A 56,385-nucleotide genomic window follows, 5' to 3' on the forward strand; every position below is an offset into this window, starting at 1 on the left:
GGGACGCATCATGAGGGTGAGCTCCAGCAAGAAATGGGAGCTCAGCATCAAGGGTGCTGCATGTCATTTGTAGATGGGGGTTATGGAGCGCTTACAAAGTAGCAGCGCGATGAGCTGCATCGCCTTGCGAAGAAGCTGGTCGTCAAGTGGGGGGCGCGCAGGAGTGATGTGCTGCCGCGCGCCCAACCAGCGTTATCAGTTTTCGATGCGTACCAGCAGATTTGCCAGCTCATCAATCTTGGTAACGGTCTCTTTGACCAACTGATCAATCTCGTTACTCGACGCTCGGGAGCGTCCAGCCAACGCCCTGACTTCATCAGCAACTACCGCAAAGCCGCGACCCATTTCGCCCGCACGAGCGGCTTCAATGGCCGCATTCAGCGCCAGTAGGTTGGTCTGTTCGGAAATGCCATTTATCGTTGCGATAATCTGGCTAATGGTCTGGCTGGCGGTGAGGACCGCATTCATGGCAAGTTTTGTTTCACTCACCGCAACACGCCGCTCAGACGTGTCAATGCCAAAGATTACATAATGCGTAAATTCGCCACGGAAGTTGCGCAGGGCGCAGATGCGACTATCAAACGCCAATGTAACAGGACCTTTTTCCAGCAGTATTGACTTGGGTACGAATCCTTGGCTTTTGAGCAGTGCCTGTTCCTCTTTGGTGACTGATTGCCAAATCTGACTGCTTAACTCCTTGGGCGTACCAATTGCGCTGACTCGTGAGTCGAACAAATCATTAGAGTGGAGATAGCCACCTTGCGTATCCAGCTCTAGAATTACAAGCGCGCCACTGATCGCATTGAGTTTCAAGGTAAAATCCAGCGCCATCTGTTTGACTGCAGTAATGTTCGCCTGGACTGAAATATAGCGCTCAGTTATGCCTCGCTCATTGGTAACGGCAGTGATGGAGAGTGACACCCAATACGGCACTTTGTCGGCTGTGTAATTGAGAATCTCGTCATAAAAGGATTGCCCGTTGCGCAGGCCGTCGCGAATGCGTTGTACGGTTTTCGGATCAGTATCAGGCCCTTGCAGAAAGCTGCCGGGTGTGCGGCCTTTTATCGTGTTGAGGCTGTAACCGGTCATCCGCTCGAAGCCCTGGTTGACGTACTCAATACAGCCCTTGGCATCTGTGATGATAACGGCATTATCTGTTCGATTGGCTACTAGCGATAGCATCGCCATTTCTTCACGCTGCACGACGTCTTGCGTCACATCTTTAACAAATGCGGTATAGATGGTTTTTTCATCGAGTACGACTTTACTCAGTGACAACTGCCCCCAAAGCACCTGACCGTCTTTGCGTTCAATCTTTATTTCTCGGCTGGTGCCGACAATTTTGTCCTGTCCGGTTTCACGGTTGCGGTCAACATAGCTGTCATGTTCATGCTGTATTGCTTTAGGGACTAACATTTTTACGTTCTGGCCCATGACTTCGTCGGGGGTGTAGCCCCACAGGCGCTGGGCGGCCTTGTTATAGAATGTGATGGTGTTGCGCTCATCAATGACCACAACAGCATCCAGTGCCTGAGATAGTGTCTGTTCCATTATCTCCCGTGCTTGTCGCGCAGCAGTCACATCCTGAACAAAAGCAGTGTAGTGCTTCCTGCCTCTGATCAAAATTTGCGATAAAGAAAGCAGTGCCCACACTTTATTGCCGTCTTTGCGCTGTAGCTGCACTTCCCGTGATGTGCCAACAATACGGTTGGTATTCTCGCGTCTATGACGGTCAACGTAGCCGTCATGATGTTGGCGCAGTTCGCTGGGTATCAGCATTGCAACGTTTTGCCCGACCACGTCCTGTCGGGTATATCCCCATAGCTTTTCTGCCGCCGTGTTGAAAAATGTCACCCGATTGTCTGGTCCGATAGAAATGACTGCAATGATCGATTGCTCCAACGCCTGTTTTTCGGCTTTGCTGGAAAAGTATTCGAACATTCTTTACTCCTTAAGACGCTTTTTGGCGGGCTAGCCTCCTGCCAGCTTAGCTAAGGCGCGTATAAGCGCTAGCTGCACCGAGCGAAATAAATGGGTGTTGCGAAGCGCCTGCAGCATGACTGCGCTTTGGGCTAGCGGTCGGCTCTCAGAGAGATTTTTTAGTAGCATTTGCCACGGTGCGTTGTGATCGTTAGCTATGACGGATAGGCGGTTAGGGCCGTGCGTTGCGCATGCAATTGCAGCGCCGCTCATCTCGTGTGTCACGTGCTTCCCATCGCTGCGGCGGTTGATGTTGCTTCCCGCTGGGGGCAAACAATGATCAGAACGGCAGCCGCCGTAAAGCTCTTCGGCGCGCCAGTAATCGAAAACGAAAAAGGCCCACCTTGCGGTGAGCCTTTTTCGTTTGTTCGTATGGTGCCGGCACCAGGAGTCGAACCCGGGACCTACTGATTACAAGTCAGTTGCTCTACCAGCTGAGCTATACCGGCCTTTGAGGGGCGCCATTATATCTATTCGTTTGGCTGAGTAAAGTAGCGCTTGTATGTTTTTTACTAAGACAGGCAAGCCTGGATTTTTGGGTTTATGCACAAGTGGCGAAAGGTCGCGGTCAGTGTGTTGCGAAAAGGTGACGCACTTATCGGATTTTCATAACTATATGTTTTTTAAGTATTTTAAATTTATGGCTTGATGGCTTCGGAGATTTGCAGAGCGTTTTTTGCCGCTTTAGCGTGCTGCTTCCAGGAATCTGTCAACAGAGTTATCCACAGCTAGCAGTGGCGTTCGGCCAGTAAAAGAAGGTTGCGCGGCGTTAAGTCGGCTGGGCAGAACTGGCCCAGGCGGACCTGGTAGCCCTGTTCTTCCAGGTACAGGGCGCGGTCCAGCACCAGCCAGAGCTCCAGCGGGCGGCGGAACAGGGCGCGTAGCAGTTCCAGGTTGCGCACTTCGGCCAGGCGCTGCCAGCCGCGCGCGAGCAGGGCGTCCCAGTCGGCGGCGTTGGCGTCGATGGTCAGGCCTTTGCGCTGGCCGAGGTCGATGCAGTATTGGGCGAAGGGCTTGTGCAGCCAGGCCGCTGGGAGTGACGGAGTTGGCAGATAACTGTCGACCCCGCGCAGTTCGCGTTGCAGCAAGTCGAAGGCGAGGCGGCGGGCCATGGACTGGTCGCGTTGTTGGCGCACGCGGGCAGGTGCGGTGACGGTTTCATTCAGCGGCAGGCCGAGATCATCCCGGCTGAGGTGCAGGGCAGATGCCTGGGCCACCATGGAGAGTGGCTGGTAGGCCGCCGCCTGTGTGCGGTTGTAGCAACAGGGCGCGATGGCCAGTTGGCCGCAGCCGGCAGCACTGGCCAGCTGCATCAAGCGGATATGCAGGTCGCCGCAGGCGTGCAGGGCGACAGCTGTGTGCATTGGCGTCAGGTGGCGCGCGCTGTCATCGGCCATGACGTCCTGTTGCCGGTGCTGGGCGTCGAGCTGCAGGCGTTGGGCGAGCCGCTGGCCGTCTTCGACCAGTGCAGGGTCATGCTCCAGGCAGGTCAGCGGCATGCCATCGCGGGCCAGCAGGTGACCAAGGTGGCCCTTGCCGGCGCACCAATCGAGCCAGTGATGCGGGTGCTGGTTGAACGTCAGGCTTTGGGCGAAGGCCTGAATCTGTTGCCATTTGCGCCCCGGTACATCGACGTTGAAGCGCGCAACCGGGCGTGTGTCGACCTGCTGAGGAAGCCAGGACAGCTCGGTCAGGGTTCGTGATTGCTGGGCAAGGTCGGTAAACGGCGCTGGGGCGGGCAGGTCGCAGGGCGTGTTATGTGTGGCCTCTGCCTGCTCCAGGGAGCGGGCGCGCAGCCACTGGGCCAAGGTTGGGTGTTCGGCTTCCCACGGCAGCGTCAGTTCGGTAAAAGGCCGTGGCCGCCATAGGGATTGATGGCGCAGCAGGAATGCATCCAGCGCGGCGAAGCGCTGGTGCAGATCAAGATCACAGGTGCTCATGGCCGATGGGCGATCAGCGGCCCTGGCAGGCATCGACACGCAGCCAGCGCTCGAGCAGCCTGAAGCCGCGCACCAGGACAAAGGCAATCACCAGGTAGAACATGCCGGCCGCAAAGAAGATCTCCACCGGCAGGTAGGTGCGCGCGATGATGGTGCGCGCCATGCCGGTCAGCTCCAGCAGCGTCACGGTGCTCGCCAGGGCGCTGGCCTTGAGCATCAGGATCACTTCGTTGCTGTAGGCCGGCAGGCCAATGCGTGCAGCACGCGGCAGAATGATGTGCAGCATGGCCTGGGCCTTGGACATGCCCAGTGCGCGCGCCGCTTCTACCTCGCCCTGGGGCACGGCCTGGATGGCGCCGCGCAGAATTTCGGCAATATAGGCGGCGGTGTGCAAGGTCATGGTGAGGACCGCGCACCAGTATGGGTCGCGCAGGTAGGGCCACAGCGGCCCCTGGCGCACGGCGTCGAACTGCGCCAGGCCGTAATAGATGAGGAACAGCTGCACCAGCAAGGGCGTGCCGCGGAAGAAGAAGATGTAGCCATAGGGCAGGGCGCGCACATACCACTGCTTGGACGCACGGGCGATGCCCATGGGCAGGGCAAGAATCAGCCCGGCGATAACCGCGATGGCGACCAGTTCCAGAGTCAGCAGCGCGCCTTCGGCCAGGCGCGGCAGCCATTTGATGATTACTTCCCAGTTCATGCAGCGCTCCTTGCAAAGCCGCGGGAGGCGCGTTTCTCGAGGAAGTGCAGGCCAATCATGGCGAAAATGGTCAGGCCCAGATAAATGAAGGCGGCTACCAGGAAGAAGGTGAACGGCTCTTTGCTGGAGGTCACGGCGATCTGTGAGCGACGCATGATTTCTTCCAGACCGATCACTGATACCAGGGCGGTGTCCTTCATCAGAATCATGAACAGGTTACCCAGGCCGGGCAGGGCGATGCGCCACATCTGCGGCAGGATCAGCCGCCAGAAGATCCGTGGTTTGGACAGGCCAAGCGCCTGGCCGGCTTCCCGATGGCCCTTGGGGATGGCCAGGATGGCGCCACGAAATACTTCGGTGGCGTAGGCGCCGAAGCAGATGCCCAGGGCGATCACGCCAGCGGCGAAGGGCGACAGTTCGAGGCTGTCCATGCCCAGCAGGTCTGCCAGGCTGCGCATCAGGTTCACCGTGCCGAAATAGATCAGCAATACCCAGAGCAGCTCGGGGATGCCGCGCACGATGGTCGAATAGGTGTCGCCCAGCCACTGCAGGGGCTTGTAAGGCGAAGTTTTGGCCAGCGCGCCGAGCAGGCCGAGCACCAGACCCAGGCACAGCGCACTGAGCGCCAGCTTGATGGTCATGAGGGTGCCGGCGGCCAGGGCGGGGCCGAATCCGTAGAGGTCGAAATTCATGGAGGCTCAGAAGCCTGCGTCGCCCGTTAAGGCGACGCAGTGCTGATTGCTCAGTAGATGCTGAACGGGAAGTACTTGTCGTTGATCTTCTTGTAGGTACCGTCTGCGACGATTTCCTTCAGAGCAACGTTGAGGCGTTCACGCAGGGCATCGCCCTTGCGCACGGCAATGCCGATCTTGTCGTTGTCGAAGACCGGGTCGCCTTTGAACTCGAAGCTCTTGCCTGCATCGCTTTTCAGCCATTCCCACTGCACGAAGGTATCCGCGAGGATGCCATCCAGACGGCCCGAGGTCATGTCGAGGTAGGCGTTTTCCTGGGTGTCGTACAGCTTGATGTCAACCACGCCGTCGAGGTTGTCTTCCAGCCAGGTGCCGGCGATGGTGGCGCGCTGCGCACCAATGACCTTGCCCTTGAGGCTGGCTTTGTCAGTGCTGAACTCACTGTCTTTCGGCGCCACGAACTGCAGCTTGTTGGTGTAGTAGGGGTCGGTGAAGTCGACGGCCGCCTGACGCTCTTCGGTGATCGACATGGAGGCGACCAGGAAGTCGAACTTCTTGGCGTTCAGGGCCGGGATGATGCCGTCCCAGTCGGAGGTAACCACTTCGCACTCGGTCTTCATCTTGGCGCACAGGGCCTGAGCGATATCCACGTCGAAGCCGCCGACCTGGCCACTGGCGTCGATCAGGTTGAACGGTGGGTAAGCGCCTTCGGTACCGATTTTAAGCTTGTCCGCTGCGACGGCACTGGTGCCGAAGGCCAGGGTGGCGGCAGCGGCCAGCAGGATCTTCTTGTAGTTCTGCATGTTGTTGCTCCGTGTTTAGCGATTGCTGGACATGAATTGTTTACAGCGCGCCGAGTTCGGCGAATCGAACACCTGGGCGGGTGATCCCTGTTCCTCGACCAACCCCTGATGCAAAAACACCACCTCACTGGACACCTGACGAGCGAAGCCCATCTCATGGGTAACCAAGAGCATAGTGCGGCCTTCCTCGGCGAGCGCACGAATCACATTAAGCACTTCTTGTACCATCTCCGGGTCGAGCGCCGAGGTGGGCTCATCGAACAGGATGACTTTCGGCTGCATTGCCAGCGTACGGGCGATGGCGGCACGCTGCTGCTGGCCGCCAGACAGTTGATTGGGGTAAACGTGGCGCTTGTCGGAAATGCCGACCTTGGCCAGCAGTGCTTCTGCCACCTCGGTGGCCTGCGCACGGCTCTGCCCCAGCACGCGGCGCGGCGCCTCGATAATGTTGTCGAGTACGCTCATGTGCGGCCAGAGATTGAAATTCTGAAAGACAAAACCGATTTCGCTGCGCAGCCGGTTGATCTGGCGATTGTCCGCAGCGATGAGCTCACCGTTTTTCGCGGCCTTGAGCTTGAGGGTTTCGCCGGCGACGATAATTTCGCCTTTATGCGGGTTTTCCAGCAGGTTGATGCAACGCAGAAAGGTCGACTTACCCGAGCCGGATGAACCGAGAATGGAGATCACGTCACCATCGCGCGCGGTGAGGGAAATACCCTTGAGCACCTCGAGGTCGCCGTAGCGTTTATGCAGGTTACGGATTTCCAGCGCTGGCGCAGCCTCGGCCATGGGGGTTCCTCTAATTCGGGTGTGCGCTCCAGCGGGTGTGGCGCCGTCCTGGCGAGCGCCACGCTAGCATGCGTTTGGCTGACCGCCAAGCCGTTTACAGGCCGCGGCTGGCTTGCTCGGTCACGGTGTCGCCTGGGTGCTGTTGGTTGTCGCGCAGATGCAATTGATCGCTGCTGACGCCCTAAAACCCAGGCAATAAAAAAACCCCAAGGCCGTGAAGACGCTTGGGGTTTTTCGTATTTATGGTGCCCAGGGACGGAATCGAACCGCCGACACGGGGATTTTCAATCCCCTGCTCTACCGACTGAGCTACCTGGGCCAACGGGGCGCTATTAGACGGATTTGAAGGGAGGGTGTCAAGCGCGCTTTTGAAAAATATTTAATTATTACGGGCGGTTAGGTTCGAGTGGGGACCTTGGGCCGGGCGCTGCAGGTTGGCTATGGCGGTGCCGGGGCGTTCGCTCCCGGGTATCGCTGCGCTCCACCCAGGCTACGGGCTGAGGATTGTGGGAGGGGCTTTAGCCGCGACGGGGCGTGTGCTGTCGCCGCTAAAGCGCAATGCCGCTCAGCGCCTCCCACGGTCTGGCGGGTTACTCGCTCGGCGGGACGTAGCCGTCGGCTTGGGCGTATTGCTCGCCGGAGAGGAATTTATCCATTTCGCCCTGGAGGAATTTGCGGTCGTCGGCGTTCATCATGTTCAGGCGACGTTCGTTGATCAGCAGGGTCTGGTGCTTCTGCCATTCGTCCCAGGCTTGTTTGGAGACGTTGTTGAAGATGTCTTCGCCTTTGGCGCCTGGGTAGGGCGGGCGGTCGAGGCCGGGGAGTTCTTGTTTGTGTTTGCGGCACAGTACGGTGCGGGTCATGCGGGTTCTCCAGCGGTCAGGGCGTCGGCCGCGCGTTTCAGCAGTTTCTTCACGGGGGCGGCTAGCCCCAGGCGCGGCGGGGTGGCGAGGTTATACCAGAGCCAGTCGGCCTCGGCCACGGCGCTAGCCGGGGTGTCGACCCGGATCAGCCAGGGCTCGATGGCCAGCTGGAAGTGGCTAAAGGTATGGGTCAGGCCGGGCAGGGCATGGCGTTCGCCCAGGCTCAGGGCGTGCTGGCCGGCCAGGGCTGGCAGTGCGTCGAGATCCTCCAGTTCCGGCAGGCTCCAGAGCCCGCCCCACAGGCCGGTAGATGGCCTGCGGTAGAGCAGGATGGCGCCTTCACGGTTGGCCAGGATCGGCATCAGGGTGCGCTTTTGCGGAAGGGCCTTGCGCGGCTTGGCGATCGGGTAGCGGATCTCCAGGCCAAGCAGGTGCGCCTGGCAGCCGCTTTTCAGCGGGCAGAGCAGGCAGCTGGGTTTGCTGCGGGTGCAGAGGGTCGCGCCCAGGTCCATCATCGCCTGGGTGTAGTTGTTTACCCGGGCGTGGGGTGTGAAGCGTTCGGCCACATCCCACAGCTGTTTGGCCACCTTTGGTTCACCGGGGTAGCCCTCCTGGGCGACGTAACGCGCCAGTACGCGTTTGACGTTGCCGTCAAGGATCGCCGCGCGCAGGCCCATGCTCAGGCTGGCGATGGCGCCTGCAGTGGAGCGGCCGATGCCGGGCAGTTCGGTGAGCTTGTCGACATCGCGAGGGAATTCACCGGCATGCTCGCGCATGACGATCTGTGCGGTCTTCTGCAAGTTGCGCGCGCGGGTGTAGTAGCCGAGGCCGGTCCACAGGTGCAGCACTTCGTCTTCCGCTGCTTCGGCCAGGTCTTTTACCGTTGGCAGTGCAGCCATAAAGCGGTCGAAGTAGCCGAGCACGGTGCTGACCTGGGTCTGCTGCAGCATGATTTCCGAGACCCAGACGCGGTAGGGCGTGATGCCCTGTTGCCAGGGCAGGTCCTTGCGTCCGTGGTTGTCATACCAGGCGAGTACGGCGCTGGAGAATTGCTCAGGGCTCATCGGTTGAACAGGCCTTTGAGGGCGTCTTTCAGCTCGGGGCTGACCTTGTCGCCGAGTTTTTCTTCGATCTTTTCGTTGATCTTGTTACCCGCCAGTTTGGCGGCGACCTTGCCCATGCCGTCCTGATCCAGACGGCAGGCCTTGGCACCCAGCTCCAGCGGGCCACGGCAGCGCAGCGGCCATTCGATACCGGCATAACGCTCGTTGACCTGGCAGGCCGGGTCGGGCATTTCGCGGCGGTCACCTTCCAGGGTGATGCCGACGCGGTAGTCCAGGCCGAGCACGCGCAGGTCCAGATCGCCGTCACCGCTGACTGCCAGGCCCGGGATGCGCACCTTGAGGTCCGGGTTGTTGGCCACGCCGTTGCGGATGCTCAGCGAGCCCTGCAGGGTCTCGAAGGGGGTGTCCTTGCTGCGTGGGTCGCTGCTCAGGGATTTGCGGTTGATGGTGGCGATGCCACGGCACAGTTGCTGTTCAAGGTTGGCATCGACCAGCACGCCGTCGTTGAGCAGGAAGCTGGCCGTGCCGTTGAGGCCGTCGATCCAGGCCTGCTGGCTATTGCCGCGGGTGGTCAGGTTGGCCTGCAGGTCGAGGGCACCTTTGAGGGGCGCTGGCTGCTCGTCACTTTTCAGGAAGGGCTCAAGCGGGATGCGGGTCAGGTTCTGCTGCAGGCTCAGCAACGGCACCTCGGGTCGTACGTCAAGGCTGGCGCGGGTGTCGAACTGGCCGTTGCCCAGGGCGCCGCGGGCCTGCTCCAGAGTGAGCAGGCCGTTGCTGCCGTTGGCTTTGACCTGCAGGTCGCTGATGAGCTGTTTCTTCAGGGTCAACTGATCGAGGTTGAGTGCCAGTTGCAGGTCGAGTTTGCGCAGGCTGGCCAGCGGCAGTGCGCTGGTGGTGTCCCAGGCCTGCTGGGTTGGGGCGTTGGGCAGCGGCGTGGTGCCGCTTTGCCCTGCATCGGCCACGCTTTCGCGTACTTCGGCCTTGCGCGCGGCGCCTGCGCTTTTGGCGTCTTTATCCGCAGCGGGCAGGTAGCGATCGAGGTCGAGACGGTCGCCCTTGACGGTGGCACGCAGGGCCTGCTTGCTGAAGTCGCTGACGCCCAGGCTGCCGCTGAAGCTGCTGTCGTCGAGTTTCAGGTTCAACTCGTCGAGGCTCAGGCTGTTGGTGGTGCCGTTCAGGCGGGTGACCAGTTCGAAGGCGCTGAGGGCTTTTTCGTCGTTCAGCGTGGGCAGGGTGTGGCCGATGCTGGTGAGGAACTCACGCAGGTTGAGTGGGGCGACGGACAGGCCGCCGCTCAGCTTGGGCGCATCGTTAAGGTCGCGCACCTTGAGTTCGCCGAGGGCGCGCAGTTGGTTGGCCGAGAGTTTGAGGCCGTTCCATTCGGCGACATTCGCGGCCAGGTCGACCAGCAGTTGCCCCTGGATGGCGTAGGTCAGGGTCTGGCCGTTGAAGGGCTCGCCGGATGCTTCGCCGGAGAGGCGGGCGTCTTCCAGTTGGTAGCGCTTGAGCACGCGGTCGAAGCGCAGTTCGCCCTGCAACTCGCTGCGCGCCCGCATGACCGGCTGATTGGTGCCGAAGAAGGCGCTGAGCTTGATCGGCACGGCGGCGCCTTCGCGAATCGCGCCGGTCGTCAGCTGGATGCTTTCGGCGCTGAATTGCTGGCCTTTCTGCACGTCGTTGTAGGTCACTCGGGCGCTGTTGACGATCAGGCTGTCGATATCCAGCTTGATCGGGGTGCCGGCCGTTGCGCTGTCGTCGGTGCTTGGCTGCTCGCTGTCTGGCGCCGCGTCGTTGGTGGCCGTTGCCGGCTGCTCTGCGCTCTGTGGCGGCCGGCCGACGTCTTCCCAGTTGCCATGACCGTTTTCGTCACGCTCCAGGTTGAGGTTGAGGCCGTCGACGCGGATGTCGCTCATCTGCACTTCTTTGCGCAGCAGCGGTAGTACGCGCACCGACAGGCCGAGCAGGCGCAGGTCGGCAAAGGGTTTGTCCGGGGTCGTGGCGCTGGCCAGGGTGGCGTCGGTCAGCTCCAGGCCAAGCCAGGGGAACAGGCTCCAGCCAATGTCGCCATTGAGGGTCAGTTCCAGGTTGGCCTTGTCGCGGGCCAACTGGCGGATTTCGTCTTTATAGTCGTTGGGATCGAACAAGTGGGTCAGGGCGAAGCCCAGGGCCACGATGATCAGCAACAGTCCGAGGAAAAACAGACCCAGGAGTTTGCCGAGCGCTTTCATGGACAAGTCCTTGTTTGAATGACTGGAAAGGTAGGCCGGGCAGTATAACGCCCGTACTCGCCTGCGTTCGCGAAAAGCGCTGCAGGTCGTTACAGACGAGGCGCTGCAGCGGCTGGCGGCATGGCGTTCTGGCTTGGATGGCGAGTGCGGCCGGCGGTTCCGTGGCGCCTACTGCATGGGCTGGCGCCTAGAAGATGGCAGCGCCGGGCATGCAGGCCGCTTTGCGTGAGTAGCAAAGGTCGAAATTCGGACGCCAGAAAATTGAACGGGTGCGCTGACAAGCGTAATGGCGCAATGCTAGGCTCGCTCGCTATTGGCTTTTTCAGGTATGCCGTTATTCTGCAGCCTGCGAGCCAAATGCTTGCGTGCCAACATAATCAGAGAATAACTCAATGACTGACGCCTCCGTACTCGACGGTGCTTCAGCGACGCCTGCGTTCCTGTCCAAGGAGCGCATCATCGCGAAGCCCGGCTTCAACCGCTGGCTGGTTCCGCCAGCGGCCCTGGCCATTCACCTGTGCATCGGCATGGCGTATGGCTTCTCCGTGTTCTGGTTGCCGCTCTCTAAGGCCGTGGGTATTACCACCGTCGCAGCTTGCGCTCCTGATATGGGTTTCTTCGAGCAAATTTTTGCCAGTAATTGTGACTGGCAGATCTCCATGCTCGGCTGGATCTACACCCTGTTCTTCGTCTTCCTTGGCTGCTCTGCTGCTATCTGGGGCGGTTGGTTGGAACACGCTGGCCCGCGTAAGGCTGGTGTGGTGTCGGCCGTCTGCTGGTGCGGTGGTCTGCTGATTTCCGCATTGGGCATCTATACCCATCAAATCTGGCTGATGTGGCTGGGTTCCGGGGTAATCGGCGGTATTGGCCTGGGCTTGGGTTATATCTCGCCGGTTTCGACGCTGATCAAGTGGTTCCCGGACCGTCGTGGCATGGCCACCGGTATGGCGATCATGGGCTTCGGTGGTGGTGCGATGGTCGGTGCGCCCCTGGCTGCGCTGCTGATGAACCATTTCGCCAGTGAAACGGGTGTGGGCGTATGGCAGAGCTTTGTGGTCATGGCGGCGATCTACTTCATCTTCATGATGGGTGGCGCACTGTCCTACCGCGTACCGCCGACCGGCTGGAAGCCGGCAGGTTGGGTTGCACCAGCTGCCAAAGCCAACAACGCAATGATCACCAAGGGCCATGTACACGTGAACACCGCGTGGAAGACCCCGCAGTTCTGGCTGGTCTGGGCTGTGCTGTGCCTGAACGTGTCGGCCGGTATCGGCATCATCGGCATGGCCTCGCCGCTGCTGCAGGAAGTCTTCGCTGGCAAGCTGATCGGCATTGATCTGTCGTTCAACGAGCTGAACGCTGCACAGCTGGCAGAAATCGCCGCGATCGCTGCAGGTTTCACCGGTCTGTTGAGCCTGTTCAACATCGGTGGCCGCTTCTTCTGGGCGTCGTGCTCGGACTTTATCGGGCGCAAGGGCACTTACTTTGTGTTCTTCGGCCTGGGCTTCGCGCTCTACGCCGCTGTGCCGATGCTCGGCCAACTGGGCAGCCTGGCGCTGTTCGTGCTGGCGTTCTGCATCATCCTGTCGATGTATGGCGGTGGTTTCGCCACGGTGCCGGCCTACCTGGCCGACCTGTTCGGTACGCAGATGGTCGGTGCCATCCACGGTCGCCTGCTGACCGCCTGGGCGGTCGCCGGTGTGCTTGGCCCGGTATTGGTCAACTACCTGCGCGAGTACCAGTTGAGCATCGGTGTGGAGAAGGCTGCGGCCTACGACATCACCCTGTATATCCTCGCCGGTATGCTGGTGCTGGGCTTCATCTGCAACGCCCTGGTGCGTCCGGTGGCGCCGAAGTACTTCATGACTGAGGCCGAGTTGGCTACCGAGCGCGCCTATGGCGAGAAAAAAGCACCGGCTGCAAGTGAGCTGGAGTGGGCTGCTGACCCCTCGAGCAAGCCAATTGCCATTGCCGCCTGGCTGGCAGTAGGTCTGCCGCTGGCATGGGGCGTGTGGATCACCCTGCAGAAGACCGTCGTGCTGTTCCAGTAAGCTGACGCTGTTGTGAAAATCCCGCCCGCGCCTCGTGCGCCGGCGGGATTTTTGTTTTCGGGTTTGGCCGCCTGGCAACGGTTAGCGGGTTGCCATGTGATTAGCGACGAAACAGCAGCAGACCCTGGCTTCAAGGTTGGCAGCTTATCGGCCTATAATGCTGGCCCTTTCGCCCAATGATTTTCTGGAGCAGGTGATGGCCGAACGTACGGCTTGCGTCGAACGCAACACCCTGGAGACCCAGATCAAGGTCTCGATCAACCTGGATGGCACCGGTAAGGCCAAGTTCGATATTGGCGTGCCGTTCCTTGAACACATGCTTGATCAGATTGCCCGCCACGGCCTGATCGATCTGGATATCCAGTGCAAGGGCGATTTGCATATCGACGACCACCACACCGTCGAAGACGTTGGCATCACCCTTGGCCAGGCCTTTACCCAGGCGATTGGCGACAAGAAGGGCATGACTCGTTACGGCCATTCCTACGTGCCGCTGGATGAAGCGCTGTCGCGCGTGGTGATCGACTTCTCCGGCCGTCCGGGTTTGCAGATGCACGTGCCCTTCACCCGTGCGGTGGTCGGTGGCTTCGACGTGGACCTGTTCCAGGAGTTCTTCCAGGGCTTCGTTAACCACGCCCTGGTATCGCTGCATATCGACAACCTGCGCGGCACCAACACCCACCACCAGATCGAAACCGTGTTCAAGGCCTTCGGCCGTGCCCTGCGTATGGCGGTAACTCTGGACGAGCGCATGGCCGGGCAGATGCCGTCGACCAAAGGGTGCTTGTAAGTGCAAACCGTTGCAGTAATCGACTACGGCATGGGTAACCTGCATTCGGTGGCCAAGGCCCTGGAGCACGTCGGTGCCGGCAAGGTGCTGGTGACCAGCGATGCTCAGGTGATTCGCGAGGCGGACCGCGTGGTATTCCCCGGCGTTGGCGCGATTCGCGATTGCATGGCCGAGATCAAGCGTCTGGGCTTCGATGCGCTGGTGCGTGAAGTCAGCCAGGATCGGCCGTTCCTAGGCATCTGCGTGGGTATGCAGGCGTTACTGGAGCACAGCGAAGAGAACGAGGGCGTCGACTGCATCGGTCTGTTTCCTGGCAAGGTGCGTTTCTTCGGCAAGGACATGGTCGAAGACGGCGAGCCGCTGAAGGTGCCGCACATGGGCTGGAATGAAGTGGCGCAGTCGGTCAAGCACCCGCTGTGGCACAACATCCCCGATCTGGCGCGCTTCTACTTCGTGCACAGCTATTACATCGAGGCTGGCAACCCCAAGCAGGTGGTCGGTCGCGGCCATTACGGCAAGGACTTCGCTGCCGCGCTGGCCGACGGCTCGCGCTTTGCCGTGCAGTTCCACCCGGAAAAGAGCCACACCCACGGCCTGCAACTGTTGCAGAACTTCGCCGCCTGGGATGGGCGCTGGTAAATGAGCCGGGCCAAGCACAAACCGCCGCTGATGACCTTGAGCGCCGAGCAGGAGCGTGAAGCCTGCCTGGTGCTCAAGCGTTTTATGGCCGAGCGCTTCGAGCTTGAGCTGGGCAGTTTCGAGGCCGCCGAAGTGCTGGAGCTGTTTGCTCGCGAGATTGCACCGCACTACTACAACCGGGCGATTTTCGATGTGCAGACGCACTTGAAAGAGCGTTTCGAGAGCATCGAAAGCGACCTCTGGGCGCTCGAAAAGAGCTGATCCCACCGAATTCACACGACTTAAAGCAGGTTCAACCGATGCTGATTATCCCCGCTATCGACCTGAAAGACGGCGCCTGCGTGCGCTTGCGCCAGGGCCGCATGGAAGATTCCACAGTGTTCTCCGATGATCCGGTGAGCATGGCCGCCAAGTGGGTCGAGGGTGGTTGCCGGCGTCTGCACCTGGTTGACCTCAACGGCGCCTTCGAGGGTCAGCCGGTCAATGGCGAGGTGGTCACCGCCATCGCCAAGCGCTATCCGACTCTGCCGATCCAGATCGGCGGCGGTATCCGCACCCTGGAAACCATCGAGCACTACGTACGTGCTGGCGTCAGCTACGTGATTATCGGCACCAAGGCGGTGAAGGATCCGCAGTTTGTCACCGACGCCTGTAAAGCCTTCCCCGGCAAGGTGATCGTTGGCCTGGATGCCAAAGACGGCTTCGTTGCCACCGATGGCTGGGCGGAAGTGTCCACGGTGCAGGCCACCGATTTGGCCAAGCGCTTCGAGGCTGACGGCGTATCGGCCATCGTTTATACCGACATCGCCAAAGACGGCATGATGCAGGGCTGCAACGTCGAGGCCACTGCGGCCCTGGCTGCGGCCAGTCGCATTCCGGTGATCGCCTCGGGCGGTATCCACAACCTCAGCGATATCGAGAAGCTGCTGCTGGCGCGCTCGCCCGGCATCATCGGCGCCATCACCGGCCGGGCCATCTATGAAGGCACCCTGGATGTGGCTGAAGCGCAGGCGTTCTGCGACAACTTCAAGGGTTGATGTGAGCTGTAGGGTGGACAACGCTTTGCTTGTCCACCGCCTACTTGGTGACCTGGTGGACAACGCTACGCGGTTGTCCACCCTACGAGAGATATCTGTTATGGCCCTCGCCAAACGCATCATCCCCTGCCTCGACGTGGACAACGGCCGCGTGGTCAAGGGCGTGCAGTTCGAGAATATCCGCGACGCCGGCGACCCGGTAGAAATCGCCCGACGCTACGACGAGCAGGGTGCCGACGAGATTACCTTTCTCGATATCACTGCCAGTGTCGATGGCCGGGATACCACGCTGCTTACCGTCGAGCGTATGGCCAGTCAGGTATTTATCCCGCTGACCGTCGGCGGCGGCGTGCGCACCGTGCAGGACATCCGCAACCTGCTCAATGCCGGCGCGGACAAGGTGTCGATCAACACCGCTGCGGTATTCACTCCGGAGTTCGTCGGCGAAGCCGCCTCGCGCTTTGGCTCGCAGTGCATCGTGGTGGCCATCGACGCGAAGAAGGTCTCCAAGCCGGGCGAAACCCCGCGTTGGGAGATATTCACCCACGGCGGGCGCAAACCCACCGGCCTGGATGCGGTGCTCTGGGCGAAAAAGATGGAAGACCTCGGCGCCGGTGAAATCCTCCTGACCAGCATGGATCAGGACGGCGTGAAAAGCGGCTACGACCTCGGTGTGACCCGCGCTATCAGCGAAATGGTCGGTATCCCGGTGATCGCCTCTGGCGGCGTCGGCAACCTGCAACACCTGGCCGACGGCATTATCGAAGGCAAGGCGGCAGCGGTATTGGCGGCGAGCATCTTCCACTTCGGCGAATACACCGTGCCGGAGGCCAAGGCCTACCTGGCCAGCCGCGGCATTGTGGTGCGCTAGGGGCTGCCATTTCGTTCGCGGCAACGCAGCGTGCGACGAAACGGCAACAGACCCTGGCTTCCGGACTGTGCGTTATACCCTCGGCGTGCGCCAAAATAGCGCTAAGCTGCGTGTATGTTTTGAATTCACTCGGGTTGTTCTCTATGTACAAGCGTCTGTTACTGGCTCTTGCCGGTGTTCTGTTGTTGCTGTCGGGTGCTGCGCGTGCGCAGGTTGATCCGAATTACCGCGTGGTACTGCTGACCGAGAACTTCCCGCCTTACAACATGGCTGTGAATGGCAAGAACTTCGCGCACGATGCCAATATCAACGGCATTGCCACCGATATCGTGCGTGAGATGTTCAAGCGTGCCGGTATCGCTTACGACCTCACACTGCGATTTCCCTGGGACCGGATTTACAAGCTAGCGCTGGAGAAACCCGGCTACGGCGTATTCGTCACCGCCCGCTTGCCCGAGCGTGAGGCGTTGTTCAAGTGGGTAGGCCCGATCGGCCCGGACGACTGGGTGTTGCTGGGCCGCAGCGACAGCCCCATTACCCTGCAGAGCCTGGAAGAAGCCAAGGGCTACAAGGTCGGTGCCTACAAGGGTGACGCCATTGCCGAGCACCTCGAAAGCCAGGGCTTGCAGCCTCTCACAGCACTGCGTGACCAGGAAAATGCCCGCAAGCTGGTGAGCGGCCAGATCGACCTGTGGGCCACCGGTGATCCAGCCGGCCGCTACCTGGCCAAGCAGGAAGGCATCACCGGCCTCAAGACCCTCTTGCGCTTCGACACTGCCCAGCTGTATCTGGCGTTGAATCGGGACACGCCCGATGCGGTCGCCAGTGCGCTGCAGGCCGCCCTAGAGCAGATGCGCGAGGATGGTTTCGTTGACGCGGTACAGGGGCGTTACCTGTAACCCAGTTCTCGTTTTCCATGAACGTAGATCCGTATCCTTGCCCGTAGTGTGGTGTTTGCTTCGCCTGATCGTTTTATAAGAACCCTCCTTAAGGGTGGCTGTGACATGAGCGCGGCGTTGATCAAGGCTAAAGCGTTGGACCATGATGGATACAGTGCGCGAGCAGGGGGCGGTATGAAGGCTTTCAGATGTGGTGCGTTGATTGGGCTCATGCTGGCTGCGTTGAGCGTACGGGCTGAATTACCGGCTTACTACAAGGTGGTGTTGCTCACCGAGAATTTCCCGCCGTTCAATATGGCGATCGATGACAAGAACTTTGCTCGAGACAGTGGGATTGACGGCATCAGTGCTGAAATAGTGCGCGAGATGTTCAAGCGGGCCGGCATTGGCTACACCCTGAGCCTGCGTTTCCCTTGGGACCGCTTATATAAATTGACCCTGGAGAAGCCTAATTACGGGCTGTTTTCCACCACCCTGACACCCCAGCGCCAGCCACTGTTCAAGTGGGTCGGCCCGCTGGCCAAGACCAGTTGGGTATTGCTGGCGGCACCGGGCAACACGTTGACGCTGAACACGCTCAAGGATGCTGCCAAGTATCGAGTTGGTGCCTACAAGAACGCCTCCGTAAGCCAGCATCTGGAGAGCCAGGGACTTGAGCCGATCAATGCGTTGCGCGATCAGGAAAATATCAAGAAGCTGACCGGCGGCAAGATCGACCTTTGGGCCACTGTGGACCCGGTTGGGCGGTATCTGGCCAAGCAGGAAGGCGTGAGCGGGTTGACCACGGTGCTGCGTTTCAATCAGGCCGAGTTGTACCTGGCTCTGAACAAGGATACCCCGGATGAAGTGGTGCAGCGCCTGCAGAAGGCCCTGGATGAGCTGCGCGCCGAGGGCTTCGTGGACGAGATGACCAACAGCTACCTGTAGTTCTGCGCTATTGAGCGCTTGCTCTGGACGTCAGCAATATCGCCATGCTGACGTCCAGGATGATCTGTGTTCCAGCAAAACGCCGCGAGGCCCTTGGGGATCGCGGCGTTTTGCTGTGTACTCGGTGTGGCTATATGCGTCGTTCAGTCACGCGAGACCCCTTGATGCTTGCGCTGCATGGTGCGGTTTGTGCATTTGTCGAGGCGTATCGTTGCGCGCCTAGTCGTGGTTGCGTAGGGTCCATGCTGGCGGCGTGCCAATATTCGTCGCGAATTTGAGAAGAGCTGAGGTCTGGGGTGCTGTGCGAAAGCTCGTCGAGCGCTGCTAGGGGCCATAACAGACACTGCACGAAGAGGGGGAATGCATGAAGGTGATCAAGAGTGGGTTGCTGTTGGGGCTGATGTTGGGGGCTCTGACCGCGCGGGCTGAGTTACCGGCCGACTACAAAGTGGTGTTGCTCACCGAGAACTTCCCGCCGTTCAACATGGCGGTCGATGACAAGAACTTTGCCCGTGACGATGGGATCGACGGTATCAGTGCCGAAATTGTGCGCGAGATGTTCAAGCGGGCCGGCATCAACTACAGCTTGAGCCTGCGCTTCCCCTGGGATCGCCTGTATAAGCTGACGTTGGACAAGGCCAATTACGGCCTGTTTTCCACCACCTTCACGCCCGAGCGCCAGCCGCTGTTCAAGTGGGTTGGTCCGCTGGCCAAGACGGGCTGGGTGCTGCTCGCCGCGCCTGGCAATAACCTGGAGTTGAAGACTCTCAAGGATGCGGCCCAGTACCAGGTTGGCGCTTACAAGAACGATGCGGTGAGTCAGCATCTGGAGAGCCAGGGGCTCAAGCCGATCAACGCATTGCGCGATCAGGAAAACGTCAAGAAGCTGCTCAGCGGCAAGATCGATTTGTGGGCGACTACCGACCCGGTCGGTCGTTACCTGGCCAAGCAGGAAGGTGTGAGCGGACTGACCACGGTATTGCGCTTCAATGATGCCGAGCTGTATCTGGCGCTGAACAAAGACACCCCGGATGAGGTGGTGCAGCGCCTGCAGAAAGCCCTGGACGAGCTGCGTGCCGAGGGCTTTGTCGACGAGATGACCAATAGCTACCTATAGGGCGCACTGTGCGCATTATCACGGCGCGCTGTGGCTGATGCGCAGGTCGTAGAAGGTTGCAGCGCCTGCTTCGGTTTCATAGCCGCTGTTGTCCTGTACGTAGACGCCAGCCTTGAAGTACAGCGGTTTGGCGGCCCAGCTTGAATTCAGGGTGCGAGTCAGCAGGCGGTCGTTAACCTGCACCTGCAGGACGCCCTGAGGCGTCAGGGTGATCCGGTAGTTGAAGGTCTGGTTAAGCGGGATGCCGCTGAGCACGGTGAGCACCGCGCCTTCTGCGTCGTCGGGTGAGTTGCGGATCTTGGCGACCAGATTGGCTGTGGCCGTCTTGGTCTTGTACTGGTATTCCAGCTTGAGCATGGGGCGTGAGCTGCCGTGGGCGTGGATCTGGCCGATGACGATTTTGCCGGTCGAGGGCACTTGGCTAATGCTTAATTGAGCGCTGAGGGTGTGTTGCGCGCCTGGGTAGGTCCAGTTGCGCAATGCGCCGCTGGCCAGGGTTTCGCGCAGTTCGCTGCGCGGGTAGCTGGCATTGGCTGTGGTGGTGCCGTTGACTGGGGTCCAGAACAGCACGCGGCCATCAAGGGACTTGAAGTAATAATCCTGATAGCCGCCGACCAGTAAGGGGGTGGTGATGGTCGTGGCGGGCACGCCCACGGGGATGGACAGGTTCCAGGTGGCAAGATCGATCATGGTCAGGCTCTCGGCGGGTGACGGCTAGCGGCTGTGGGCGTTCGCTGGCGTTATACGGCGCGGCGAGAAGAGCGGTAAGTGCATTTCGTCGACTTAATGGCGTCAAAAAATGAACTTATTCGACAATGGCTACTACTGCGCCAGTAGCCCAGGTGGAGAGTGGGGGGGGCTGGGCTAATCGCCAGCCCTTATGCAATGAGGCCGTGCCCCCTGACGGGGTGTCAGTTTTTTGGATTGACGCGCAGTGTTCGGCGGCTCGCCCTGTAGCGCTTTCCGATGAGCGGTCGGCATGGCGCCGGCGAAAAATCATGTAAAACACCTGCGCCGCGCTCTAGGGCAGGCTGCGCCATACTGCCGGCCTCTTCGCTGGGCTGATCCACGCATGCGCATTTCCCTGTTATTTCGGCCGTTCCTTGCTGCGGTGCTGCTGGCTACTGTGCTGGGCTCGCTGTTACAGACCCACCTCAATCTTGCGGTGCTACAGGCCCACGGGATTGCCGTGCCGGTCACGGTGCGCTTGCATACCAGCGGCCTGGATCTGCTCGGTTTCGGTCCGACCCTGGCTGCGTTGGTCGCCACGGCCTTTCTGGTGGCCCTGCCGCTGGCCCTGTGGCTGCTGCGTGGGCGTGACGCCCTCGGCTGGCCCCTGTTTGCCCTGGCCGGCGCCCTGTCATTGTTGGCGGCGCTGGCCGTGGCCAATGCCCTGGCTCCCATGCCAACGCTGATAGCGGCAAATCGCACGCTGGCTGGCACCCTGGGTCTGATGGCCTGCGCCAGTGCCGGCGGCCTGCTGTTCTACGCCTTGCTGCGACCTACCCGTGGGCGTGTCGCATGATCCGCTACAGCCTCTCTACACAAGGATTTTCCCGTTGATCAAACAGGCTGCAGCCCTCTGTCTGGTCATGGCCGCGCCCCACGCAGTGGCGGCCATGGATTACCGTATCGAAACGCTGGTGACGGGGCTGGAACACCCCTGGTCGCTGGCGTTTCTACCCGATGGCGGGATGCTGGTGACCGAGCGCGTCGGGCGACTGCGTCTGATCGACGCCCAGGGCCAGTTGCAGGCTGAGCCGCTGGCTGGGCTGCCCGAGATGTTTACCGCGGCCCAGGCTGGTCTGATGGAGGTGGCGCTCGACCCCGACTTCGCCCGCAACCAGCGGATCTTTCTGACCTATGCCTACGGCACCCTGGAGGCTAACAACACCCGCCTGGCCAGTGCGCGGCTGGTCGATGGGCGCCTGGAGGATGTGCGGGTGCTGTTCAGCGCCCAGCCGGCCAAGGCGGGTGCCTCACACTACGGCGGGCGCTTGGCGTTTCTGGCGGACGCTACCCTGGTGCTGACCCTGGGCGATGCCTTCGACCTGCGCGAGGAGGCGCAGAACCCGGCCAACCACCTTGGCAAGCTGGTGCGGCTGAACCGCGACGGCAGCGTGCCGGCGGACAACCCCCTACGTGGCCAGCCAGGCGCTGCGCCGGAGGTTTACAGCCTGGGCCATCGCAACGTCCAGGGCATCGTTTTCGACGCCCAGCAGCGTCGGCTGTACAGCCATGAGCACGGCCCGCGTGGCGGTGATGAACTCAACCTGATCGAGCCGGGGCTTAACTACGGCTGGCCGCTGGTCAGCTATGGCGTCGACTACACTGGCGCGCGTATTTCGCCCTACCAGGAGCTACCGGGCTTGCAGCCGCCGCTGTTGCACTGGACGCCCTCGGTCGCGCCCGCCAGCCTGACCCAGTACACCGGCACGTTGTTTGCGCAGTGGCAGGGCGATCTGTTCGCTGCCACCCTGGCCGAACGCAGCGTGCGGCGCATTCGCCTGCACGACGGCAAGCTGGCCGGTGAGGAGGTGTTGTTCGAGGAGCTGGAGTCGCGCATCCGTGATGTGCGCAACGGCCCGGACGGCGCGCTCTACCTGCTCACCGACAGTGCCGAAGGACAACTGCTGCGGGTTGTGCCGAGCGAGTAAGCACGGCGAAGACACTGGCGCCGGCGCTTTTTGTAGGAGCCTCGCCCCGGGGCGAATGTCATGGATAACACCGAGGTAGCTGAATGGCGGCTCGCCCCGAGGCGGGGCTCCTACACCGGTACAGTGGTTCATGTCGGTGCTGCGTGACGGCTGGCACGGGGATACAACACGATTTTGGGACATAGCCTTTGAAATACCTGCGAGCCTACCCGACCGAACTGCAGGACAAGATCCGCGCGCTGATCGACCAGGGGCGCCTGGGTGATTACCTGGCCCAGCGCTATGGCGAGCGTCACGCCATCCAGAGTGACAAAGCGCTCTACGCCTACACCATGGCGCTCAAGCAGGCGCATCTGAAAAACGCCCCCGCAATCGACAAGGTGCTGTTCGACAACCGCCTGGACCTGACCCACCGCGCCCTGGGCCTGCACACCGCGGTGTCGCGGGTGCAGGGCGGCAAGCTCAAGGCCAAGAAGGAAATTCGGGTGGCTGCGCTGTTCAAGGACGCCGCGCCGCAGTTCCTGCAGATGATCGTGGTGCATGAGCTGGCGCACCTCAAGGAAAGCGATCACAACAAGGCGTTCTATCAGCTCTGCCAATACATGCTGCCGGACTACCACCAATTGGAGTTCGACCTGCGCGTGTACCTGACCTGGCGCGAGTTGCCCGACACCGGCCTGCTTACAGAGCGCTGAGCACTTCGAGGCTACTGCCGGCAGCGCCTACCTGCAGGCTGACTTCGTCGCCAGGGCGTTTGCCGAGCAGAGCCAGGCCCAGCGGCGCCGTACTGCCGAGTACCTGTACCTGTTCGCCGGCGTGCTGCAGTTTCATGCTGGCACCGGGTGGACCGAGGAATAGCCATTGCTCGCGGTTATGCTCATCGACGGTTTGCACCAACGCGCCGAGCTGGATGCCCTGATCGCTGTCGAACGGTCGCGGGCGCAGTTGGCGCCAGGTCATCAACGTCTGTTGCAGCTGCGCCACCCGTCGCGCCTGGCCGCTGGCCAGGTAGGCGGCTTCCAGGCCGAGGGTGTCGTATTTGTTTTCGGCGACATTTTCCGCATGGGTGGCGGTTTCGTGCGCGGTCAGCGCCGCCTGCTCGGCACGGGCCAGTTCGGCGTGCAGCTGTTCGATGACCTGGCGGTGCAGTTCGGCTTTGTCCACGGTGCGCTCACGCTTGGCAGGGGCGCGGATTATCCCGCAAGGCGGGCGTTGTTGTCCCGCTGCGCTCAGTCAGGCAGCGGAGCCAGTTCGATCCGGTTACGTCCGGCTGCCTTGGCCCGGTACATCGCCGCATCGGCGCGGCGGATCAGCTCGGTGGCGTCCTCCTGGCCAAGGCTCAGGGCAATCCCGATACTGGCGCCGAGGCTGATCGCCTGGCCTTCTAGCGACATCGACTCACCGAGCACTTGCAGTACTCGCTGGGCCAGTTGCGTTGCCAGCTCTGGCGAAAGCACGGTCTCGCAGACCAGCACGAATTCATCGCCGCCGAGGCGCGCCGGCAGATCGCTTTCGCGCAGCGCATAACGCAGCCGCTCGGCGACCTGGGCCAGAACGCGGTCGCCGAAGGCGTGGCCGTACTGGTCGTTGATCGGTTTGAAACCGTCCAGGTCGATCAGCATCACGGCGAGCAACTGCCCACTACGCTGGCTGCGTGCCAAGGCCTGCTCGAGCTGTTGCTGCAGTGCGGTGCGGTTGGCCAGGCCGGTCAGTGGGTCCTGCAGGGCCATGTCGCGCAGGCGCCGATTGGCGGTTTCCAGGGCCTCGGTGCGCTCGGCCACGCGTTGCGCGAGGACCTTCTCATTGAGCTGCAGAGCGGCTTCCTTCTGCCGTTTCAGCTCGTTGAAGCGGGCTGCCAGGGCAAAGGACAGCAGGATCATTTCCAGCCCCGAGCCGATCTGCATGGCGTACAGGGTCATGAAGTTCGAGGGGATCAGGGCAAAGTTGCGCAGTGCCAGGAGCACGGCGCCGCTGAGCAGCATCATCCAGGCCAGGGCGAACAGACGGGCACCGGGCACCTTGTAGCCGACGCAGACGAAGCTGCTGATCAGTAGCGTCAAGGTGACCAGCAGGCCGGTCAGCGACATGGTCTGCAGGGCGTTCTGCACCGGCAGCAGCATGGTCCCGAGCAGGGCCAGGGCGGCAGCGCAGGACAATGCGATAAGCACGCGATCCAAGCGTGGTAGCCACTGGCGAGTATCGAGAAAACTGCGGGCGAAGATCATCGCGAGCAAGGCCGCCAGGGTCAGGCTGATCGGCAGAATGCGGTTGCTCCAGGGGACGGCCTGTGGCCACACATACTGCGCGCCGAGGCCGTTGAGCGAGAGCACGCTAAAGGCGAAAGCAATCATGAACAGGACGTAGTTGAGATAGGGCCGCTCGCGCAGGGCGAGAAACAGCAGCAGGTTGTACAGGCCCAGGGCGACCAGCACGCCGCAGTAGAGCGCATGGGCGATGTAGCTGACCTGGCTGTGGCGCTCGAAGTCCGCCAGGTTCATCAGGCTGCCGCTCAGGGTCATGCTGCCCTGGGAGCTAACACGCAGGTACAGGGTGCGTCGTTCGCCGGGGGCCAGGGTGATTTCGAAGACCGGCGTGCGGTGGCTGATGCTGCGCTGGGCATAGGGCAGGGTGTCGCCGCCCTGGGATTCGCGCACGCCGTCTGCGCCGACATCGTAAAGGCGCACGTCATCAAGTGAGGCGTAATCCAGCTCCAGGCGCCAGCTGTGGGTGGTTTGGGCATGGGAAACGACGCGCATGCGCAGCCAGACCGGGCCACTGACGTAGCCAAAACCGAGGTCGCGGCGCTCGCTGCTTGGACGCCAGGGCGCGCTGGCATCCAGCACATCGTCCAGCGCCCATTCATCCCGGGGGTCGAGCAGGTAGTCTACGTGGCCGTACAGCGGCACGGCCGCAGTCCGCTCATCCAGGCGCGTATCAGCCTGGGCCGGGTTGGTCAGCAGCGCGCCAAGCAACCCCAGCAGGCAACCGAGCGCCAGGGTCCATGACCAAAGGGCGGCGCAGGCACGTCTGTCAGCAGGCATAGGCAGGCCATGGACGGAAAACGATGGACAGATACTGGCAGAAAGCCGTGTCCGCGCGCCAGTCACGCGTCGTGGGAGTGTGCGGCGGCCTCTGGCTGACGTTTTTGCAGGTGGGCGCCCAGGGTACGCAAAGGGCCAAGCTGACGGCAGATCAGCGCCAGTTGGGTCTGTACCAGGCGCTGGGCGTCTTCGGCGTCTTCGGCCACCTGTTCCAGGGCCACGGCCAATTGCTCCTCGGCATCGCTGTGGATGGCCAACGGCTGGTTGCCGAGCAGGCCGGCGGCGATTTCGTCGAGGCTCTGGGCCAGGCGCTCGGCCTGATCGAGCAGGGGGCCTTGTACCTGTTCCGGCAGGCGCTCGCTGCGGTGCGCACCCAACCCCGAGAGGTAACTCAGCAAGGTGTGCGAGAGCACCAGGAAGCGAAAGCCCACGTCGGCTTCCTTACGGAAGTGGCCAGGCTCCATGAGCATGTTGCTCAGGGTGGTGGACAGGGCCGCATCGGCGTTGTGCGCGTTGCGTCGGGCCAGGCGATAGGCCAGGTCGTCACGCTTGCCGTGGGCGTACTGCTGGATGATCTGGCGCAGGTAGGTGCTGTTGCAGCTCAGGGTGGTGGCGACCACACGGTGCAGCCGGCGGCCCTGCCAGTCCGGCAGGATCAGGAACACCGCCAGGCCAGCGATCAGGCTGCCGAGCAGGGTGTCGACCAGGCGCGGCACAATCAGTCCGTAGCCATCGCCGACCTGGTTGAAGCAGAACAGCACCAGCAGGGTGATCGCCGCCGTGGCCAGGGTATAGCGGCTGCTGCGGGTGGCGAAGAACACCACCCCGGCGGCCACTGCCAGCAACGCTTGCAGCAACGGGTTGGGGATCAGGTCGAACAGCGCCCAGCCGATCAGCAGGCCGATGGCCGTGCCGACGATGCGCTGCACCAGCTTGCGCCGAGTCGCGCCGTAGTTGGGCTGGCAGACGAACAGGGTGGTCAGCAGAATCCAGTAGCCCTGGGTCGGGTGGATCAGGTGCAGCACGCCATAGCCGGCCGCCAGGGCCAGAGAAAGGCGCAGGGCGTGACGGAACAGCAGCGAGGTCGGCGTCAACTGATGGCGCAGGCGCGCCCAGACATCGCGCAAGCTCTGGGGTTCGCGATCGAGCAGGCTGCTGTCCTGCTCTTCGGCCAGGGCGTCGGGGTTGCTGGCATTGCCCAGCAACTGGTCGAGGGTGGCGAGGTTGCCGGCCAGCGCCCGCAGCGAGCGCAGCAGATGGCGCCAGGCCGGGTTGCTCTGGCGATGTAGGTGTTCCAGGGACTGGTGCAAGTCGTCCAGAGCATCGCTGCACAGGGTGCGGTACTCGAACGGTTGGCGCAGCTCGATGGCGTGGGCCAGGCGGTGGCAAGCGCTGCCGTGCAGGCGCAGCAGACGCTGGCAGCGGAACAGCACATCGCTGTGGAAAAACGCCTCGGCCAGTTCGTTATACGGGTAATGCGAGGAACTGGCGCGCTCGTGGATGTCCTGGGCGAGGAAGTACAACTTCAGGTAGCGGCTGACCTTGGGGCCGGGGCGGCTGTTGCCAACCCGGTGCAGGATGATTTCCTTGGCCGCGTTGAGGGCGCTGACCACCCGGCCATTCTGCTGCGCCAGGGCCAGGCGGCGTTCCTCGACATCGAGCTGACGCAGCGGCTCGAACAACGCCGCCTTGAGCTTGAGGTACTGGCCCAGCTCGCGGAACACCCGGGCCAGGCTGTGCTGCACCGGCTGGTTGACGAACAGCGCGTTCCAGATCACCGAGAGCACGCCATACCAGGCGGCGCCGGCCACCAGCAGCAATGGTTCGAGCCACAGCCCGGCCATGCCGCCGCGCTGTTCAACGCCGATCATGCTGTACACGGCGAGGATCAGGGTCGCCGAGCCGAGGGTAGCGTAGCGTTCGCCCAGAGCGCCGAACATGGTCAGGGCAAAGCTCGACACAGCCAGGGCGATCACGAACAGCCAGGGATAGGGGAACAACAGTTCGACGGCATAAGCGGCCGCGCTGAAGCAGCCGAGGGTGACCACCAGCGCGGTCAGGCGGCCCTGCCAGCTGTCATCGGTTTCTGCCAGGGCGCTGGCGATGATGCCGAGAAACAGCGGAATCAGCGCGTGCATCCAGTCCTGCGACCAGCACAGCAGCAGGCTGCCGCTCAGGGCGATAAACACCCGTAGGCTGTAGCTGAACTTGTCCAGCGCCCACAGGCGGCGCAGGGAGTGACGAAACGAAAGTGCGGGCATGCAGGATGTGGCCTTGTGCGAGTGCAGACGATAGACGTCGCCATACGTCTGCAGGTTACTGAGCGCAGCCGCATCTGAGAAGCCCGCAGCCGTGCGCCGGTTGGCAAGCGTGCGACGGCCCTGCACTATCGGGCGCCCGGCCTCTTTATATCCAAGGAACTCCCATGCGCGAACTCTTTGAACTGTGCGGCAGTGATCCGCACGTACTGTTCTCACCCTACTGCTGGCGCGTGCGCCTGGCGCTGCAACACAAGGGCCTGACGTTCAGCAGCCGGCCACTGAACTTCACCGACAAGGCGCCGCTGGCCTGCTCCGGGCAGACCCTGGTGCCAGTGTTGCGCGATGGCGAGCAGGTGGTGCATGACAGTGTGGCGATCTTCGCCTATCTGGACCGCGCTTACCCGGAGCATCCGCTACTGGGTGACGGCGTCGCCGCGACTCGCGCGCGGCTGTTGGAGAAGGTGGTGTTTCAGAGCCTGCGTATGCCGCTGCTGAAAATTCTCGTACCCCGGGTACACGCGGTGATTACCGAGGCCGACCAGGCCTATTTCCGCAGCACCCGGGAAAAGGCCCTGGGCATGAGTCTGGAAGCATTCGCCGACCCCCAGGCGGGCGAGCAGGCGCTGCGCCAGGCCCTGCAGCCCCTGGAAACCTGGCTGACGGAGCAACCTTACCTGGACGGTGAGGCCCCTGCCGGCAGCGATTACCTGATCGCCGGCCTGCTGTTCTGGGCCTGGTGCCTGGGCACCCAGCCGTGGGGTGAAGGTACGGCCGTGGACCAGTGGTTCCAGCGCCTGCTGACGCGCTACGAAGCGCAATACGGGCCAGTGCAGCGGGCCCTGTAGTGAAACCGCGTGTAGGGTTCACCGTGCGCACCGCGGCAGGCGACAAATAGGAGGTGCGCACGGCGCACCCTACGGGGGCCTGTTAAAGCGGCCAGACCCACAGCAGCAACGGCACGCTGATCAATACCACAAGCACTTCCAGCGGCAGGCCCATGCGCCAGTAATCGCCGAAACGAAAGCCGCCGGGAGTGAGGATCAACGCGTTGTTCTGGTGGCCGATGGGCGTCAGGAACGAGCAGGAGGCGCCAATCGCCACCGCCATCAGCATCGCGTCAGGGCTGACGCCCAACTGGTTGGCGGCGCTCAGGGCGATCGGGCACATCACGGCGGCGGTTGCCGCGTTGTTCATAAAGTCGGACAGGGTCATGGTGACCACCAGCAACAGGGTCATCAGCACCACGGGGTGCCCCTGGGCCAGGTTGTCCATCAGCACCTGGGCCAGCAGGTCGGCGGCGCCGGTACTGGACATCGCCCCGGCAACGGGAATCATCGCACCCAGCAGGACGATCACCGGCCAGTCGATGGCCTCGTACACCGAGCGCAGCGGCACCACGCGCAGCACCATGTAAACCAGCACGCCGAGGGCGAAGGCCACCGCCGCCGAGAGCAGGCCGAAAGCTGCAGCCGCGACGGCCAGCAGCATCACCCCCAGGGCGATATTGGCTTGGCTGCGGTCGGCCAGGCTGATGGCGCGGTTGGCCAGCGGCAGGCAGGTGTAGTCACGGGCGAATTCGCCGATATCCTCGGCCTGGCCCTGCATCAGCAGCACGTCACCCGCCAGCAGCGGGGTGGAGCGCAGGCGTTTGATCGAGCGGTGCCCCTCGCGCGAGATGGCCAGCAGGTTGATCGCGTAACGGCTGCGCAGGCGCAGGCCGCTGGCGCTCTGCCCGAGCAGCGTCGACTCGGGCATCAGCAGCAGTTCCTGCAGCACATTGTCGGTGTCGCCTTCCGGTTTGTCTTCGGCCTTCTCCGTGCTGGTGTCCTTGTCCGCGGTGGTCGGCACGTCCGCCTCCAGGCGCAGGCCGAGGTCGCCGAGCACACTGTCGAGGGCTTCCGGGTCGGCTTCGATCACCAGAATGTCATCGACCTCGACCACCCGCCGCGGGTTGGGCGCCGAGACGCGGAACTTGTTGCGCACCATGCCGACCACCTGGGCATCGGCGCTTTCCAGGCGCTGCTCGATTTCGCCCAGGGTCTTGCCGGCCACGCTGGCGCCTTCCTTGACCCGCGCCTCGGTGAGGTAGGCGCCGGTCTCGAAGCTGGCAGCCGTGGGCACGCTGCGCTTGGGCACCAGGCGCCAGCCGAGCAGGGCGATAAACAGCACGCCGCCGAGCGCCACGGCGACCCCCACCGGGGCGAAGTCGAACATGGCGAAGTGGCCCGCGCCGCTCTGCGCGCGGAAGCTGGAGACGATCAGGTTTGGTGGTGTGCCGATCAGCGTGGTCATGCCGCCGAGAATGGTGCCGAACGCCAGGGGCATCAGCAGACGGCCCGGCGGCAGGTCGAGCTTGCCGGCCAGTTGCAGGGCGATAGGCATCAGCAGGGCGAGGGCGCCGACGTTGTTCATAAAGGCCGAGAGCAGCGCGCCGAGGGCGGTCAGGGCGGCAATCGACAGCACCGGGCCGGATGTCGCCGGCAGTAAGCGCCGGGCCATGGCATCCACCGCGCCGGTCACTTGCAGGCCGTGGCTGAGCACCAGCACGCAGGCCACGGTGATCACCGCGGGATGGCCAAAACCGGCAAAGGCCTCGGCCTCCGGCACCAGGCCGGTGAGCACGCAGGCGAGCAGGGCGCCGAGGGCGACCACGTCATGCCGCCAGCGGCTCCAGACGAACAGCACAATGGTGGCCGCGAGGATGAAGAACACCCAGCTCTGGTCGACAGTCATGGCGCGGCGCGCTCCTGCAAAAGGGGGGATGAGGTAACAGAAGGAGATAATTCTGGATAACAGATCGTAAGCCGTAGACGGCGGTTCAACCCTTATTTACGGGCTATGTTCCAACGGGCTGTTACATACCTGTAGGAGCGAATTTATTCGCGAAATTCGCAGCACCACCGCGAATAAAGGCTAAGCGCCCCTTTCGTTCCTACACAAGCAAAATTGGGGTTGCAACAGCCACCTGGGACATCGCCTATTTACGGGAGGCGCTCAGACGTACTGCGCTGCCGCATAACCCGACGCCCAGGCCCACTGGAAGTTGAAGCCGCCGAGGTGGCCGCTGACATCCAGCACCTCTCCGACAAAGTACAGGCCAGGGCTTTTCAGCGATTCCATGGTCTTGGACGACACCTCGCGGGTATCGACGCCGCCCAGGGTGACCTCGGCGGTGCGATAGCCCTCGGTGCCAGCCGGCACCAGCTGCCAGTCCGAGAGTTGCTCGGCGATGGCCTTGAGTTCGGCTGGGGTGTACTGCTTCATCGGCTTGGAGGCGAACCAGTTATCCGCCAGCAGCCCGGCCATCTTTTTGGTGAATAGCTCGGCCAGCAGGGTTTTCAACTCGCTGTTGGGCCGTTCGCGCTGCTGCGTGGCCAGCCACTCGGGCAGGTCGATATGCGGCAGCAGGTCGATATGCACCCGGTCGCCCGGTTGCCAGAACGAGGAGATCTGCAGGATCGCCGGGCCCGATAACCCGCGGTGGGTGAACAGAATATTCTCCTTGAAGCTCTGGCCGTTGCAGCTCACCACGCAGTCCTCCACCGAGGTGCCGGACAGCTCGGTGCACAGCGTCTTGAGTGCCGGGTCGGTGATCGTGAACGGTACCAGGCCTGCGCGGGTCGGCAGCAACTCATGGCCGAACTGCTTGGCCACCTGATAGCCAAAGCCGCTGGCGCCGAGTGTCGGGATCGACAGGCCGCCGGTGGCGATCACCAGGGACTCGCAGCGCACGGCCCCGGCGCTGGTTGCCAGTTGATAGCCGCTATCCAATTTGCTGATCTCGCTGACCGAGGTGTCCAGGCGCAGCTCGACGCCAGCCTCTTCGCACTCGCTGAGCAGCATCTCGAGGATGTCGCTGGCCTTGTTATCGCAGAACAACTGGCCGAGCTTTTTCTCGTGGTAGGCCACGCCATGCTTGGCCACCAGGCCGATAAAGTCCCACTGGGTATAGCGCGCCAGGGCAGACTTGCAGAAATGCGGGTTCTCCGAGAGGAAGTTGCTCGGCTCGCAATACATATTGGTGAAATTGCAGCGCCCGCCGCCGGACATCAGGATCTTCTTGCCGGCCTTGTTCGCGTGGTCCAGCAGCAGCACGCGGCGGCCCCGGCCGGCGGCCGTCAATGCGCACATAAGACCGGCGGCACCGGCACCGATGATGACAACCTGGAAAGCGAGCACAGCCGGTACCTCATAGAAAATGGTGCGCCGGGCAGGCGCGAAACAGCGCGCATCTTACCTGATCGGCCCCATGCGCTCAGGGCGCGCTGGCGAGTCGATTGCCGGCGTGGCGATATTTTTCGTAACAACGTGGCTTGCGACGAAGCCGGAACAGCCCCTACTCTACTTCGGTAGGCCAGTGGCCTGCCTACCAGCTGTCCCAGCAGTGCGCCGTGCGGTCGTGGTGTGCTGAACGGTATCGTCGATGTGCTTCCATTGCCTTCAAACGGTCCTGCATGAACGAGCTGCGTGCCCTGATATTGACTCTGATGCTTCTGCCGCTGAGTGGCGCAGCCGAGATTCTGCGCCTGGTGGCTGATCCCTGGCCGCCCTTCACCGGCAAGCACTTGCCCCGCAACGGCCTGGCTAGCGATCTGGTGACCACGGCGCTGAACCGCGCCGGTTATGTCACCCGCTATTTTGAGGTGCCCTGGGAACGGGCGATTCGCGGCCTGCAACGCAACGAGTACGATGTGCTGGTCGACGCCTGGTTCAGCGAGGAGCGCGCTGAATTCGGCCACTTCTCGCAACCCTATCTGATCAACCGTATTCGCTTTCTGCAGCGCAAGGGTACCGGCATCACCTTTGAACAGCTGAGTGATATCTACCCCTACTCGATTGCGGTGGTACGTGGCTACGCCTATGGGCCGTCATTCGATCAGGACGCGCGCTTGCGCAAGGTCAGCGTTACCGACTTCCCGATTGCCGCGCGCATGCTGCACGCGCGGCGGGTGCAACTGACCCTTGAAGACGAACTGGTGGCCCGCCATCACCTGGGGCGTGACATGGACGGTATTGGCGATGAGCTGGAGTTCTTGCCACAGCCTCTGAGTGAGAACGGCCTGCACGTACTGGTCAGCCGCCAGCACCCGGAGCATCAGAAGATAGTTGCGGCATTCGATGTGGCCATCGAGGGCATGCGTGCCGACGGCACCTACGAGCGGATCATGCGCCGCCACGGGCTTTAGACAATCCTTGAGCAGGCTAGGGGCTGTTGCCCAAACATTCGCAGGCGCGTCGCTCTCGGCGCGGGCTTTTGGATAGGTCTACGAGAGCACTGGATGGCCACTATTCGCCGCGGGGCGCGGCTCCTACGCGAAGCATCGACGCCGTGCAGCAGGCCCTAGATCAATAACAGCTGTGGGCGCTGGTGCGCGGGCGCACCCTACAATCACTGCCAGTGCGTGCGGCCACGGCCGTCTCGTTTAGCCTGGTAGAGGTGATGGTCGGCCTTTTGCAGCAACTGCTCCAGGTCATCGGTCGCACTCTGGGAAATGCCTGCGCTAAATGATAGCGCGGGCGCCCCGGCGGCATAGCGCAGGCCGGCGCACTGCTTACGCAGGTGGTCGAGGGCCTGGGCCAGGGTGCCGCTATCATCGGTGCAGAGCAGGGCGAATTCTTCGCCGCCCAGACGCCCGGTCAGGGCCTGTGGAAAGGCGCTGCTCAGGGCGCGGGCGAACAGGGTCAGTGCCGCATCACCACTGGCATGGCCGTACTCATCGTTGATGCGTTTGAACAGATCCAGGTCGAGCATTGCCACGCATACCGTTTGCCCGGCCTCTTGGGCCTGGGCGATCTGTTGCATGCCTTGCTCGTAGAATGCGCGGCGGTTGTACAGGCCGGTCAGCGCGTCGAACAGCGCGGCTTGCTTGAGCGCGCGCATCAGGTCACGGCGCTCCAGGGTAGTGATCACCCGGCAGTTGAGCTCTTCTGCGCAGAACGGTTTGCGCAGAAAGTCATCGGCGCCGTGCTTGATAAACAGGGCACTGAGTGAGCCCTTGGTGTCGGCCGAGAGGCCGATGATCGCCAGTTCGGTGCGGCGCAGTTTCTGGCGCAGTATCTTGACCAGCTCGAAGCCGCTGGTGCCCGGCATGCTGTGGTCGACCACCAGCAGGTCGATATCCGCCTGTTCCTTGAGAATACGCAGCGCCTCATCGCCGTCGTAGGCGTCGATGATCTGAAAGCGCTGCGGGGTCAGGACGTGGCGAATGTACTGGCGGGTTGCGGTGGAGTCGTCGGCGATCAGAATGCGTACCTGGCTGTTGCGCTCCAGGCGGTGCAGCAGGCGGAAGGCGTACTCGTAGGAGTACTGGCTTTCCTTGAGCACGTAGTCGACCACGCCCTTGAGCAGCAGCTCGTCGCGGCGCTGCTCATTGTAAGAGCCACTGAGCACGATACATGGCAGGCGGTACTGCATGACCAGGTCGACGCTTTCGCCGTTCGGGGCATCCGGCAGGTTGAGGTCGACAATGGCCGCGAAAAACAGCTCCGCCGAGGTATCCAGCAGCACCTCGGCTTCGGCCAGGCTGGCACAAAATACCGGCTCCAGGTCCGCTTCGCGGCGGAACAGGACTTCGAGAATTCTCAGCACCAGTGGGCTGTCTTCGATCACCAGGATATTGCGCATGACAGCTCCATCCGCTTCCGCGGCTTGCCTGCCGCTGTTTACAAGGTTCTGACGCGCAACGTACGGCCTTTGATCTTGCCTTCACTGAGGCACTTGAGCGCCTGCATGGCCACGACCCGCTCAACGGCTACATAAGCCTGGAAGTCGAAGATCGCGATCTTGCCGACCTGCGCGCCAGGAATGCCAGCTTCACCTGTCAGTGCGCCAAGAATATCGCCTGGGCGCAGTTTGTCCTTGCGCCCAGCGCCTATGCAAAGAGTAATCATAGATGGCTGCAACGGTGCACCACCCTGATGTTTCAAACTGCTCAGCGGATGCCAGTTGAGCGGCGCCCGTTGCAGGGTTTCGATGGCCTGGGCGCGGTGGGCTTCGGCTGGAGCCACCAGGCTCATGGCCAGGCCCTTTTCGCCGGCCCGACCGGTACGGCCAACGCGGTGAATATGGATTTCCGAATCGCGCGCCAGCTCGACGTTGATCACCATGTCCAGGGCATCGATATCCAGGCCGCGGGCCGCCACATCGGTGGCCACCAGGACCGACAGGCTGCGGTTGGCAAACATTGCCAGCACCTGGTCGCGGTCGCGTTGCTCCAGGTCACCGTTCAGTGCGGCGGCCGAGATGCCTTTGGCGGTCAGGTGGTCGACCACTTCCTGGCACTGCTGCTTGGTAAAGCAGAAGGCCACGCAGGACTGCGGGCGGTAGCAGTTGAGCAGCTTGACCACCGCGTCCATGCGCTCTTCTGGGGAGATTTCGTAGAAGCGCTGCTCGATTTGCGTGTCGTCGTGTAGGGCTTCAGCCTTGACCTGCTGCGGGTCGCGCATAAAGGTCGCGGACAACTGTTTGATCCCGGCCGGGTAGGTGGCGGAGAACAGCAGGGTCTGCCGACGCGTCGGGGTCTGGCTGATGATCTCGGCGATGCTGTCGTAGAAGCCCATGTCGAGCATGCGGTCGGCTTCGTCGAGCACCAGGGTATTCAGACCGTCGAGCTTGAGGGTGCCCTTGCTCAGGTGCTGCTGGATGCGCCCCGGGGTGCCGACGATGATCTGCGCGCCGTGCTCCAGGGAGCCGATCTGCGGACCGAAGGGCACACCGCCACACAGGGTCAGAATCTTGATGTTGTCGGCCGAGCGCGCCAGGCGCCGCAGCTCCTTGGCCACCTGGTCGGCCAGCTCACGGGTCGGGCAGATCACCAGCGCCTGACAACCGAAGAAGCGCGGGTTGAGCGGGTTGAGCAGGCCGATGCCGAAGGCGGCAGTCTTGCCGCTGCCGGTCTTGGCCTGGGCAATCAGGTCCATGCCCTTGAGCATGACCGGCAGGCTCTGGGCCTGAATCGGGGTCATCTCGGTGTAGCCGAGGGACTCGAGGTTGGCCAGCATGGCGGCGGAGAGGGGCAGGGAAGCGAAAGCAGTTTGGGTCACGGAAAAGGCCTGGAGGACGCGAGCAAGGCTGCAGTGTAGCAGGCCGTCGCCCGCTGCTGGCGGGCGATCGGCCTGGCGGCGTCAGTCCGGGGTGTCGTCGACTCGGCGGCTGCTGCGGCCGTCCTCCGGGCTCAACTGCAGGAAGATACCTGCGGCGAGCATCGACAGCAGGCCGACGCACAAGAAGGTTGCCTGGAACGCGCCCAGCACAGAGCCGTCCGCGCTGCCGGCAGGCGGGGTGAAGCCGCTGAGCAACGCGGCGGCAGCGGCAATCCCCAGGCTCATCGACAGCTGCACCACCACTGACAACAAGCTGTTGCCACTGCTGGCCTCGTTGTCGCGCAGGTCGATCAGGGTCACGGTATTCATCGCGGTGAACTGCAGGGAGTTGAACGCGCCGATCAGCCCCAGGTGGATCAGCAGCCAGGCCTGGGAGGTGCTGCCATCGACCAATGCCATGCTGGCGATCAGCGCGCCAAGCAGCAGGGTGTTGCCGGTGAGGATGCGCCGGTAGCCGAGGCGGTCGATCAAGGGTTTGGCCAGCGGCTTCATGGCCATGGCGGCCAGCGCCAGGGGGATCATGCTCATGCCGGCCTGGGCCGGCGAGTAGCCCAGGGCCAGTTGCAGCAGCAGCGGCACCAGAAACGGCAAGGCGCCGCTGCCCAAACGGGCGAACAGGTTGCCGAGAATGCCCACGGCAAAGGCGCGGGTGTGAAACAGCGCCGGGGCGAACAGCGGCGACGGCGTGCGCCCGGCACGTAACCAGTAGGCCGCGAGGCAAGCCAGGCCGGCAATCAGCAACACTACTACGCGCACCGGCGGCAGGTGCAACTCGCCGAGGCCTTCCAGGGCGATGGTGATCAGCAGCATGGCCGCGCCAAACAGGATAAAGCCGGGCGCATCGAAGCGCGTGCGCTCCGGCCCGCGCAGGTCCGGCATAAAACGCAGGGCGGCCCAGCAGCCGAGCACGCCGACCGGCAGGTTGATCAGGAAGATCCAGTGCCAACTGGTGTACTGCACGAGCCAGCCGCCTAGCGTCGGGCCGATCAGCGGGCCGAGCAGGCCGGGCAGGGTGATAAAGCTCATGATCCGCACCAGCTCCGAGCGCGGGTAGGCGCGTAGCACCACCAAACGCCCGACCGGCATCATCAGCGCCCCGCCCAGGCCTTGCAGCACGCGGGCACCGATCAGTTGGCTAAGCGAGTGCGACAGCGCGCAGAACAGCGAGCCCAGGGTGAACAGCACGATGGCGCCGAAGAAAATCCGCCGCGTGCCGAAACGGTCGGCGATCCAGCCCGAGGCGGGAATCAGCAGGGCCACGGTGAGCATGTAGGCAATCACCACCGACTGCATGCGCAGCGGGTCCTCGGCCAGGTCGCGGGCCATGCTCGGCAGGGCGGTATTGAGAATGGTGCCGTCCAGCGTCTGCATAAAAAAGGCGATCGCGACGATCCAGGGCAGCAAGCGGGCAGTGCGGGGATCGAGCAGTGAAGGCGTGTTCTGCATGGGGCGTCCTGCTGTGGCGGGCGGGTGTGGCCGTGCAGCCATTATCGCTGGCTGCGCTTTTGTTCGATGGCTCTATCGCGAATAAATTCGCTCCTACACCTGGTATCCATACACGGACGCCACACCCTGTAGGAGCGAATTTATTCGCGATCGATTTCAAGGCCTACACCCAGATCGCATCCCAATGCGGATAGTCCGCCATGTGCTGCACCAACCCGGCCCTGAGCGGGTTGGCCACGATATACCGGGCCATGGCGCGCACATCATCCTCATCGCGCACGGCCCGGTCATGGTAGCCAGGCTGCCATACACGGCCATGCAAGGCATGTTGCCGATTGATAGCCTGAGCGCTGCGCGCCTTGAGTCGCTTGGCCAGGCGCGCCAGCCCGCCATGTTCCAGGGTCACCAGCCAATGCAGGTGATCGGGCATCACTACCCATGCCAAGGAACTGGCCAGCCCCTCTACCGTGCAACGGCGCATTTCCTGGATCAGCAGGCGCGAGGTGGCAAAGTCCAGAAACAGCGGGCGGCGGTCGGCGGTGACGGTGGTAATCAGGTAGCTGCGTCCCGCCTCGGAAAAGCGGCCGGCACGTAAATTACGGGCGTGGGGAGAGAGATCGGCTGGCATTCCATTGCCTCCTTTTCGGTCGATCCAGAAACCCTAGTTCAGACCGAAAAGCATCGCGAATAAATTCGCTCCTACAGATTGCAGCTTCGCGAGTGATTCCGGCGCGCGTTGTTGGAGCGAAGGGGGCGTGCAGCGCCCCCTTTGGCTCAGGCCACAGACACCGAACGCTGCGGCGTCTGCCGCACGGGGGCGTTGCCGGCCACGTAGTAAGGCGCGCTGCTGCGTGGCAGCGGGGTGAGGCCACGGATCTTATCGGCGATCTTCTCCGCCATCATGATGGTCGGCGCGTTGAGGTTGCCGGTGACGATCAGCGGCATGATTGAAGCATCGACCACACGCAAACCTTCAAGCCCATGCACGCGGCCCTGGCCGTCGACCACCGCCATGTCGTCTTCGCCCATCTTGCAGGAGCACGAGGGGTGATAGGCGGTTTCCGCGTGCTCGCGGATAAACGCATCCAGCTCGGCATCGCTCTGGCAGGCGCTGCCAGGGCTCAACTCACGCCCCCGATAAGGGTCGAGCGCCGACTGCGCCATGATCTCGCGGGTCAGGCGGATGCCGTCGCGGAACTCCTGCCAGTCCTGCTCGCTGCTCATGTAGTTGAACAGGATGCTCGGGTGCTGGCGCGGATCGCGGGAGGTCAGGCGAATACGCCCACGGCTCGGCGAGCGCATGGAGCCAACGTGGGCCTGGAAGCCGTGTTCGTTGACCGCGTTGCTGCCGTTGTAATTGATCGCCACCGGCAGGAAGTGGTATTGCAGGTTGGGCCACCCGAACTCGGCGCGCGAGCGGATAAAGCCGCCGGCCTCGAACTGGTTGCTGGCGCCGACGCCGCTGCCGAGGAACATCCATTCGGCGCCGATGGCTGGCTGGTTCCACCATTGCAGCGCCGGGTACAGCGACACTGGCTGCTTGCAGGCGTACTGCACGTACACTTCCAGGTGGTCCTGCAGGTTCTCGCCGACACCAGGCAAGTCATGCACCACCGGGATGTCGAGGCTGCGCAGTAGTTCGGCAGGGCCGACGCCGGAGCGCTGGAGGATCTGCGGTGAGGCAATCGCGCCGCTGCACAGCAGCACTTCGCGGCGCGCCCGGGCCTCGTTGACGGCGTTGCTCTCGCCCTTGAGGTAGGCGACGCCAACGGCGCGCTTGCCCTCGAACAGAATGCGGTCGGTCAGGGCATGGGTGACGATGGTCAGGTTCGGCCGCGCGCGGGCCTGGTCCAGGTAGCCGCGGGCGGTGCTGGCGCGTCGACCCTTGGGCGTGACGGTGCGGTCCATCGGGCCGAAACCTTCCTGCTGATAACCGTTGAGGTCGTCAGTGCGCGGGTAACCGGCCTGCACACCGGCCTCGATCATGGCATTGAACAGCGGGCTGTTGCCCGGCTTGGGCGTGGTCACGCTGACCGGGCCGTCGCCACCGTGGTAGGTGTTGGCGCCAATGTCGCGGGTTTCCGCCTTGCGGAAATACGGCAGGCAATCCAGGTAGCTCCAGTCCTGCAGGCCCTGTTCCTTGGCCCAGCCGTCGTAGTCCATGGCGTTGCCACGGATGTAGCACATGCCGTTGATCAAGGAAGAACCACCCAGGCCCTTGCCGCGCCCGCACTCCATGCGGCGGTTGTTCATGTGCGGCTCGGGGTCGGTCAGGTAGGCCCAGTTGTAGCGCCGGCCCTGCAGCGGAAAGGCCAGGGCAGCGGGCATCTGGGTACGGAAATCCAGGCGATAGTCAGGGCCGCCGGCTTCGAGCAGCAGCACGCTGACGTCTGCGTCTTCGCTCAAACGGGTGGCAAGCACGTTACCGGCCGAGCCGGCACCGATGATGATGTAGTCGAATTCTTGGGTCATGGGGCATTACCTGTAGCGGCCAGAGGGGAGGCGGCGATCAATCGGTAGGAGCGGATTTATCCGCGATGCTGTTCGCGGTTAAAACGGTTCGCCGCCCACGGGCGTGTGCTCAGCGCTGTAGGGTGGATGACGCGTGCGCCATCCACCTTTCGAGCAGGTCTCTAGAACACCGAGGCGTAATCGCCCATTTCCAGCTGCACCGACTTGATCCGCGTGTAGTGCGCCAGGGTGGTCAGGCCGTTCTCGCGGCCGACGCCGGACTGCTTGTAGCCGCCCACCGGCATCTGCGCCGGCGACTCGCCCCAGGTGTTGATCCAGCAGATGCCGGCTTCCAGCTTGTGGATAACCCGGTGCGCGCGGTTCAGGTCGCGGGTCACCAGGCCAGCGGCCAGGCCGTAGTCGGTGTCGTTGGCGCGGCGGATCACTTCGTCTTCGCTGTCGTAGACCAGAATGCTCATCACCGGGCCGAAGATTTCTTCGCGCACGATGGTCATGTCGTCTTTGCAGTCGGTGAACACGGTCGGTGCGACATAGGCGCCCTGGGCGTAGTCGCCATCGGTGACGCGCGCACCACCGATCAGCAGGCGTGCACCTTCTTCGCGGCCCTTGGCGATGTAGCCGAGCACGCTTTCCATGTGCGCAAAGCTGACCAGCGGGCCGAAATTGGTGGCGTCATCCTGCGGGTCGCCCAGGCGGATGCGTTTGACCCGGTCCAGCACCTTGGCCTCGAAGCGCGCCTGCAGCATGCGCGGCACGAATACGCGGGTGCCGTTGGTGCACACCTGACCGGAACTGTAGAAGTTGGCCATCAGCGCGATGTCGGCGGCGCGGTCGAGGTCGGCGTCCTCGAAGATGATCAGTGGCGATTTGCCGCCCAGCTCCATGGTCACTTCCTTGAGGCTGGAGCTGGAGGCGCTGGCCATGACCTTCTTGCCGGTCACGGTGCCGCCGGTGAAGGAGATCTTCTCGATACCCGGATGCTCGGTAAGCCACTGGCCGACTTCGCTGCCGCTGCCGGTGAGCACGTTGAACACGCCATCCGGCAGGCCGGCGGCGGTGTAGATCTCGGCCAGCTTGAGGGTGGTCAGCGAGGTTACTTCACTGGGTTTGAAGATCATCGCGTTGCCGGCGGCCAGGGCCGGGGCGGACTTCCACAGGGCGATCTGGATCGGGTAGTTCCAGGCACCGATACCGGCCACCACACCCAGCGGCTCGCGGCGGGTGTAGGCGAAGCTGGTGTCGCGCAGCGGGATCTGCTCGCCCTCGATGGCGGGGATCAAACCGGCGTAGTACTCCAGCACGTCGGCGCCGGTGACGATGTCGACGTAGCGGGTTTCGGACAGCGGCTTGCCGGTGTCGAGGGTTTCCAGCTCGGCCAGCTCATCGTTGCGCTCACGCAGAATGTCCACGGCCTTGCGCAGAATGCGCGAACGCTCCATGGCGGTCATCGCCGCCCAGACCTTCTGCCCTTCGGCGGCACTGGCCACGGCCCGCTCCACATCGTCCTGGCTGGCGCGCTGCACCTGGGCGAGCACCTCGCCATTGGCCGGGTTGATGGCGTCGAAGGTCGCGCCGCTGGTGGCGTTGACGTAACGACCATGGATATAGAGCTGCTGTTCGGCAAAACGGGGCATAAGGCCTCCTCGTAATCGGATGGCGACACAGCCGCGCAGGCGGTGCCGGGGAGGGAAAGTACCGACAAGGCTAAGCAATTTTAATTGAACGATCAATCAACAAAAACGACAAGGCGCAGCCAAACACGACACGCAGGCCCATGATCAGGGGGGATGCGGGCGAGGTGTTGCGGGATGTGTCGGGGCTGGGTTTGGCGGGGAATGCTGCGTTAGAACGAACACTGCGGTCCCGTAGGAGCGAATTTATTCGCGATGCTTTCAGCGTGCTCAAGACCTATCGCGAATAAATTCGCTCCTACACCCGCCTTCAACACCGCGAACAAAGGCAGGTACCTCTATCTCGGCCGCTAGTCAGCCTTGGCCAAGTGCATATCAAGGTATTCATAGGCGATTTGCAGCGCCTGGCGGGTGTCGAAGGCTTCCCCCGACAGCGCGCCGCGCAGCCACAGACCATCGACCAGCGCGGCCAGGCCACGGGCTGCCTGGCGCGCCTGGTCTTGTGGCAACACCCGGCGGAACTGGCCGCACAGGTTGGAGTAGAGGCGGTGATCGTTGATCCGCTGCAGGCGGCGCAAGGCCGGCTGGTGCATGCTGGTGGCCCAGAACGCCAGCCAGGTCTTCATCGCCGGGCCGCTGACCTGGGTTTCGTCGAAGTTGCCGGCGATGATCGCGCGCAAATGCGCCCGCGGCGTGTCCTCGCGCAACACTGTGCGGCGTGCGCGCACGGCGGCACTCAGGGCTTGCATGAGGTGGCGCATGGTCGCTTCGAGCAGGCCGTTCTTGTCCTTGAAGTAATGGCTGATGATGCCATTGGACACCCCGGCAAGCCGCGCGATATAGGCAATGCTGGCGTCACTCATGCCGACCTGGTCGACCGCTTCGAGGGTTGCCGCGATCAACTGCGAGCGGCGGATGGGTTGCATGCCGACCTTGGGCATCTGCGTCTCCGTTGAAACGGGAGGGTCCCGGAATGGGCGCAGTCTAGGCCGGTAGTTGTTGAACGATCAATCAAACATGACGATCCAGGGATGACCTGTCGGTCGCAGGCCTGCTGCTGCGCAACGGCCCGCGCCGCTAGTTTCCAACCTGATCAGCGGGGGCTTTATCGTTGCTTGCGCCTTCTCGGGCAATCAGCTCGGCGGGCGGCACGCCAAAGCGGAAGTCGCAGTAAGCCGCGCCGCCGGCGAGGGTTTGCGTGCGCTGCAGAGTCACGCCCCAATCGCTGGCCATACGGTAATCCAGGCTGCATGCGGCAAAGTGAGTCAGCTCCGGCACGCCCTGGTCGCGCAAGTAACTGGCCAGCGGACACACCTGCACATTAAAGGCCACACCAGCAGTGGCGGGCAGGTTGCTGCGGCGAAAGGGGCGGGTAAACACCAGGCTGAATAGCACATCAAGCAGCCACTGGATGCGCACCTGCAAGCGGCGGCTGCGCAGGCGCGACGCTCTGAACGCCATGGCGCTGGCCGGGGCGAAGATCTGCCAGTTGATCTGCTTGATCCACTCGCCGGCTTGTTGTGGGCTAATACCCTGCTCCTGCAGGGCGCGGTACAGCGCGCAATCCCAATGCATATAGCGCAGCAGCAGATTCACCCCTGGCGAATGACGCACCCGCGTGCGTTGCAATTCACTTTGTATTTCCAGGGTTCTGGTCCACACCTCTGCCGCCTGGGTTGCCGGTAAACAAGCACACAGCTGCGTCTGCGCCGCCCGGCGGAAGGCGATGCGCGGACGATAAACCATCAGTAGGTCGAGTGGCTTCATCGGCTGTCTTGGCCCTGGCGGTTTGCTGCGCGCGTCAACGCGGATCAACGTCGGCAATCAACGCCAGCAAATCGGTTACGCCCACATCCTGCCCGGCCTGGAACAACAGCGTGCTCACCTGGCCGCGATGGTGGGTTTGGTGGTTGAAGAAGTGCAGCATCAGGCTGGCATAGGCGCGCTGCGCCGGCACGCCCTGCATATTGGCGTAGGCCAGCCCATACGCCAGGTCCGGCTCGCTCAGCGCGGCGACCCAGTCGCTGATGTGCCCGTCCAGTTCACCGCGCAACGCCTGCAATGGCGCGAGGGTGTCGAACAGTTGCTGGCCGAGGGCTTTAGGTTTGGGCGCCGTGGCCAGCGCCTGGCGCAGGGCGGTGCAGCCTGGGTGCTCGGCAAAGCGCGTCAGCCAGACAATATCGCCCGCTGCGATATGGTTCAGCGTGGCGAGGATGGACGGGAAAAACGCCCCGCGATCCAGCGCCAGCGCCTCGGGTGAAAGCTGGGCGGCCGCGGCATAGACCTTGTCGTTCATCCACGCGTTATAGCGGGCGAGTAACTGAAAGTGCGCGAGCTGGGACATGCGTTTCTCCTCGGCAGTGGCGCCTCAGGCATCAAGTACCGGGCGGAAAAAGCTGCGCTCATAACTGAGCACACACTGGGTGTCCTCGGCGTACTTGAACGCCGCCTGGCACTCGGCGTCGGCAAAGGATTGCAGCCGATACTGCTCGTACGCCGCCAGGCTGGGGAAGCTGAACATCGCCAGGCCGATATTGTTGGCGCCTTCCGAGGGCAGAAAGTAGCCATGGTGCGTGCCGCCAAACTTCGCCACCAGGGCAATCCAGAGTTTGCCGTAGTGCTCGAATTCCTTGAGTTTGCGCGGGTCAAGTACGTAGCGGATATGGCAGGTGATCATGGTGGTCCCTCAGGTTATGCCAATTGCTTTACTGGTTAAGCGCGATCAGCTCTCAGGCGCAATGCTGGAGTCGGGCTCGGCCTCGGCAGCCAGCTTCAAGCGGTCAGCCTTGCTGACGTAGGTGGACTTCTTCTTGGGCGCCAACTTGGCATTGGCCTTTTTGGCGTGCGCTTCAAGGAGCTGTTTGATTTTCTTGCGGCGGTTCATCTGCGCCTCGGTGAAGGTCGTACGGGCTGATAGGGAGCTATGGGCTAACATAATTGATTTGACGGTGTTGCGCCGAGCCAATGACGCGGATGCCCAAGGTTCTTGTGTAAACGATGATCAGTCCCTGTGCTTATTTGCCCATGAACCAATACCTGCTATTTCTATATAAGTTAACGCTGGTTAGGTGAGCTGTTGCACAGTGAGAGGTGTTATTAAGCTGTTTGCTGTGGCTTGAATTGCAAGGCTTACAAAGATAATGCCAACTCCCTGAATAAACCCTGCTGTCTTATCAAGCATTTTGAGCGCAACAAAAAAAGCTGCGCACGCAAGCACGAATCCGCCTATGCCTGGAATGAGGTTGGTTGTCAGGATGGGGATAAAGGTGAGTACCGTTACGCCCAGTAGGCCGATATCAAGTTTCAGCAGTTTTACACCTGCAAAAATACCTGCGAACTGAAGGAGTAGAGAAAGAGGGAGTAGCATGTAGCGAGGTTTCCTTTCTGCTTTTAGATGATGGGTTATGTGTGATGCTGGGTAGGTGTATGGGGCGCGGATTTATTTCTTGTTTTGGTCACTGTCGCCCGTTATTTAGGGGGCAAGTCGGCATGGCTTGATTGACGTCTATTTACTTCATCAATCCTTTTCTCTGCCTGGGTCCTGACGGCCTCAATCCATACTTCATCGCTTGGATTTAATTCCGGGTAGGCTGCTACTGCTTTATTAACTGTTTCATCAAAAATGGCAGCCATTAATCGGGCGATAGGAAGTTTGATTTCTCTGTGCTGCTCGGCTGGAGTTTCTGCAAGAACCTCAATAAGCATGGAATTTAGTGCAGCGCAGGCATCAATGCCGCCATCCCTGAGCATACGTGCTGCGTTTGGCGTCAGTGGCATGGGTAACTCCTTGTGAGGTTTTATTTGGAATATGGCCGAGGGCAGGTCACGTGTTATTGAGGAAAGGAAAGATGTTTTTATTGGCACCTTATTAGTCGCAAAAACTGTCCCCTTATGTTGAGGGCCTGTAACTAGATCTGCCAGCTTTTAGTTTGTTAGTCTTCAACCACTTTGGTACCTGCAATGTAATCGTGTGCGCAGCGCTTCTGCTTGCCAAATATAAACAGTATATTTGCTATGGAAATGAACTGCCCTACAGCTGGTATTTGACCAGGTAGAAAGTATGCAGTATATCGCTTTATAAGGTGTTTTTTGAAGGTTGGTATCTCGCCATTCAAGTCAACAATTTTTATCCTTAATGCCTTTTTCCCAAGTGTTTGCCCGGATTTGATAAGTAAATTAGCGTTGATGGAGAAAAATATAGCTATACCCAGTGCCCCAATTAACAAGCTGTAGATTATAGGTGGGGAAGCTCCTTCAGATATTCCATCAAAGCCTCCGGTGAAAAACATGACGGGTACCGTTACGACCATTATCGTAAGGGCGTCTATCAGCGATGCCCCGAGCCTTTTCCATCTAGAGGCGGTTGCATTGTTTTTGTCAGTTGTTTCAAGTAGCTCTGATTGCGGTGGTGCATATATATTATCTTTCATGAAAGCTTTCCTTGGTTATATGATAACGCCTGCGTTTACGGCTGTTCTGGGAGCGTGAAGGGGGGTGTTTTTTAGGCTGTCGGCGGTCCATAAATAAATCTGTCCTCTTTCCGCGCCGAAGCGAACGATGTGAATGCTGTTAGGATTTGGCAGGTGTGGAACGCCATAAATAATAAGCCCAGCCTAATACTAGTATTTCAAGGACAAACGACCAATGCAAAATGAAATTTAACCACCAGGGCTTATAAATAGCCTCTACAGTGAAAATAGCGTAGGGTTTATCTATGAGTGGGGCGAACCACCAGATATCACCTACTATTGAATCTAACAGCATGTGAATGAATCCGCTAATTGAGAAAATTAGCGCGAGTGCTGCGCCTGGTTTATTTGTAGTGAGCTTGAGCCAAATGCTCGACGCTGCCAGGAGGCTCAGCCAAAGTACAGGGTAGTGCGGCCAGTATGTATGATGATGATTTTGTCTATTGTCGATTAAGTAAAAATACAACATGTCAAAGTCCGGTGCTATTCCGCCAAGCACTCCGGCTAAGACAAAGAGCTTTGCGGATACTCCAGTATCTGCGAGCTGCTTTAACAGCAATTTCGCAGAAATATACCCAGCTGGCAGATGACCAATGAACATAAAGACCCTGACGATTAAGCTAAGGGCCGCGGAACGCGGTCCCAGCGAACGAAGTGAGCGCTCTGATCGCATTGTTAGGTGTGAACCTAAGCAAGAAACTGGGGTACTTTTTCTTTTAAAATTCGCACAAGTTCTTGATCCATATATTCATACTCATCCGGAATGCTCAAGCAAATAATGCTTTTCCCATTGATATGGGCTTTATAGCGTTTTTGAAGCTTCTCTCGATGGATTCTTTCCATTACCAGTATTTTATCCGCCCACTCGATTAACTCTGGGGTGATTGGATTCTCGGCGTCGTGATTGGTGCCTGCTGAGAGCACTTCTAATCCTGGTTCCAGAGAAAACACCTGTTCAGCCGTTGGGCTGCGAAGTTTATTCTGGCTGCATACGAAGAGGATGCGTTTCACGTAAAGCACCTAACGTTTGGTTAAGGGGCGGGCTTTAGCCCGTCCCAGTGAGCGCAGCGAACGGTTTGAACCACTAGTTAGGTGAGCGACTCAACCTGAACGCTGAAACCGATGAAGTGCAAGATAGTACCTTCTCCTGGTTCGTTCCCGTCAGACCACCATTGCTCGCTATGTCTGAAGTTTTTATCACCAGAATATTCGTCGCGGCCAAATGACCATTTGTTTTTATTCAGTTCGTTAACTAGGTTTTCCACGTAGTAAATTAAGAAGTCAGCTAAATGGTCTTCGCCCTTGGCGACCTCGCATTCATATGTGTTCTTTAGTTTTAGATTTAGCTCTTCCTGTAAATTGAGAAGCGCTATGTAATCTGGTGTCATTCTTAGCATGGCTTCACCTAATGTTTGGTAAGGGGCCGGCTTTAGCCGGTCCTGAGTGAGCGAAGCGAACGGCTTGAATCACTAGTTAGGTTGCAACACCAACATTGCTTAGTAGCACGTTCTTGAGTTCGCTGATGGGGAAGCCATTTTCGCCAATACGGACTGGAAGGACATGATATATCTTTGGTGCAATATAGATAATTATGTATTCACTGTTCTCGCGCCATGCATAAATGTCTGGCCACTTTAGCATTGCGCTTCCGGTTTCGGTTTTAAATGATAACCCGTCAGCTGTTAACTCGACACTCATCTGCTTCTGCATTTGCCGATATTTTTTATAGTGCCGTTTTAGAAGGAATGGTACGACAAAAATTTTGAGCAGGAAGGGTAGTGTGACCGCACCTATGGCTGCGCCAATAAAAGCAGAGCCAATAACAATGTTTCCATTCAGTAGTGATGAAACTCCTGCCAAAACCAGCAAGCTATCGATAACTAAATGGACTATTTTTGTCTTCTTCGTGAGCTCGCCATTTAATTGGGCGCTCTTAACGTAGTCCTGCTCTGAGATTGCGAACAATACTGACATATTGACTTGTAACCTAGCATTTGGTTAAGGGGCGGGCTTTAGCCCGTCCCAGTGAGCGAAGCGAACGATTTGAATGCTGTAATGGACTCCCCCCGCGCCACCGTTCTATACCGAAATCGGTGTTGACTGAGAGTGGGAGAGTCGCGATGAAGCGTATTGCCGTTGATTTGGCCAAGTCCGTTTACCAGGTTGCCGAGAGTGTCCGTTCCGGCCAAGTGGTGCAGCGCAAGCGGCTGAACCGGGAGGCGTTTAGGCGATATATACAGGAGCAAACCGAACCGGTCGAGTGGGTGATGGAGGCCTGCGGCACGGCGCATTACTGGGGCCGCGTGGCGCAGTCGCTAGGGCATCGTGTGAAGCTGCTGCATCCGCGCTACGTAAGGCCTTACCGCCGTCGCAACAAGACCGACCGCAATGACTGCGATGCCATGCTGGAAGCGGCGCGTTGCACCGATATTCATCCCGTGCCGGTGAAAACCAATGTGCAGCAACAGCTGCAGCAGTTGCACGGGCTGCGCGAAACCTGGAAGAAAAGCGTACCCAGCGCATCAACCTGTTGCGCGGCATTTTGCGTGAAACGGGAATCGAAGCGCCTGCCTCGACTGCCGCGTTTATCCGGGCCGCCCATGAGCTGGTCGAGCGACCCGAACTGGCGCCCTTGAGCCATCAACTGCATATCGTCCTGGCGGAAATTAACCTGTATGAACAATGCATGGCTGAGTGCGAACAGCAGCTCAAATGCTGGCACGCTGATGATGAAGTGGTGCGCAAACTGGATGAAGTCAGCGGGCTTGGTCTACTGACGGCCAGCGCATTAACCGCCGCCGTCGGCAAGCCCGAGCGCTTTGCCAGTGGCCGTCAACTCAGCGCCTGGCTGGGCATGACGCCACGCGAGTTCAGCAGCGGCGAGCGTCGCAAGCTTGGCCATATCAGCCGACAGGGCAACGTCTATGTGCGCACGCTATTGATCCACGGCTCCCGAGCGGCGCTGCTGGCCGCGCAGCGATGCCAGACGCGCACGCCGGAGAAGCTGACGCAGTTACAACGCTGGGCCGTCGAGACGGCGGCGCGGATCGGCCACAACAAAGCGGCCGTGGCCCTGGCCAATAAACTGGTACGGATCTGCTGGGCGGTGTGGTGCCATGAACGGCGTTTTAGTGGTTATTGGCAAAGCATCAAGCCCGCCTGACGGCTGGAGTAATCAGAGAGGTGTGATGGTTTTCATGGGGTTGTGGTGAGCAGCAGCACTGTCGGAACAGGCGAGTCCTGCAGCGGAATAAGGCCGATAACAATCATGATCTGCGTGATCGATTGAACGCTTGGCCCCCGCTGCGCGAACTACAGAGTGGCCAGGGCCAAGCGCCCATCACAGGCCGGATATACGAATGCAACCGCGCTGACGACAGGTGCAGAAAGAGAAGCTTTGCTCACTACTTGTGGGGAGAGTCCATATACAATTGTTAGGCAGGTGCACGATTACGCCTACCAATTTTCCGCCACACTGGTGGCGATGGCATTTTCTCGCTACGAACTATGCGGCCGGTGGTTAGTTCAACAAAGGCAATAAGCATAGGGCCGTGCAGTGCGTTAAGTGGATGCTCGAAGATTTCTCGTTTTAGCTCAATGAGTTGTCCAGGCTCTAGTTTCACAGGCTCCTCGTCTAAAAATTCATAAATAGAGCTGTTATAACGCAAATTTGAGTAAAGGCGAGGTGATAGAAACGGCCTGCGAAGATGTTTAATGGCAAGAACCAAAAATGGGTAAGTGCAGCGCACTTTACAGGTGCGAATGTAAATCGTAGAACCGCTACGGTTTGTAACTATGACGGAGAGGGTGTCGGTGCTGGTTCCGTCAAAGTTCAGTGTGTAAGAAATTGATGTTTTTATTGGGAAAACAAGCCGATATGCCTTGTAGAGCAGTACAGCTGTTGCGCCGAAAATAGAAATTGCTCCGCAGATTTTCAGAAACTCATCAAACATGTCTCAACACCTGCCTAACGTTTGGTTAAGGGGCGGGCTTTAGCCCGTCCCAGTGAGCGAAGCGAACGATTTCAACCACTTGTTAGGGCTGAGACAGCTGTGAGTAGCATGCTCTTAGCCTTTGAATTGCGACGCTCATGGAATTTTGCTCAAGCTCCGTTGCCACGGAGTGAATAAACTCTCTGGCTTTTTCAAGAGGAAGCCCAATAATTTCAAAGGGTAGCCAGTCGTCATTTAATGCTTCCTCATATGCCTCGACTACATCTAAAAGATACCTCCCTTCTGATGTTTCCCGAAAGGTCCGATATGCCTCTGGAGAGGCAAGACGCTCTGCGAATTCTTGAATATGTATCGATCCTGGTATGTCAGGGGACTGCCACCGTATTGATGTGCAGATTTCTTTCGCTTCAGCGACTAAATGATGCTGAATCATATGAGCCCTAACAGTGATTAGACCGAATTCCTCACTAATCCATTATGAGAGAATTCCACATAACTACGCCGGCTATCCCCCGCGGCTCTTTAAAAATCTCTTTTATATCAATTGCATACCGATTACGCCCAATCCGACCACGTATTCGCGTGACTTCCACATTTCACGCAGCGACGCCGTACACGACTCGTCCGTGCTCGCAAAAAAGCCGGGCAGCGGTGTTGAGCCAGAATAGGAAGAAGGTGAGGGCGTTACGAGTATTGGGAAGGGCGTGTGGCGCATTCCAAGTTCCCTTTGGCTATGGCTTATTTCGCTGCTGGCATTTGGCCGGCTGGTTTGGTATCGACCATAGGCATTTACCGGGTAAACGGCAAGTGGGTTGTGTGGGGTGCCGGGGTTGCGCGTGTCGCGGTGAATATTAGGTGTCGGGAAAGGGTGGGCGGTTGGCTGTTTTGGTCGTGAGTTATGCGGTGTTTTTGGGATTTATCGCGAATAAAGGCTAGGCGCCCCCTTCGCTCCTACAGAGGCATGGCTTTTTAAACGGTTCAGCAACGACAAAGCGGGCCGTAGCCCGCTTTGTGTGTAACGCGAGTGCCTCGGCTTATTTAAGCCATTCAGCGACGCGCTCTGGGTTTTTGGCGATCCAGTCTTTGGCGGCGTCTTCCGGTTTGGCGCCCTCGCGGATGGCGAGCATCACGGCGCCGACTTCTTCGCCGCTCCAGGAGATTTTCTTGAGGAACGCGGCGGCTTCCGGTGCCTTGGTGGTCAGGGCCGGGTTGGCTACGGTGTCGACGTGTTCGTCATCGCCGAAGACTTTTTTCGGGTCTTCGAGGAAGCGCAGGTTCCACTTGGCGAACATCCAGTGTGGGATCCAGCCGGTGACGACGATGGCTTTTTTGTCGCGTTCGGCGCGGGTCAGGGCGGTGGCCATGGCCGGGCCGGAGCTTGGCATCAGTTTGATGCTGGCCAGGTTGTATTCCTTGATGGCCTCTTCGGTGCGGCGCATGACGCCGGCGCCGGCGTCTATGCCGGTGATTTTGCCGTCGAAGTCTTTGGCGTAGGTTTCCAGGTCGGCGATGGTTTTCGCTTCGACGTAGTCAGGCACGATCAGGCCGATTTTCGCGCCGGCGTAGTTGGTGCCGAGTACTTCGACCTTGTCTTTGAGTTTCTCGAAGTATTCACCGTGGGTGGCGGGCAGCCAGGCGGAGAGGGTGGCGTCGAGGTCGCCGCGGGCCACACCTTGCCACATGATGGCCGGCTCTACCGCTTGCAGGGTGACTTTGTAGCCGAGGCGGGTGGTGAGGATTTCGCCGGCGACGTGGGTGACCGCAACGCTGTCGTCCCAGCCGTTGACGTAGCCGATCTTCAGTTCTGGTTTGTCTGCGGCCATGACGGTGGACATGCCAAGCGCCAGGGCGGCGGCGCTAAGGCAGAGGGTTTTGAGTGTACGCATTTTTGGGTGTGCTCCATCAGTGAGTGGCAGTTCGTAAAGGGTTACTGGCTCGTTCTGACTGCGGGCCTTGCGGTGCTAGCCGTGGGTGACGGCGGAGGCCTTTTTTCGAGGTGATGCATGGGGCGGTTGTAGGAGCGAATTTATTCGCGAAGGGATTGCGAATATCGCGAATAAATTCGCTCCTACAGGGGTGTGTCACCCAGGCATCACCTTTTTCAACGCGCAGTCGCCCCCGCACTGGCGGCCGAAGCCACCAGCGTTGTGCTGCGGTAGGGAAGCGACTAGCGCTGCCCGCCGAGTGTTGGCTCGGCGGGCAGGTCAGGCTGGTTTAGAGCCCGACGTGTTTCTTCACGGCGGCAATGCCGTCCTGGCCGTCGAAGGTGGTGACGCCGGCCAGCCATTGTTCGAGGATCTGCGGGTTGGCTTTGATCCAGTTGCGAGCAACGGTCTGCGGGTCTTCCTTCTCCAGCACTTTTTCCATCAGCTGGCTTTCGATCTCGACGCTGAACTGCAGGTTGTTCAGCAGTTTGCCGACGTTGGCGCAGCGTGCCTGGTAGTCCGACGGGACCACGGTGTAAACCTTGGCGGCGCCGAAGTCCGGGCCGAAGACGTCATCGCCACCGGACAGGTAGGTGATGTCGTACTGGGTGTTCATCGGGTGTGGGGCCCAGCCGAGGAAGACCACCGGCTCTTTGCGCTTCACCGCGCGGGAGATCTGCACCAGCATGCCGGCTTCGCTGGACTCGACCATGCGGAAGCCGCCGAGGCCGTACTGGTCACCCTTGATCATGCCTTCGATCAGCAGGTTGCCGTCGTTGCCCGGTTCGATGCCGTAGATCTTGCCGCCGAGCTGGTCCTTGAACTTGGCGATGTCCTGGAAGCTTTTCAGGCCCGCTTCAGCTGCGTAGGTCGGGACGGCGAGGGTGTACTTGGCGCCTTCGAGGTTGGGTTTTTCCAGCACCTTGACGCCGTCGTTCTTGAGGAAGGGTTCGATGACGGCGTCCATCGACGGCGCCCAGTAGCCGAGGAAGACGTCGATCTGGCCTTTCTGCACGCCGGTAAAGGCGATCGGTACCGAAGCCATGATCTTTTTCGGCTGGTAGCCCAGGCCTTCGCTGAGGGTCATGGCGACGCCAGTGGTGGCAGCAATGTCGGCCCAGCCAATCTCCGCGAAGCGCACCTGTTGGCAGCTCGCCGGTTCAGCGGCCATGGCGCCCTGCGCCAGTGCGCAGGACAGCAGGCCTATGGCGGCGGTGGTCTTGATCATTTTCATCTGCGGTTCCCTGTGAAGTGAAAAAATGTTTACTGGCGCTGCAGTTTGCCGCTGAACCAGGCAACGATGCCGCTGCGGGCGGTCTGCTTGGTGCCAAAACTTTCAGTGATGCGGTCGAGGATGATCGCCAGCAAAACCACGGCCATGCCGCTCTCGAAGCCTAGACCGATGTCCAGGCGCTGGATACTCGCCAGCACATCGTTGCCCAGGCCACCGGCGCCGACCATGGAGGCGATGATCACCATCGACAGGGCCATCATGATGGTCTGGTTGACCCCGGCCATGATCGACGGCATGGCATTGGGCAGTTGTACCTTGAACAGCAGTTGGCGGCTGGTGCAGCCGAAGGACTGGCCGGCCTCGACGATTTCCTTGTTGACCTGGCGAATCCCCAGGCTGGTCAGGCGCACCGCCGGCGGCATGGCGAAGATCACCGTAGCGATGATGCCGGGCACGCGGCCGAGGCCGAAGAGCATGGCCGCCGGGATCAGGTAGACGAACGCCGGCATGGTCTGCATAAAGTCGAGGATCGGTCGGGTGATCATCGCTACGCGCTCGCTCTTGGCCGCCCAGATACCCAGGGGGATACCGAGCAGCAGGCTGATCAGCGTGGCGGAGAAGGTCAGGCCGAGGGTAACCACGGTCTGCTCCCAGAAGCCGGTCATGACGATGAGGATGAACGACACCGCGGTGAAGGCGGCGAAGCGCAAGCCGATGCGCCAGACGCCGAGGCCGACGAAGATGGCAATCAGCAGCCAGGCTGGCGGCAGCATGAGCAGGGCTTCGATGGCTTCGGAGAAGCCGGCGACCACGCTGCCGATGCTGTCGAAGGCGCCGCTGTAGTTGTCCAGCAGGTGCTGCACCACGTCGTTGACCCAGCTGCCCAGGTCGAGCTTTTTGTCACTCATGGGTTTCTCCCTGCAGGCGGGTCAGCAGGCGGCCCTTGCTGATGGCGCCACAGTAGTGGCCAGCGTGGTCGATCACCGGGATCGGTCCTTCGTTGTCCACCAGGCGGTTTATCACCTGGTCCAGGGGCATGTCTTCGCGCACCGGGTCGATGTTTTTCAGCACCTGGCTGTCGAGGCCGCAGGTTTCGCCGCCCTCGACCAGCAGGGCGATCTTCTCCAGGCTGATCGAGCCCTTGAAGTTGTTGTCCTCGTCGACGACAAAGGCGTAGTGCTTGTCCAGCGCCTGCAGCTCCTGGCACACGGTCTGGGCATCCGGCGCTTTGCCGTTGTGCACGTAGAGCGGCACGCTGTCGGCCATCAACTGGCCGGCGGTGAGGTAGCGGCTGGTGTCGACGGTGTCAAAGAAGTTGCGCACGTAGTCGTTGGCCGGGTTGTCGATCAACTCCTGCGGGGTGCCGACCTGGATCAGCTTGCCGCCTTCCATGATGCCGATACGGGTGCCGATGCGCATGGCTTCTTCGATGTCGTGGGAGACGAAGATGATGGTGCGGCGGTGGGTCTTCTGCAGCTCCAGCAGCACGTCCTGCATCTCGCGGCGCTTGAGCGGGTCGAGGGCGGAGAAGGCCTCGTCCATGATGATCATCGAGGGGTCCACGGCCAGGGCGCGGGCCAGGCCGACGCGCTGCTGCATGCCGCCGGACAACTCGTGGGGGTACTTGTGGGCGAAGGTGTCGAGGCCCACTTGCTTGAGCACTTCCATGGCGCGCTGCTCGCGCTCCTTCTTGCTCTTGCCGGCCACTTCGAGGCCGAAGGCGGCGTTGTCCAGCACGGTGCGCGAGGGCATCAGGGCGAAAGACTGGAAGACCATGCTCATGTCGCGCCGACGCAAATCGATGAGTTGCGCGGTGGGCAGCTTGGCGACGTTCTGCCCGTCAATGAAGACGTTACCGCCGCTCGGTTCGACCAGGCGGTTGATCAGGCGAATCAAGGTGGATTTGCCGGAGCCGGAGAGGCCCATAAGCACGAAGATTTCGCCTTCCTCGACGCTGAATGACACGTCGCTGACGCCGATCACCGCGCCTTTTTCGGCGAGGATGCGGTCTTTGCTCCAGCCCTGCTTGAGCAGGTCGATGGCTTCTTGTGGCTGTGGGCCGAAAACCTTGTAGAGGTTTTCGACCACGATTTTTCCAGACTGCATGGGAGTGTTCCCCTTCAGTACACAACCAGCCCCGTGATGCACGCCCCGACGTACGCAAACCGCGCATCCATCAGGTACTGCCCCCGGTTCTGCCTGTGTGGGTGTTTACGTGGTTCGAGATTAATCCGACGGTTTGGACAGCGTTCTGCTGGACAGCGTGGCGTGATCGGTCAGGCACACAGCGAGTGGCACGACGCAGCTCCTGACGGAGTACTGGCGTGGACATGATGAGCGGATAGACGAACCTTGCGTTGCCGTGGTGCAAACTGCTTTCCAAACCCTCTGGCAGTGTTACGAAACCCAGTCCCTGGGAATTTCACACCTCACTCCGAGGTGCGCGTACATCCGAAATTTCTTGTTCGACGCAGTCCGTGGCGGCTGCGCATTTATCTGTTCTTCGGTCCGGGGCGGTGAGCCCTGGTCTGTCGACCCTGCGGGTTGATCGGAGCGGGTTCTGCGCGGTGCCGGGTGGTGCGGATCCTTGAATTCGCGACCGCCTGGCGGCGTCTGTGCCCTGCTCTGCAATCGACCTGTTTTCGACAGCGACGAAATCGGCTGACTCAACGATATAGTCTTCGAACCGTCGCAATTGTCGGTTTGCGACGTTGACGTGTTACGCGACGACATACGGCCAGCCGGAAAAAACCATAACAGATAATTACCCCCCTTGGCCAAGGCGCAAAGCCGCGCCGGCCGTGGTTTGGCGCCTGCTGATCGGGCGCAGCGGTAGAGCTGGCGGGGGCTGTGGCGAGGCGATAAACGCTTGATCAGTTTTGCCCAACCGGGCTGCCATCACGCCGAGTGACGCCCACAAGCCAGCTCGCGCGGGCTTGCGGATTGGCCTTGAGCCAGGCTTTGGCCTCGCGGCGAGGGTTGGTGCTCTGGTTGAGAATGGCGCCCATCAGGTGGTTTTCCATCTCCAGGCTAAAGCGCAGATTGCGCAGCAGGCGGCCGATGTTCGGGCATTGCTCGGCGTAACCGGCACGCACATTGGTGTAGACGGTGGCGCCGCCGAAGTCGGGCCCGAAGTAGTCGTCCCCGCCGGCCAGGTATTGCATCTCGAACTGGTTGTTCATCGGATGCGGCGCCCAGCCGAGAAATACCACCCACTGGCGCAGGTGCTCGGCGCGTTTGACCTGGGCGAGCATGCTCGCTTCGCTGGACTCGACCAGGGTAAAGCTGCCGAGGCCAAAGGCGTTCTTGTCGATCATCGACTGAATCAGCTTGTTGCCGTCGTTGCCCGGCTCGATGCCATAGAGCTTGCCGCCCAGCTCCTTGTGATAGCGCGCCAGATCAGCGAAGTCGCGTACGCCGCCGTCGTAGGCCGCCTTGTTGACGGCCAGGGTGTACTTGGCGCCCTCCAGGTTGGCGCCCAGGGTTTGTACGCTGGCGTTGTCCAGATAGGGGCGAATGTCCGCCTCCATGCTCGGCATCCAGTTACCGAGGAACACGTCGATCTGCTTCTCCTGCAGCGCCTTGTACGTCTGCGGGACAGACAGTCGCTTGACCTGGGTGCGATAGCCCAGCTCGCTGAGCAGCACCCGGGCGACGGCCGTAGTGGCGGTAATGTCGGTCCAGCCCACATCGGCGAAGCGCACCTGATCGCACTCGGCGGGGTCTGCGGCCCAGGCGGTGGAGGTGGCGAGGGCGGTGGCCAACAGCAGGTTGAGGTGTCGGTTCATCGGCGTTTCCCA

Annotated in this window: 54 protein-coding genes, 2 tRNA genes and 1 pseudogene; 16 read left to right on the top strand and 41 right to left on the bottom strand. The window is 61.0% G+C overall.

Annotated elements, in window-relative coordinates:
- Positions 1-195 precede the first annotated feature (195 nt).
- The 11 genes from BMW49_RS25355 to BMW49_RS16335 all read right to left on the bottom strand — a co-directional run bounded on the left by BMW49_RS25355 (position 196) and on the right by BMW49_RS16335 (position 11,062).
- Positions 196-1,941, bottom strand: a complete 1,746-nt coding sequence (locus tag BMW49_RS25355; RefSeq protein ID WP_069522639.1) for a PAS domain S-box protein — start codon at positions 1,939-1,941, stop codon at positions 196-198.
- A gap of 412 nt (positions 1,942-2,353) precedes the next feature.
- Positions 2,354-2,429 (bottom strand) — tRNA-Thr (locus BMW49_RS16290).
- A 279-nt stretch (positions 2,430-2,708) separates the two neighbouring features.
- On the bottom strand, positions 2,709-3,920 hold the full coding sequence (locus BMW49_RS16295) for a methyltransferase (RefSeq protein WP_069521015.1): 1,212 nt from the start codon (positions 3,918-3,920) through the stop codon (positions 2,709-2,711).
- Positions 3,921-3,933: 13 nt separating this feature from the next.
- Entirely contained in the window at positions 3,934-4,623 is a 690-nt protein-coding gene (locus BMW49_RS16300; protein ID WP_069521006.1) for an ABC transporter permease, read from the bottom strand.
- Complete coding sequence (locus BMW49_RS16305) at positions 4,620-5,315, bottom strand: ABC transporter permease (RefSeq protein WP_069521004.1); 696 nt, start codon at positions 5,313-5,315, stop codon at positions 4,620-4,622. The genes BMW49_RS16300 and BMW49_RS16305 overlap by 4 nt, the downstream gene beginning before the upstream one ends.
- A gap of 50 nt (positions 5,316-5,365) precedes the next feature.
- Complete coding sequence (locus tag BMW49_RS16310) at positions 5,366-6,118, bottom strand: ABC transporter substrate-binding protein (protein WP_069521002.1); 753 nt, start codon at positions 6,116-6,118, stop codon at positions 5,366-5,368.
- A 15-nt stretch (positions 6,119-6,133) separates the two neighbouring features.
- On the bottom strand, positions 6,134-6,907 hold the full coding sequence (locus BMW49_RS16315) for an ABC transporter ATP-binding protein (protein ID WP_069521000.1): 774 nt from the start codon (positions 6,905-6,907) through the stop codon (positions 6,134-6,136).
- A gap of 243 nt (positions 6,908-7,150) precedes the next feature.
- Positions 7,151-7,226, bottom strand: a tRNA-Phe gene (locus BMW49_RS16320).
- Positions 7,227-7,497: 271 nt separating this feature from the next.
- The gene (locus BMW49_RS16325; protein ID WP_069520998.1) at positions 7,498-7,770 is read right to left on the bottom strand and encodes an oxidative damage protection protein; all 273 of its coding nucleotides are present in this window, start codon (positions 7,768-7,770) and stop codon (positions 7,498-7,500) included.
- Positions 7,767-8,834: an A/G-specific adenine glycosylase gene (gene mutY, locus BMW49_RS16330; RefSeq protein ID WP_069520996.1), complete on the bottom strand. Its 1,068-nt coding sequence runs from the start codon at positions 8,832-8,834 to the stop codon at positions 7,767-7,769. Before mutY ends, BMW49_RS16325 begins: the two co-directional genes overlap by 4 nt.
- Positions 8,831-11,062, bottom strand: a complete 2,232-nt coding sequence (locus BMW49_RS16335; protein WP_069520994.1) for an AsmA family protein — start codon at positions 11,060-11,062, stop codon at positions 8,831-8,833. Before BMW49_RS16335 ends, mutY begins: the two co-directional genes overlap by 4 nt.
- A 392-nt stretch (positions 11,063-11,454) precedes the next feature.
- On the opposite strand from BMW49_RS16335, the gene BMW49_RS16340 reads away from it, so the two are divergent.
- The 9 genes from BMW49_RS16340 (at position 11,455) to BMW49_RS16380 (ending at position 19,393) form a co-directional block, all read left to right on the top strand.
- A complete protein-coding gene (locus BMW49_RS16340) occupies positions 11,455-13,113 on the top strand; it encodes an OFA family MFS transporter (RefSeq protein ID WP_069520992.1) in 1,659 nt (552 codons plus the stop codon).
- Positions 13,114-13,309: 196 nt separating this feature from the next.
- On the top strand, positions 13,310-13,903 hold the full coding sequence (gene hisB, locus BMW49_RS16345) for an imidazoleglycerol-phosphate dehydratase HisB (RefSeq protein WP_069521013.1): 594 nt from the start codon (positions 13,310-13,312) through the stop codon (positions 13,901-13,903).
- Positions 13,904-14,542, top strand: a complete 639-nt coding sequence (gene hisH, locus BMW49_RS16350) for an imidazole glycerol phosphate synthase subunit HisH (protein ID WP_069520990.1) — start codon at positions 13,904-13,906, stop codon at positions 14,540-14,542.
- Positions 14,543-14,803, top strand: a complete 261-nt coding sequence (locus BMW49_RS16355; protein ID WP_069520988.1) for a DUF2164 domain-containing protein — start codon at positions 14,543-14,545, stop codon at positions 14,801-14,803.
- A 38-nt stretch (positions 14,804-14,841) separates the two neighbouring features.
- Positions 14,842-15,579, top strand: coding sequence for a 1-(5-phosphoribosyl)-5-[(5-phosphoribosylamino)methylideneamino]imidazole-4-carboxamide isomerase (gene hisA, locus BMW49_RS16360; protein ID WP_069520986.1), 738 nt, complete (start codon positions 14,842-14,844; stop codon positions 15,577-15,579).
- Between the two features lie 100 nt (positions 15,580-15,679).
- Positions 15,680-16,450 carry an imidazole glycerol phosphate synthase subunit HisF gene (hisF, locus tag BMW49_RS16365; RefSeq protein ID WP_069520984.1) on the top strand — a complete coding sequence of 257 codons (771 nt, stop codon included), beginning with the start codon at positions 15,680-15,682 and terminating at the stop codon, positions 16,448-16,450.
- A 143-nt stretch (positions 16,451-16,593) separates the two neighbouring features.
- On the top strand, positions 16,594-17,349 hold the full coding sequence (locus BMW49_RS16370; RefSeq protein ID WP_069520982.1) for a substrate-binding periplasmic protein: 756 nt from the start codon (positions 16,594-16,596) through the stop codon (positions 17,347-17,349).
- Between the two features lie 174 nt (positions 17,350-17,523).
- Positions 17,524-18,276: a substrate-binding periplasmic protein gene (locus tag BMW49_RS16375; protein WP_069520980.1), complete on the top strand. Its 753-nt coding sequence runs from the start codon at positions 17,524-17,526 to the stop codon at positions 18,274-18,276.
- A 364-nt stretch (positions 18,277-18,640) separates the two neighbouring features.
- Positions 18,641-19,393: a substrate-binding periplasmic protein gene (locus BMW49_RS16380; RefSeq protein WP_069520978.1), complete on the top strand. Its 753-nt coding sequence runs from the start codon at positions 18,641-18,643 to the stop codon at positions 19,391-19,393.
- An 18-nt stretch (positions 19,394-19,411) separates the two neighbouring features.
- Here the strand turns inward: BMW49_RS16380 and BMW49_RS16385 are convergent, their stop codons facing one another.
- Positions 19,412-20,083 carry a polysaccharide lyase family 7 protein gene (locus BMW49_RS16385; RefSeq protein ID WP_069520976.1) on the bottom strand — a complete coding sequence of 224 codons (672 nt, stop codon included), beginning with the start codon at positions 20,081-20,083 and terminating at the stop codon, positions 19,412-19,414.
- Between the two features lie 382 nt (positions 20,084-20,465).
- Here BMW49_RS16385 and BMW49_RS16390 point away from each other — a divergent pair, with 382 nt between their 5' ends.
- The 3 genes from BMW49_RS16390 (at position 20,466) to BMW49_RS16400 (ending at position 22,745) form a co-directional block, all read left to right on the top strand.
- Entirely contained in the window at positions 20,466-20,918 is a 453-nt protein-coding gene (locus BMW49_RS16390) for a hypothetical protein (protein WP_069520974.1), read from the top strand.
- 67 nt (positions 20,919-20,985) lie between these two features.
- Positions 20,986-22,050 carry a PQQ-dependent sugar dehydrogenase gene (locus BMW49_RS16395; RefSeq protein ID WP_090391014.1) on the top strand — a complete coding sequence of 355 codons (1,065 nt, stop codon included), beginning with the start codon at positions 20,986-20,988 and terminating at the stop codon, positions 22,048-22,050.
- Between the two features lie 188 nt (positions 22,051-22,238).
- On the top strand, positions 22,239-22,745 hold the full coding sequence (locus tag BMW49_RS16400; RefSeq protein ID WP_069520969.1) for a M48 metallopeptidase family protein: 507 nt from the start codon (positions 22,239-22,241) through the stop codon (positions 22,743-22,745).
- On the opposite strand, the gene BMW49_RS16405 is transcribed toward BMW49_RS16400, so the two are convergent.
- From BMW49_RS16405 to yccS, 3 genes are all read right to left on the bottom strand, one after another.
- Positions 22,732-23,214, bottom strand: a complete 483-nt coding sequence (locus BMW49_RS16405; protein WP_069520967.1) for a GreA/GreB family elongation factor — start codon at positions 23,212-23,214, stop codon at positions 22,732-22,734. The genes BMW49_RS16400 and BMW49_RS16405 overlap by 14 nt on opposite strands.
- A 65-nt stretch (positions 23,215-23,279) precedes the next feature.
- Positions 23,280-25,091: a diguanylate cyclase gene (locus tag BMW49_RS16410; RefSeq protein ID WP_069520965.1), complete on the bottom strand. Its 1,812-nt coding sequence runs from the start codon at positions 25,089-25,091 to the stop codon at positions 23,280-23,282.
- 62 nt (positions 25,092-25,153) lie between these two features.
- Entirely contained in the window at positions 25,154-27,352 is a 2,199-nt protein-coding gene (gene yccS / locus BMW49_RS16415) for a YccS family putative transporter (protein WP_069521010.1), read from the bottom strand.
- Between the two features lie 164 nt (positions 27,353-27,516).
- Between yccS and BMW49_RS16420 the strand changes: the two genes are divergently transcribed.
- Complete coding sequence (locus BMW49_RS16420; protein ID WP_069520963.1) at positions 27,517-28,197, top strand: glutathione S-transferase family protein; 681 nt, start codon at positions 27,517-27,519, stop codon at positions 28,195-28,197.
- Positions 28,198-28,279: 82 nt separating this feature from the next.
- Here BMW49_RS16420 and BMW49_RS16425 read toward each other — a convergent pair whose 3' ends face one another.
- Both BMW49_RS16425 and BMW49_RS16430 read right to left on the bottom strand, forming a co-directional pair.
- Positions 28,280-30,085 carry an SLC13 family permease gene (locus BMW49_RS16425; protein WP_069520961.1) on the bottom strand — a complete coding sequence of 602 codons (1,806 nt, stop codon included), beginning with the start codon at positions 30,083-30,085 and terminating at the stop codon, positions 28,280-28,282.
- A gap of 261 nt (positions 30,086-30,346) precedes the next feature.
- Positions 30,347-31,531: a BaiN/RdsA family NAD(P)/FAD-dependent oxidoreductase gene (locus BMW49_RS16430; RefSeq protein ID WP_069520959.1), complete on the bottom strand. Its 1,185-nt coding sequence runs from the start codon at positions 31,529-31,531 to the stop codon at positions 30,347-30,349.
- A 275-nt stretch (positions 31,532-31,806) separates the two neighbouring features.
- On the opposite strand from BMW49_RS16430, the gene BMW49_RS16435 reads away from it, so the two are divergent.
- On the top strand, positions 31,807-32,538 hold the full coding sequence (locus BMW49_RS16435) for a substrate-binding periplasmic protein (protein WP_069520957.1): 732 nt from the start codon (positions 31,807-31,809) through the stop codon (positions 32,536-32,538).
- A 203-nt stretch (positions 32,539-32,741) separates the two neighbouring features.
- Here the strand turns inward: BMW49_RS16435 and BMW49_RS16440 are convergent, their stop codons facing one another.
- From BMW49_RS16440 to BMW49_RS16520, 18 genes are all read right to left on the bottom strand, one after another.
- Positions 32,742-33,977, bottom strand: a complete 1,236-nt coding sequence (locus BMW49_RS16440; RefSeq protein ID WP_069520954.1) for a diguanylate cyclase domain-containing protein — start codon at positions 33,975-33,977, stop codon at positions 32,742-32,744.
- Positions 33,978-34,015: 38 nt separating this feature from the next.
- Entirely contained in the window at positions 34,016-35,395 is a 1,380-nt protein-coding gene (gene dbpA, locus BMW49_RS16445) for an ATP-dependent RNA helicase DbpA (RefSeq protein WP_083251813.1), read from the bottom strand.
- Positions 35,396-35,476: 81 nt separating this feature from the next.
- Positions 35,477-36,901, bottom strand: a complete 1,425-nt coding sequence (mdtD, locus tag BMW49_RS16450; RefSeq protein WP_069520952.1) for a multidrug transporter subunit MdtD — start codon at positions 36,899-36,901, stop codon at positions 35,477-35,479.
- A gap of 163 nt (positions 36,902-37,064) precedes the next feature.
- Positions 37,065-37,529, bottom strand: coding sequence for an REP-associated tyrosine transposase (locus tag BMW49_RS16455; protein ID WP_069520950.1), 465 nt, complete (start codon positions 37,527-37,529; stop codon positions 37,065-37,067).
- Positions 37,530-37,675: 146 nt separating this feature from the next.
- On the bottom strand, positions 37,676-39,373 hold the full coding sequence (betA, locus tag BMW49_RS16460; RefSeq protein ID WP_069520946.1) for a choline dehydrogenase: 1,698 nt from the start codon (positions 39,371-39,373) through the stop codon (positions 37,676-37,678).
- A gap of 161 nt (positions 39,374-39,534) precedes the next feature.
- Entirely contained in the window at positions 39,535-41,007 is a 1,473-nt protein-coding gene (gene betB / locus BMW49_RS16465) for a betaine-aldehyde dehydrogenase (RefSeq protein ID WP_069520943.1), read from the bottom strand.
- Between the two features lie 347 nt (positions 41,008-41,354).
- Entirely contained in the window at positions 41,355-41,945 is a 591-nt protein-coding gene (betI, locus tag BMW49_RS16470) for a transcriptional regulator BetI (protein ID WP_069520941.1), read from the bottom strand.
- A gap of 136 nt (positions 41,946-42,081) precedes the next feature.
- Complete coding sequence (locus BMW49_RS16475) at positions 42,082-42,771, bottom strand: L-2-amino-thiazoline-4-carboxylic acid hydrolase (protein ID WP_069520939.1); 690 nt, start codon at positions 42,769-42,771, stop codon at positions 42,082-42,084.
- A gap of 34 nt (positions 42,772-42,805) precedes the next feature.
- Entirely contained in the window at positions 42,806-43,348 is a 543-nt protein-coding gene (locus tag BMW49_RS16480; protein ID WP_069520937.1) for a DinB family protein, read from the bottom strand.
- 24 nt (positions 43,349-43,372) lie between these two features.
- Positions 43,373-43,681 carry an NIPSNAP family protein gene (locus BMW49_RS16485; RefSeq protein WP_069520935.1) on the bottom strand — a complete coding sequence of 103 codons (309 nt, stop codon included), beginning with the start codon at positions 43,679-43,681 and terminating at the stop codon, positions 43,373-43,375.
- 45 nt (positions 43,682-43,726) lie between these two features.
- On the bottom strand, positions 43,727-43,888 hold the full coding sequence (locus BMW49_RS16490) for a DUF2986 domain-containing protein (RefSeq protein ID WP_069520933.1): 162 nt from the start codon (positions 43,886-43,888) through the stop codon (positions 43,727-43,729).
- Positions 43,889-44,068: 180 nt separating this feature from the next.
- A complete protein-coding gene (locus BMW49_RS16495) occupies positions 44,069-44,371 on the bottom strand; it encodes a hypothetical protein (protein ID WP_069520931.1) in 303 nt (100 codons plus the stop codon).
- Between the two features lie 101 nt (positions 44,372-44,472).
- Positions 44,473-44,781 (bottom strand): hypothetical protein, encoded by a 309-nt coding sequence (locus tag BMW49_RS24595; RefSeq protein ID WP_139133844.1) that lies wholly within the window; start codon positions 44,779-44,781, stop codon positions 44,473-44,475.
- A gap of 155 nt (positions 44,782-44,936) precedes the next feature.
- Positions 44,937-45,434, bottom strand: a complete 498-nt coding sequence (locus BMW49_RS16500; RefSeq protein WP_069520929.1) for an RDD family protein — start codon at positions 45,432-45,434, stop codon at positions 44,937-44,939.
- Between the two features lie 139 nt (positions 45,435-45,573).
- Positions 45,574-46,074 (bottom strand): metal-dependent hydrolase, encoded by a 501-nt coding sequence (locus BMW49_RS16505; protein ID WP_083251811.1) that lies wholly within the window; start codon positions 46,072-46,074, stop codon positions 45,574-45,576.
- Between the two features lie 86 nt (positions 46,075-46,160).
- Positions 46,161-46,484 (bottom strand): low molecular weight protein tyrosine phosphatase family protein, encoded by a 324-nt coding sequence (locus BMW49_RS16510; RefSeq protein ID WP_069520927.1) that lies wholly within the window; start codon positions 46,482-46,484, stop codon positions 46,161-46,163.
- A 77-nt stretch (positions 46,485-46,561) separates the two neighbouring features.
- A complete protein-coding gene (locus BMW49_RS16515) occupies positions 46,562-46,870 on the bottom strand; it encodes a hypothetical protein (protein WP_069520924.1) in 309 nt (102 codons plus the stop codon).
- Between the two features lie 76 nt (positions 46,871-46,946).
- Positions 46,947-47,447, bottom strand: coding sequence for a YcxB family protein (locus BMW49_RS16520; protein ID WP_069520917.1), 501 nt, complete (start codon positions 47,445-47,447; stop codon positions 46,947-46,949).
- Positions 47,448-47,593: 146 nt separating this feature from the next.
- Between BMW49_RS16520 and BMW49_RS25180 the strand changes: the two are divergent.
- Positions 47,594-47,920: pseudogene (locus tag BMW49_RS25180) on the top strand (IS110 family transposase); the annotation flags it as partial.
- Positions 47,893-48,636, top strand: a complete 744-nt coding sequence (locus tag BMW49_RS16525) for an IS110 family RNA-guided transposase (RefSeq protein WP_244168366.1) — start codon at positions 47,893-47,895, stop codon at positions 48,634-48,636. The pseudogene BMW49_RS25180 and the gene BMW49_RS16525, both read left to right, overlap by 28 nt.
- 271 nt (positions 48,637-48,907) lie before the next feature.
- Here the strand turns inward: BMW49_RS16525 and BMW49_RS24600 are convergent, their stop codons facing one another.
- The 6 genes from BMW49_RS24600 to BMW49_RS16550 all read right to left on the bottom strand — a co-directional run bounded on the left by BMW49_RS24600 (position 48,908) and on the right by BMW49_RS16550 (position 56,373).
- Positions 48,908-49,426 (bottom strand): hypothetical protein, encoded by a 519-nt coding sequence (locus BMW49_RS24600; protein ID WP_139133843.1) that lies wholly within the window; start codon positions 49,424-49,426, stop codon positions 48,908-48,910.
- A 1,034-nt stretch (positions 49,427-50,460) separates the two neighbouring features.
- Positions 50,461-51,312, bottom strand: a complete 852-nt coding sequence (locus BMW49_RS16530; protein ID WP_069520914.1) for a glycine betaine ABC transporter substrate-binding protein — start codon at positions 51,310-51,312, stop codon at positions 50,461-50,463.
- A 328-nt stretch (positions 51,313-51,640) separates the two neighbouring features.
- A complete protein-coding gene (locus BMW49_RS16535; RefSeq protein WP_069520912.1) occupies positions 51,641-52,585 on the bottom strand; it encodes a choline ABC transporter substrate-binding protein in 945 nt (314 codons plus the stop codon).
- 29 nt (positions 52,586-52,614) lie between these two features.
- Positions 52,615-53,493, bottom strand: coding sequence for an ABC transporter permease (locus BMW49_RS16540; protein WP_069520910.1), 879 nt, complete (start codon positions 53,491-53,493; stop codon positions 52,615-52,617).
- Entirely contained in the window at positions 53,486-54,691 is a 1,206-nt protein-coding gene (locus BMW49_RS16545; protein ID WP_069520908.1) for a quaternary amine ABC transporter ATP-binding protein, read from the bottom strand. Before BMW49_RS16545 ends, BMW49_RS16540 begins: the two co-directional genes overlap by 8 nt.
- A gap of 767 nt (positions 54,692-55,458) precedes the next feature.
- Positions 55,459-56,373, bottom strand: a complete 915-nt coding sequence (locus BMW49_RS16550) for a choline ABC transporter substrate-binding protein (RefSeq protein ID WP_069520906.1) — start codon at positions 56,371-56,373, stop codon at positions 55,459-55,461.
- Positions 56,374-56,385: the final 12 nt, after the last annotated feature.

Source organism: Pseudomonas cuatrocienegasensis (assembly GCF_900110925.1).
Classification (GTDB): Bacteria; Pseudomonadota; Gammaproteobacteria; order Pseudomonadales; family Pseudomonadaceae; genus Aquipseudomonas; species Aquipseudomonas cuatrocienegasensis.

Excerpts from the sequence above, each read along its gene's own strand:
- BMW49_RS25355 (WP_069522639.1), bottom strand. The coding sequence starts at position 1,941 with ATGTTCGAATACTTTTCCAGCAAAGCCGAAAAACAGGCGTTGGAGCAA.
- BMW49_RS16295 (WP_069521015.1), bottom strand. The coding sequence starts at position 3,920 with ATGAGCACCTGTGATCTTGATCTGCACCAGCGCTTCGCCGCGCTGGAT.
- BMW49_RS16300 (WP_069521006.1), bottom strand. The coding sequence starts at position 4,623 with ATGAACTGGGAAGTAATCATCAAATGGCTGCCGCGCCTGGCCGAAGGC.
- BMW49_RS16305 (WP_069521004.1), bottom strand. The coding sequence starts at position 5,315 with ATGAATTTCGACCTCTACGGATTCGGCCCCGCCCTGGCCGCCGGCACC.
- BMW49_RS16310 (WP_069521002.1), bottom strand. The coding sequence starts at position 6,118 with ATGCAGAACTACAAGAAGATCCTGCTGGCCGCTGCCGCCACCCTGGCC.
- BMW49_RS16315 (WP_069521000.1), bottom strand. The coding sequence starts at position 6,907 with ATGGCCGAGGCTGCGCCAGCGCTGGAAATCCGTAACCTGCATAAACGC.
- BMW49_RS16325 (WP_069520998.1), bottom strand. The coding sequence starts at position 7,770 with ATGACCCGCACCGTACTGTGCCGCAAACACAAACAAGAACTCCCCGGC.
- mutY (WP_069520996.1), bottom strand. The coding sequence starts at position 8,834 with ATGAGCCCTGAGCAATTCTCCAGCGCCGTACTCGCCTGGTATGACAAC.
- BMW49_RS16335 (WP_069520994.1), bottom strand. The coding sequence starts at position 11,062 with ATGAAAGCGCTCGGCAAACTCCTGGGTCTGTTTTTCCTCGGACTGTTG.
- BMW49_RS16340 (WP_069520992.1), top strand. The coding sequence starts at position 11,455 with ATGACTGACGCCTCCGTACTCGACGGTGCTTCAGCGACGCCTGCGTTC.
- hisB (WP_069521013.1), top strand. The coding sequence starts at position 13,310 with ATGGCCGAACGTACGGCTTGCGTCGAACGCAACACCCTGGAGACCCAG.
- BMW49_RS16355 (WP_069520988.1), top strand. The coding sequence starts at position 14,543 with ATGAGCCGGGCCAAGCACAAACCGCCGCTGATGACCTTGAGCGCCGAG.
- hisA (WP_069520986.1), top strand. The coding sequence starts at position 14,842 with ATGCTGATTATCCCCGCTATCGACCTGAAAGACGGCGCCTGCGTGCGC.
- hisF (WP_069520984.1), top strand. The coding sequence starts at position 15,680 with ATGGCCCTCGCCAAACGCATCATCCCCTGCCTCGACGTGGACAACGGC.
- BMW49_RS16370 (WP_069520982.1), top strand. The coding sequence starts at position 16,594 with ATGTACAAGCGTCTGTTACTGGCTCTTGCCGGTGTTCTGTTGTTGCTG.
- BMW49_RS16375 (WP_069520980.1), top strand. The coding sequence starts at position 17,524 with ATGAAGGCTTTCAGATGTGGTGCGTTGATTGGGCTCATGCTGGCTGCG.
- BMW49_RS16380 (WP_069520978.1), top strand. The coding sequence starts at position 18,641 with ATGAAGGTGATCAAGAGTGGGTTGCTGTTGGGGCTGATGTTGGGGGCT.
- BMW49_RS16385 (WP_069520976.1), bottom strand. The coding sequence starts at position 20,083 with ATGATCGATCTTGCCACCTGGAACCTGTCCATCCCCGTGGGCGTGCCC.
- BMW49_RS16390 (WP_069520974.1), top strand. The coding sequence starts at position 20,466 with ATGCGCATTTCCCTGTTATTTCGGCCGTTCCTTGCTGCGGTGCTGCTG.
- BMW49_RS16395 (WP_090391014.1), top strand. The coding sequence starts at position 20,986 with ATGGCCGCGCCCCACGCAGTGGCGGCCATGGATTACCGTATCGAAACG.
- BMW49_RS16410 (WP_069520965.1), bottom strand. The coding sequence starts at position 25,091 with ATGCCTGCTGACAGACGTGCCTGCGCCGCCCTTTGGTCATGGACCCTG.
- yccS (WP_069521010.1), bottom strand. The coding sequence starts at position 27,352 with ATGCCCGCACTTTCGTTTCGTCACTCCCTGCGCCGCCTGTGGGCGCTG.
- BMW49_RS16420 (WP_069520963.1), top strand. The coding sequence starts at position 27,517 with ATGCGCGAACTCTTTGAACTGTGCGGCAGTGATCCGCACGTACTGTTC.
- BMW49_RS16425 (WP_069520961.1), bottom strand. The coding sequence starts at position 30,085 with ATGACTGTCGACCAGAGCTGGGTGTTCTTCATCCTCGCGGCCACCATT.
- BMW49_RS16435 (WP_069520957.1), top strand. The coding sequence starts at position 31,807 with ATGAACGAGCTGCGTGCCCTGATATTGACTCTGATGCTTCTGCCGCTG.
- BMW49_RS16440 (WP_069520954.1), bottom strand. The coding sequence starts at position 33,977 with ATGCGCAATATCCTGGTGATCGAAGACAGCCCACTGGTGCTGAGAATT.
- mdtD (WP_069520952.1), bottom strand. The coding sequence starts at position 36,901 with ATGCAGAACACGCCTTCACTGCTCGATCCCCGCACTGCCCGCTTGCTG.
- BMW49_RS16455 (WP_069520950.1), bottom strand. The coding sequence starts at position 37,529 with ATGCCAGCCGATCTCTCTCCCCACGCCCGTAATTTACGTGCCGGCCGC.
- betA (WP_069520946.1), bottom strand. The coding sequence starts at position 39,373 with ATGACCCAAGAATTCGACTACATCATCATCGGTGCCGGCTCGGCCGGT.
- betB (WP_069520943.1), bottom strand. The coding sequence starts at position 41,007 with ATGCCCCGTTTTGCCGAACAGCAGCTCTATATCCATGGTCGTTACGTC.
- betI (WP_069520941.1), bottom strand. The coding sequence starts at position 41,945 with ATGCCCAAGGTCGGCATGCAACCCATCCGCCGCTCGCAGTTGATCGCG.
- BMW49_RS16475 (WP_069520939.1), bottom strand. The coding sequence starts at position 42,771 with ATGAAGCCACTCGACCTACTGATGGTTTATCGTCCGCGCATCGCCTTC.
- BMW49_RS16480 (WP_069520937.1), bottom strand. The coding sequence starts at position 43,348 with ATGTCCCAGCTCGCGCACTTTCAGTTACTCGCCCGCTATAACGCGTGG.
- BMW49_RS16485 (WP_069520935.1), bottom strand. The coding sequence starts at position 43,681 with ATGATCACCTGCCATATCCGCTACGTACTTGACCCGCGCAAACTCAAG.
- BMW49_RS16490 (WP_069520933.1), bottom strand. The coding sequence starts at position 43,888 with ATGAACCGCCGCAAGAAAATCAAACAGCTCCTTGAAGCGCACGCCAAA.
- BMW49_RS16495 (WP_069520931.1), bottom strand. The coding sequence starts at position 44,371 with ATGCTACTCCCTCTTTCTCTACTCCTTCAGTTCGCAGGTATTTTTGCA.
- BMW49_RS24595 (WP_139133844.1), bottom strand. The coding sequence starts at position 44,781 with ATGCCACTGACGCCAAACGCAGCACGTATGCTCAGGGATGGCGGCATT.
- BMW49_RS16500 (WP_069520929.1), bottom strand. The coding sequence starts at position 45,434 with ATGAAAGATAATATATATGCACCACCGCAATCAGAGCTACTTGAAACA.
- BMW49_RS16505 (WP_083251811.1), bottom strand. The coding sequence starts at position 46,074 with ATGTTCATTGGTCATCTGCCAGCTGGGTATATTTCTGCGAAATTGCTG.
- BMW49_RS16515 (WP_069520924.1), bottom strand. The coding sequence starts at position 46,870 with ATGCTAAGAATGACACCAGATTACATAGCGCTTCTCAATTTACAGGAA.
- BMW49_RS16520 (WP_069520917.1), bottom strand. The coding sequence starts at position 47,447 with ATGTCAGTATTGTTCGCAATCTCAGAGCAGGACTACGTTAAGAGCGCC.
- BMW49_RS24600 (WP_139133843.1), bottom strand. The coding sequence starts at position 49,426 with ATGTTTGATGAGTTTCTGAAAATCTGCGGAGCAATTTCTATTTTCGGC.
- BMW49_RS16530 (WP_069520914.1), bottom strand. The coding sequence starts at position 51,312 with ATGCGTACACTCAAAACCCTCTGCCTTAGCGCCGCCGCCCTGGCGCTT.
- BMW49_RS16535 (WP_069520912.1), bottom strand. The coding sequence starts at position 52,585 with ATGAAAATGATCAAGACCACCGCCGCCATAGGCCTGCTGTCCTGCGCA.
- BMW49_RS16540 (WP_069520910.1), bottom strand. The coding sequence starts at position 53,493 with ATGAGTGACAAAAAGCTCGACCTGGGCAGCTGGGTCAACGACGTGGTG.
- BMW49_RS16545 (WP_069520908.1), bottom strand. The coding sequence starts at position 54,691 with ATGCAGTCTGGAAAAATCGTGGTCGAAAACCTCTACAAGGTTTTCGGC.
- BMW49_RS16550 (WP_069520906.1), bottom strand. The coding sequence starts at position 56,373 with ATGAACCGACACCTCAACCTGCTGTTGGCCACCGCCCTCGCCACCTCC.